The 57671-nt window shown below is 55.4% G+C and carries 41 protein-coding genes and 1 other annotated feature (1 of these 42 running past the window's edge); of the genes, 4 read left to right on the forward strand and 37 right to left on the reverse strand.

Annotated features, from left to right (window positions below):
- Positions 1-497: 497 nt before the first annotated feature.
- From GSF01_RS18040 to GSF01_RS18065, 6 genes are all read right to left on the reverse strand, one after another.
- Positions 498-7283 (reverse strand): glycoside hydrolase family 78 protein, encoded by a 6786-nt coding sequence (locus GSF01_RS18040; RefSeq protein WP_159886482.1) that lies wholly within the window; start codon positions 7281-7283, stop codon positions 498-500.
- Positions 7284-7294: 11 nt separating this feature from the next.
- Positions 7295-8389, reverse strand: coding sequence for an S-layer homology domain-containing protein (locus GSF01_RS18045; protein ID WP_159886484.1), 1095 nt, complete (start codon positions 8387-8389; stop codon positions 7295-7297).
- Between the two features lie 177 nt (positions 8390-8566).
- Positions 8567-11230, reverse strand: coding sequence for a DNA internalization-related competence protein ComEC/Rec2 (locus tag GSF01_RS18050; protein WP_159886695.1), 2664 nt, complete (start codon positions 11228-11230; stop codon positions 8567-8569).
- Positions 11231-11295: 65 nt separating this feature from the next.
- Positions 11296-11808, reverse strand: coding sequence for a deoxycytidylate deaminase (locus GSF01_RS18055; RefSeq protein ID WP_159886486.1), 513 nt, complete (start codon positions 11806-11808; stop codon positions 11296-11298).
- A gap of 13 nt (positions 11809-11821) precedes the next feature.
- Entirely contained in the window at positions 11822-13111 is a 1290-nt protein-coding gene (locus GSF01_RS18060) for a homocysteine synthase (protein ID WP_159886488.1), read from the reverse strand.
- A 120-nt stretch (positions 13112-13231) separates the two neighbouring features.
- Complete coding sequence (locus tag GSF01_RS18065; protein WP_159886490.1) at positions 13232-13855, reverse strand: ComEA family DNA-binding protein; 624 nt, start codon at positions 13853-13855, stop codon at positions 13232-13234.
- Between the two features lie 95 nt (positions 13856-13950).
- Between GSF01_RS18065 and comER the strand changes: the two genes are divergently transcribed.
- Positions 13951-14784 carry a late competence protein ComER gene (gene comER, locus GSF01_RS18070; protein WP_159886492.1) on the forward strand — a complete coding sequence of 278 codons (834 nt, stop codon included), beginning with the start codon at positions 13951-13953 and terminating at the stop codon, positions 14782-14784.
- Between the two features lie 91 nt (positions 14785-14875).
- Here comER and leuS read toward each other — a convergent pair whose 3' ends face one another.
- The 10 genes from leuS to GSF01_RS18120 form a co-directional block, all read right to left on the reverse strand.
- A complete protein-coding gene (gene leuS / locus GSF01_RS18075; protein ID WP_159886494.1) occupies positions 14876-17326 on the reverse strand; it encodes a leucine--tRNA ligase in 2451 nt (816 codons plus the stop codon).
- Between the two features lie 58 nt (positions 17327-17384).
- Positions 17385-17639 (reverse strand) — a binding site (T-box leader).
- 287 nt (positions 17640-17926) lie between these two features.
- Positions 17927-18724 (reverse strand): class I SAM-dependent DNA methyltransferase, encoded by a 798-nt coding sequence (locus tag GSF01_RS18080; RefSeq protein WP_159886496.1) that lies wholly within the window; start codon positions 18722-18724, stop codon positions 17927-17929.
- Positions 18725-18776: 52 nt separating this feature from the next.
- Positions 18777-19682 carry a CvfB family protein gene (locus GSF01_RS18085; RefSeq protein ID WP_159886498.1) on the reverse strand — a complete coding sequence of 302 codons (906 nt, stop codon included), beginning with the start codon at positions 19680-19682 and terminating at the stop codon, positions 18777-18779.
- A complete protein-coding gene (gene rsfS, locus GSF01_RS18090) occupies positions 19679-20026 on the reverse strand; it encodes a ribosome silencing factor (RefSeq protein ID WP_159886500.1) in 348 nt (115 codons plus the stop codon). Before rsfS ends, GSF01_RS18085 begins: the two co-directional genes overlap by 4 nt.
- Before the next feature lie 13 nt (positions 20027-20039).
- A complete protein-coding gene (gene yqeK, locus GSF01_RS18095; RefSeq protein WP_159886502.1) occupies positions 20040-20633 on the reverse strand; it encodes a bis(5'-nucleosyl)-tetraphosphatase (symmetrical) YqeK in 594 nt (197 codons plus the stop codon).
- On the reverse strand, positions 20623-21210 hold the full coding sequence (locus tag GSF01_RS18100; RefSeq protein ID WP_159886504.1) for a nicotinate-nucleotide adenylyltransferase: 588 nt from the start codon (positions 21208-21210) through the stop codon (positions 20623-20625). Before GSF01_RS18100 ends, yqeK begins: the two co-directional genes overlap by 11 nt.
- A gap of 42 nt (positions 21211-21252) precedes the next feature.
- Positions 21253-21543: a ribosome assembly RNA-binding protein YhbY gene (gene yhbY, locus GSF01_RS18105; protein ID WP_159886506.1), complete on the reverse strand. Its 291-nt coding sequence runs from the start codon at positions 21541-21543 to the stop codon at positions 21253-21255.
- 47 nt (positions 21544-21590) lie between these two features.
- On the reverse strand, positions 21591-22484 hold the full coding sequence (gene aroE / locus GSF01_RS18110) for a shikimate dehydrogenase (RefSeq protein WP_159886697.1): 894 nt from the start codon (positions 22482-22484) through the stop codon (positions 21591-21593).
- Between the two features lie 134 nt (positions 22485-22618).
- Positions 22619-23749 (reverse strand): ribosome biogenesis GTPase YqeH, encoded by a 1131-nt coding sequence (gene yqeH / locus GSF01_RS18115; RefSeq protein WP_159886508.1) that lies wholly within the window; start codon positions 23747-23749, stop codon positions 22619-22621.
- Between the two features lie 7 nt (positions 23750-23756).
- Positions 23757-24251: a YqeG family HAD IIIA-type phosphatase gene (locus GSF01_RS18120; protein WP_159886510.1), complete on the reverse strand. Its 495-nt coding sequence runs from the start codon at positions 24249-24251 to the stop codon at positions 23757-23759.
- A 198-nt stretch (positions 24252-24449) separates the two neighbouring features.
- Here GSF01_RS18120 and GSF01_RS18125 point away from each other — a divergent pair, with 198 nt between their 5' ends.
- Positions 24450-24686 (forward strand): hypothetical protein, encoded by a 237-nt coding sequence (locus GSF01_RS18125; protein WP_159886512.1) that lies wholly within the window; start codon positions 24450-24452, stop codon positions 24684-24686.
- Positions 24687-24728: 42 nt separating this feature from the next.
- On the opposite strand, the gene GSF01_RS18130 is transcribed toward GSF01_RS18125, so the two are convergent.
- The 7 genes from GSF01_RS18130 to GSF01_RS18160 all read right to left on the reverse strand — a co-directional run bounded on the left by GSF01_RS18130 (position 24729) and on the right by GSF01_RS18160 (position 32154).
- Positions 24729-26951 carry a transglutaminase TgpA family protein gene (locus tag GSF01_RS18130; RefSeq protein ID WP_159886514.1) on the reverse strand — a complete coding sequence of 741 codons (2223 nt, stop codon included), beginning with the start codon at positions 26949-26951 and terminating at the stop codon, positions 24729-24731.
- The gene (locus tag GSF01_RS18135; protein ID WP_159886516.1) at positions 26948-28192 is read right to left on the reverse strand and encodes a DUF58 domain-containing protein; all 1245 of its coding nucleotides are present in this window, start codon (positions 28190-28192) and stop codon (positions 26948-26950) included. Before GSF01_RS18135 ends, GSF01_RS18130 begins: the two co-directional genes overlap by 4 nt.
- A gap of 4 nt (positions 28193-28196) precedes the next feature.
- Positions 28197-29156, reverse strand: coding sequence for an AAA family ATPase (locus GSF01_RS18140; RefSeq protein ID WP_159886518.1), 960 nt, complete (start codon positions 29154-29156; stop codon positions 28197-28199).
- A gap of 242 nt (positions 29157-29398) precedes the next feature.
- Positions 29399-29764, reverse strand: a complete 366-nt coding sequence (gene spoVAE / locus GSF01_RS18145; protein WP_159886698.1) for a stage V sporulation protein AE — start codon at positions 29762-29764, stop codon at positions 29399-29401.
- A 13-nt stretch (positions 29765-29777) separates the two neighbouring features.
- The gene (gene spoVAD / locus GSF01_RS18150) at positions 29778-30788 is read right to left on the reverse strand and encodes a stage V sporulation protein AD (protein WP_159886520.1); all 1011 of its coding nucleotides are present in this window, start codon (positions 30786-30788) and stop codon (positions 29778-29780) included.
- Position 30789: 1 nt separating this feature from the next.
- Positions 30790-31269, reverse strand: a complete 480-nt coding sequence (spoVAC, locus tag GSF01_RS18155) for a stage V sporulation protein AC (protein ID WP_159886522.1) — start codon at positions 31267-31269, stop codon at positions 30790-30792.
- Positions 31270-31293: 24 nt separating this feature from the next.
- Positions 31294-32154 (reverse strand): DUF421 domain-containing protein, encoded by an 861-nt coding sequence (locus tag GSF01_RS18160; RefSeq protein WP_201305429.1) that lies wholly within the window; start codon positions 32152-32154, stop codon positions 31294-31296.
- A gap of 176 nt (positions 32155-32330) precedes the next feature.
- On the opposite strand from GSF01_RS18160, the gene GSF01_RS18165 reads away from it, so the two are divergent.
- Together GSF01_RS18165 and GSF01_RS18170 are read left to right on the forward strand one after the other, a co-directional pair.
- On the forward strand, positions 32331-32537 hold the full coding sequence (locus GSF01_RS18165) for a DUF1657 domain-containing protein (RefSeq protein WP_159886525.1): 207 nt from the start codon (positions 32331-32333) through the stop codon (positions 32535-32537).
- 401 nt (positions 32538-32938) lie between these two features.
- Positions 32939-34204, forward strand: a complete 1266-nt coding sequence (locus GSF01_RS18170) for a glucuronate isomerase (RefSeq protein WP_159886527.1) — start codon at positions 32939-32941, stop codon at positions 34202-34204.
- A 1358-nt stretch (positions 34205-35562) separates the two neighbouring features.
- Here the strand turns inward: GSF01_RS18170 and GSF01_RS18175 are convergent.
- From GSF01_RS18175 to GSF01_RS18240, 14 genes are all read right to left on the reverse strand, one after another.
- Positions 35563-36033 carry a L,D-transpeptidase gene (locus GSF01_RS18175; RefSeq protein ID WP_159886529.1) on the reverse strand — a complete coding sequence of 157 codons (471 nt, stop codon included), beginning with the start codon at positions 36031-36033 and terminating at the stop codon, positions 35563-35565.
- Between the two features lie 219 nt (positions 36034-36252).
- The gene (locus tag GSF01_RS18180) at positions 36253-37119 is read right to left on the reverse strand and encodes a class II fructose-bisphosphate aldolase (RefSeq protein WP_159886531.1); all 867 of its coding nucleotides are present in this window, start codon (positions 37117-37119) and stop codon (positions 36253-36255) included.
- Positions 37120-37140: 21 nt separating this feature from the next.
- Positions 37141-38196: an SIS domain-containing protein gene (locus tag GSF01_RS18185; RefSeq protein WP_159886533.1), complete on the reverse strand. Its 1056-nt coding sequence runs from the start codon at positions 38194-38196 to the stop codon at positions 37141-37143.
- A 257-nt stretch (positions 38197-38453) separates the two neighbouring features.
- On the reverse strand, positions 38454-39914 hold the full coding sequence (gene aspA / locus GSF01_RS18190; RefSeq protein ID WP_159886535.1) for an aspartate ammonia-lyase: 1461 nt from the start codon (positions 39912-39914) through the stop codon (positions 38454-38456).
- A gap of 121 nt (positions 39915-40035) precedes the next feature.
- On the reverse strand, positions 40036-40998 hold the full coding sequence (locus GSF01_RS18195) for an acetylxylan esterase (RefSeq protein ID WP_159886537.1): 963 nt from the start codon (positions 40996-40998) through the stop codon (positions 40036-40038).
- A gap of 239 nt (positions 40999-41237) precedes the next feature.
- Positions 41238-44435 carry an alpha-mannosidase gene (locus GSF01_RS18200; protein WP_159886539.1) on the reverse strand — a complete coding sequence of 1066 codons (3198 nt, stop codon included), beginning with the start codon at positions 44433-44435 and terminating at the stop codon, positions 41238-41240.
- Positions 44436-44574: 139 nt separating this feature from the next.
- Entirely contained in the window at positions 44575-45612 is a 1038-nt protein-coding gene (locus GSF01_RS18205) for a LacI family DNA-binding transcriptional regulator (RefSeq protein ID WP_159886541.1), read from the reverse strand.
- Between the two features lie 129 nt (positions 45613-45741).
- On the reverse strand, positions 45742-46881 hold the full coding sequence (locus GSF01_RS18210) for a sensor histidine kinase (RefSeq protein WP_159886543.1): 1140 nt from the start codon (positions 46879-46881) through the stop codon (positions 45742-45744).
- On the reverse strand, positions 46878-47483 hold the full coding sequence (locus GSF01_RS18215) for a chemotaxis protein CheB (protein ID WP_159886545.1): 606 nt from the start codon (positions 47481-47483) through the stop codon (positions 46878-46880). Before GSF01_RS18215 ends, GSF01_RS18210 begins: the two co-directional genes overlap by 4 nt.
- Before the next feature lie 42 nt (positions 47484-47525).
- Entirely contained in the window at positions 47526-48353 is an 828-nt protein-coding gene (locus GSF01_RS18220) for a CheR family methyltransferase (RefSeq protein ID WP_159886700.1), read from the reverse strand.
- Positions 48353-52567, reverse strand: coding sequence for a response regulator (locus GSF01_RS18225; RefSeq protein WP_235941587.1), 4215 nt, complete (start codon positions 52565-52567; stop codon positions 48353-48355). Before GSF01_RS18225 ends, GSF01_RS18220 begins: the two co-directional genes overlap by 1 nt.
- 190 nt (positions 52568-52757) lie before the next feature.
- Positions 52758-54341, reverse strand: coding sequence for a SagB family peptide dehydrogenase (locus GSF01_RS18230; RefSeq protein WP_159886547.1), 1584 nt, complete (start codon positions 54339-54341; stop codon positions 52758-52760).
- Between the two features lie 37 nt (positions 54342-54378).
- Positions 54379-56328 carry a TOMM precursor leader peptide-binding protein gene (locus GSF01_RS18235; protein WP_159886549.1) on the reverse strand — a complete coding sequence of 650 codons (1950 nt, stop codon included), beginning with the start codon at positions 56326-56328 and terminating at the stop codon, positions 54379-54381.
- On the reverse strand, positions 56325-57671 hold the 3' portion of the coding sequence (locus GSF01_RS18240; RefSeq protein WP_159886551.1) for a putative thiazole-containing bacteriocin maturation protein. The gene runs 615 nt beyond the window's last position; only the last 1347 of its 1962 coding nucleotides appear in the window; its start codon lies beyond the right edge, outside the window; the stop codon is at positions 56325-56327. The genes GSF01_RS18235 and GSF01_RS18240 overlap by 4 nt, the downstream gene beginning before the upstream one ends.

A 57671-nucleotide genomic window follows, 5' to 3' on the forward strand; every position in this document is an offset into this window, starting at 1 on the left:
AGTTTGCAATTGGACACACTCCCATTAGAGTTTTTCGAGTAGAGTCGAAAAACTCCAACGACTACTCTAACGGAATTGTCTCAAAATCTAGACTGAGTTGGAATACACCTTCTTGTTAGACGCTTACTATAGAGTGAAGTCCTTTAGATTTTTCCAGCACTCGGGCTTTATACTTGCTCCAGTACTCTCGCTAGATAGAGTGCTCCGGCACTCCGCCAACCGACTCCTTTTCGACCTCAGTTCCTTCTCTATGCGGGCATGCGGAGGAAATTCCCGGGGTCGATCATGGGACGGACCTCAGGGCCGTTATTGCCGCCATAACCCCCGATTCCCACCAGTTAACGGACTTGGATGCCGCAATGGGCACATAAAACGTCTGGTGAGTACGTTCAGGGCCTGATTAACGGCTCCTCAGTCCGAAACTCCGCAAAAAGGGGGAGGAGGGGCTTATAGCGGCTTTGAAGTCCTTTAGATTTTTCCAGCACTCACGCTATATATTAATGGCGAATCTGCTGCACAATTACATCGTAGATAGAGCCTACTATCCTAACAGGCACGTCGTAATGACGGGTAAGCCCATTGGACCAATCGACCGTGAAGCGGAACGTGTGCCCGCCCTGCGAGAGCGTCCGAACATGATCGGTATTCAGAAGCATGCCTGCGTACCTAGCGGGGAAATCGTCGCGAGTCAGCTCCACGCTTTCCTCGGTGGTTAGCAGCCGAGAGGTAACGGCAACCGGCTTAGTCGAGCTTGAACCTGTATCCGTAACTGCTGCAGACAGCTTGAAAGCTTCTCCCGCCCAGAACTCGTTCTCCATCCTTTCCCGCTCAGGAAACTTTGCATTCCAAGCCTGTCTGTAGCTTTCCCACTCCGGCGTGTGCCGGACCCAGCCTGTCAGCGTAAGCGGCAGAACGGGAACCGTATAGCTTTGCTGGAACCGGCCTCCATGCCGGTCGGTCAGCGTCAGTCTCATTCGGTACATCCCCTCCTGAAGCGGGCCATAATGAAAGAGTCGGCTTTCGCCGCTCGGAACATCCGTCCAGACCTTTAGTTCCTCAAAAGCTCCGCCTTGGTAGCTAGTTTCTACCGTAACGGTTAGAGCATCGTCATCAGGATCGGATAATTCGACTGTAAACAAGGGAGTATCGTGCTCATAGATCGGCTGCTCAAACACGAGATTCCCCGTAGGAGGCCGGTTGATCAGCATCCACACCTGCGGGGACCACTCCGACTCCGCGCCATATTGGTCCCAAACCTTGACACGCACGCGCAGCTTCTGTCCGGCGGGCAGATCGGAACTCGTCCAGTTCCCCGCAGTAGAAGCCGTGTTCTGCCATACCCTGCAATCTGCTGCGACTTGACAGGTATCCAGCACCGTTGCCGTATTGGCCTCATTCGTAATCTGGATACGGAAATACTGGAAAATGGCTCCCGCATCCGGATCGGTCTGCGTCCAGGATAGCGTAGGACGGGTTGTAGTCATGATCGTTGGACTTTCCTGTGTCCCCCACGGATAGCTCATGAATGCGCTCGGCGGGCTGTTGGTGGACATCCATCCGATGCTGCTCCAGGGTGACAGCAGATTTCCATCATCGGCAACCTGCACCTGGACCTGATATTTCCGACCCATCGTGAGCGTGTTGTCTAATGTCCAAGCCCAGCTTCCATTCTTCGTATTCATCGCAACGTTGGACTTGCACTCCACACAATTGCCCCACTCATCTTTCACAACCAGGTTGAAGACCGTGAAGGTTGTGCCGGGATCAGGATCCCACTGCGACCACTGGATCGTTGGCCGTAGACTGACTGATGTTGGATTATCGTACGAACCGCTCGGGAACGTCAACGTGACGCCTGGCGGACTATTCGGTACCGGCTGATCGACCCAGAGGTTGACCTCGTACCAATCGCTCCAAGCACCGTATTCGTCCTTTACGGCCTGTCTCAAAGTATAGTTCCCTTTTTTCATCGGTTTTGTCAGTTTCCCCATCCCGACGATGCCATCAGGATCGGTATAGCCATGCACAACATCGTAGATCCCACGGTTCCATATATACTCGGCCTTCTCGCCCGATACATGACCGGCATGCAGCCAGCGGTCCGGATCATACGAGGCATCGGACCATGCGATCGTAAAGTCTGCGTTCTGAGAGACGGTGAATACACTGACTGGCCGCCTGTGAACGATGACCATCTTCGTATCCGGATCGGCATAGTTTCGGAAGGCTGCATACGTCGGATCGGGATACCTCTTCCCTGGAGGCGCAGGATCGTCTGGCTCCGTAAAGCTGATCCGGAACAAGCCTACTTTCCCGAGCATAGCCTCCGGCGAATTAACTTCGCGGTTCACATAGGAATTCGAGCCGTTCTTATCGGAGAACCCATCCCCGGCATCCAGAAACTTCTCCGGCTCCGTATTCGTATACGTCCACTTGGCCAGCTCAGGAATTGCTGGATCGTTTTCCGGATCGCTAAAGTGGACCGTGTAATTAATTTTGGTGTTAACCAAGACGATGTTATCCACCAGCTCGCTGCCGCCAGAAGCATTCTCCAGGAAGAAATTTTTCAGGTAAATATTTGGTGCATGGGCAAACAAGCCAACCCGTCCTTCCCTAAACGTGCTGTCGGTTAAGCTGATCAAAGGAACCCCGTTTACGATGACTTGGATGCGATCACCCTTGGCCGTTACTCTCAGGTTGTTGTAAACCCCTGGTTTGATGGGATTGGTTTGTTTGTCCAGAATGGTTCTAGTGCCATTTACGACCTTGCTAAGCACCACCGACTTGGTGGTTAATTCAGCCTGATAGTAGTTTTTGTGATCTGCAGAACGGAAGGTAATCCCTGCCCCACTCCGTTCGCTGAACGTCGTATTGGTAAATTTTACCGACACAGAAAGTCCGCCATTTGACATAGTGCGCGTCTTATCCATGATATTACCATAACTGTACACTCCGGCATCTGAAGTAGTTGGGATATTCCAAGTGAACTTACGAGTGGAATAATACTTGTAGTCTGCATCTCTCCAGATCAAATATCCTTCACTGTCGCCGGTTAATTGTACACTCACGCTCCCCCAACATCGATCATTATTGTATACCGAGCAGGTTTGGTCGTTTGCGTAGTTTGCCAGATAATCGGACTGATACAATAGCGCTCCTGTCATCATATCGTATACATGTATTCTTGGTCGATGACCTTCCGGCGTGTTCTCACCTGTACGAAGTGGAATGACTAGCTTGCCATCTGAAGTTACCTCACCTTTATACTCAATCCGATAGTCTGAGCTACTGCCGCTGTTATAAGGCGCTCCGGCTATATCCAATATTAATTGGCCAGTGCGAATATGGAGTACACGATCTCTCTGACTATACGTGGAACACGTATCATCATCACCACAACTGTAATAGCCTGTTAGTAAATTGTATCGATAATACAGCAAGTCATTGTACAAATAGGAGTCCGTATTGAGGGATTTTCCAAAAATCCCCGAGTATCCCTTTGATGCAAACATGTGCGCAACTCCCAGAAACGATGTCATGTCATACCCGGGAATTTGACCAACGTAAGCTCCAGTATTATTATTGTAAATCCCATCGTTTAGCACTATTCTCGAGTTGTCGGCAGTAATATGAAGGATATCCACATAAGGATAGTCTGAATAATAAGTGGAGGAATTTCCGGTGCCTGCCCCGATAACTTGATAATTGGTGTACATTTTGGGGGCTGTCCAAATAACCGTCCCTTCGGGGTTTATTTTTTGAAGTTTACATGAATACTTGTCCCAGTATACTTCCTGTTGGGTGTCATGATCATAATAAGAGAAAAACTTTTCAGAAGTACAAGTAAAGGCATAAAAGTTCCCATTATTATCTTTACGTGGGGTAACCGTATTTGGTTTGAATGACTTTACCCCATTTATTACAAAATTATAGGGAACTTCAGTACCAATTTGGACTATCTCTTCTACAGGTACCCATTCAGCAGGAGGCGGATTATCGGGTATTTCGGTAAATTGATATTGCCCCGGATAATGCCAACTTGTGACGGTGAAGGGAATCGTCTTGTATGGCGTGAAATTGCCTGAGGCCATATCAGAGAGCCTATAAAGCCTGTCAAAGTTACCACTAAAACTCCCATATCCCGTCGATGACTTAGAGGTTCTTGTCCAAACCAAATCTGCCACAGGATTAATGAAAAACTGAACATAATCCCCCGGCTTTTGCTCTTTGTAAGAATGAGTTGTGTTGGTAATGGTATTATGAAAGCTCAAGCTAATGCCGTAAGGAATACAATAAGCCCCTCCGCTACAAGAGCTATACACCCCATATTTGTAGAACAGATTTTGTCCTGCCCTAGTACTCAGTGGGATGTACTCCCCATAATCGCCACCCGTAATCCTTGTATTAAAGCCGGTTGTGCTGTAGGTAAATCCATCTGCGGAAGGGGCGCTGAAATACATGTTTTTCCTGTCTGGAACAGCAATAGCACCTTCCGTGGCATTCACGTACATGGATGTGGGTCGGTTTGCCATGTAATGGTCTTCAACAATAAATGCAGATTTATCATTTAACATAGCATTCAAGTCGTACATTGTACCTTCTATAGTCGGAGGCTGAGGGTATTCTCCTTTTACATCAATCGACACGCTAGGAGCCTGATTAACTACAGTAAACGAAAACTCCCCAGAAGCACTCAATCCCCAATCTTCCTGCACATAAATTCGCAATAGATGATTTGCCAATATAGTTGGTGTGAAAGTAAAATTTCCACTAGGATCCAAAGTCATATCCATAACCGGATCATCGTCAAAGTTACCATTCATATTTACATCAGCAATGATCTGAGTTCGTCTAATAACCAGTACATCTCCATCCGGACTAAACGAAGTGTCGGTCATGTGCATGGCAGTCCCACGAATACCTTTGGAGGCTAAAGTAGCTCCCACAACCGGAGGTAAGTCAGGTAAAACGGTTAGAGTTTTGATAGCTGTAAATTTAGACCGCAGCCCCGTATTATCAGCAACATCTAATTCGATAGCATAGTTCCCGGCTGTAGGGTACACGGAAAGCTTGGTTCCATGCCAGTCACAATGAGAAATGGTGCGATTCTTGTAGGGCGTCCAACTCTTCGAACAACTGATATCAGGTGTGAATGGCCTTCGCTCCACTACCTTGGGTGGTAGCGTTATCTCTGGAACCGGATTAGGGTCCACAACATTCAATGTCACATTGTAAGGCCCAGCCACACCGCCCTTACCGTCAAAGGCCTTGACCTCGACAGTATGTGCTCCAAGCTCTTTGGCCTGGATGTTACTGAATGAGCTGTCATAGGGATAATATCCCATGCCGTCCCTTGTATCTCCCAGCCAACGTATCCAGGAACTACTACTTCCCGCGAAATCATAATGGAACGTAATGTCATCGCCATCTGGGTCATAGGGGGTTCCGTTATCTCCCAGTAGAGGAATCGCGGGTCTCTTAACCGGACCCAAACTTACACGTTCTCCAACTGGGACCATGGTTGCTTTATCGCCGTACCCGGTGTAATAGCTGTCTGAAAACCAAGCAGGTTCAAACTGCGGCGGACTGTTCCCTTCATTTACGGTTACCTGAAAGCTGCCAGGCCCAATGGTTTTCTTTGTTCCGCAGCTTGTTAAAATATCATACTGAACGCTCACCGTTCCCGCGACAAACGCATTGTACGGACTAGCTACAAACCCAGAATAGAAAGTACCGACTCTATCTAAGTTATCCGTTCGTTTTAAACTGCCCTGTGTGTAGATCAGATCACCTTTCACAAGTTTGCAACTGTTACCTCCAGATACTGAAACGTTTCTGAGCCAAGTATAGTTGGATTGTCCGTATTTAACCGAAGGCAACTCCACTTCCAGAGTTCCTGTAATAACCTCAGGCCCCCCAGTTTCGCCACCTCCACCCGAGCAGTCATCCTTGGCTTGGAAGCTCACAGACATAGAGTTATTGGTCTTTGTTTCCTCATTGACCGCATTGCCTGAATCAACTACCAACGTGAAGCTTTTAGGAGAAGTGCTAGTGAATTTGTAGTTCGCTGAGGCACCTAGGAGGACGTCTTTGCTTGCTCCTCCGTCGGCATTCTCCGTATGGATCACGACGCCGTCTACCTTGAGCTGCACTTTGAACGGAGTTGTGGTGCTAATGCCGATATTGCGGTAAGCGTATTTGATCGGAACGGTGTCGCCTACTTGGATGCACGCTTTGTCGTGCTTGATGTATTCGACGGCAAGGTCGGGTTTTTCCGGGACTTTGTAGTTCACCGTGATTGTGGCCCCGGCGCTGAAGGCGAAGGTGTTGGCTTGCCATTCGGTGTTGACTTCCATTATGTAGTTGACGAGCTTTCCGTTATCTGGGCCCGATGACATTACATTGCATGTTGTAGTAGGTCCATTACAAACTTCTTCTAGCTTACGCCGAACTGCTATTTGATTCGTATTTGTTTCCTCTACGTACCCCCAAAAGTACGGCTCTATTCCGGGATGTTTCGTGCTGGCTCCGGTGAGGCGTATTGAGCCGGGTTCAATTTCGGTTATCTGCCTACCCGGCCTTGGGTTTTCTTCAGTTGGCTTAGATAAATAGAACGTAGAAGATGCCGTTGCATTATATGAACGTGTTGCAGCAGCACCATCAAAGCTCGGGTTTGGATTTTTGTCCGAAATGCCTTTCGGAGGAGTGCCACTGCTATACCGCAGGTCATTCGTAAGTAAATCCCAGCCGCTATATAACACAGATGCAGGGTCCGCTAAGGAGTTACCAGGCTGCCTGACATATCCCTGATTAGGCATTAGGCCCGGCCTTTGTGACACACCGGAAGAGGCGTCATCCGGTACAAACTGCATGATAGGAGTCCTTTCCCCTTTATGCTCCCAACGTTTACCGTCCGGCAACCGGTATATCTGATGGCCAGGGTTAGTGTCGGCTCTTCCATAGATGGGAGTAGACATGCCTGAAAACTCTAGCTGTATCGTATTCAAGTTAAATTTTTCAACCTCCACCTTACCTTTTGGGAGATTCACCTGAATAGATTCAATGTTACCCGTGATATAGGAGGATAAATCAAATTCAGTTTTCCATGTCTTTTCAGCTGAATAATAGTCTCCTCCTGTGATTGGGCTTGTTCGAATCGTTTTGCTAGCTAATTCTACGTATAATGTGGTGATTTGGGCGGCCTGTGCCGGGGTCACAGTCAGCAAGGTGACAAGCTGCGCGATTAATAGAATAAAGGTTAGAATTAAAAATTTATATTTCATAAGAAAGCACCTTATTCTTGGTCAGCAAACATATCGAAATTAATATTATTTACTTCATATCCACTGTACTGAAGATTGTGCTTTTGTGTATTCGGATCATTCTTACTTTTACTCAATGCATAAATCATCCAGCCTTCTTTCGTACCCGTCTCCAGTATTTGAACCCGATCATCATGCCCTGTTACGAATACGTGAGTCCATCCGATCATTTTAAAATAATCTGCTACCCTGACATAATAATCCCTAGCTTTACTGCCCATGTCATATTCAACTTTGTAAGCAAAGTAATAGCTGTCCTCTAGGCTTTTTTGATCAGGGCGTACCCCACCCTCAATCAAATCCCAAACAGGAGAACCCTCTTCCGAGCTATCAAAAAACCAAGCTTCCTTAATCGTCATCTTCACATCGCTGGTCAAATCATATTCAGCCGGCAGTTGCAGAGCCGTCCGCTTTCCATACGCGGTCTCAAAATTCGTCCCCGTCAGCGCCACTTCAGCCCGGCCCGCCGCATACTTATCCACCGGCAGCTTCTCACCAGCACGTACCTTCAAAATACGCTCCAGCACCGTCACCGACTGTGCCCGCGTCGTCAAGCCTTGCGGAGCAAGCTCGCCCTTGTTCAACCCTTGAATCAAGCCGCTCTTCGTCGCGTAATACATAGCCGTCGCATCATCGAGCGCCACCTTCGGGTCGCGCAGCTCAGCAAGCGAAGACCGTACTGCGATTTTCGCCATTTCAACCCGGCTAATGGCTTGTCTAAAGTCTTCGTTGGCAAAGTCCGACTCGCGCAGAACACCTTCTTTTTTCAGCAAAGCTACATACGCGTCGTACCAATTGGACTCCTTCGCCGAGGCGTGTGACGTGACCGGGGAAGCCTGAACTGCGCTTGCCACCAGCTTGACAAACTCGGCACGGCTCACTTCCTGCTCCGGCTTGAACGTCCCATCCGGGTAGCCATCCACAAGCTTGAGCTCGATCGCTCGCTGAATCGATCCCGTTGCCCAATGCTCGCCTACATCCGTGAACTGACCATGGATGATCGCCTGCCCTGTATATAATCCAATAATTGATATAAATGCGATGGACGCTAACCCTTTTTTCCACATTTCGATTCTCTCCCTTATATAGATGGTTTCAAATATTGCTAGAAGCTCAGCTTTCGTTCGGGCAGATTGAGTACCAGCTTATGTCTTCTATCAGACTAGCGGACTAGCTATGCTACCGAAGAAGTATCGTTCTCAATATAGCACATCATTGTTATATTTTCTTTCATTTTCCACATTTTATGGTTGGTTCAATTTAGTCCTTACTTCTACCTTCCCATTCCGGACCTGGAGCTGAATTTCTCCGTCGCGGTCCGTCCGATGAACCATAATGCCCCGGTTGCTCAAACGCTCGGTCACTTGAGGACTAGGATGTCTGTACACGTTGTTAACTCCCGCGCTGATGATCGCCGATCGGGGACGCCAAGCATCGAGCCAGGCCTCCGAGGTAGACGACTTGCTTCCATGGTGGGCGATCTTCAGGACGTCAATCGGCTGCTCCATAAGCTGCTGAACCTGTCTATCGGCTGCAGTGGTAGAAGCGAAGGCCCATCGTTCAACCAGCTCGCGCTCCTCACGGACCCCGATATCTCCGGTGAAGAGCCATCGCGTTCCCGCCAGGTCCATCAGAAAGACGAGCGAGTGCGGGTTTTGATCCGATTCCAGCTCAAGCTGGAGCCGATCCTCCTTCTGCTTGCCGATTGGATATAAAAAATACAGTTCAAGCTCCGGATGAACCGTCAGTCGATCCCCCGCTTGAATCGGGACCAACTGCGTTCCTTGATCAAGCGCGGTCTGAAACAAGGCTTTTACCCCCGGAATCGGCTTCAAGGTTCCATTAAACAGCAGCCGCTTAACCGGAATTTGCTCAAGCACCGCCTGCAAGCCGCCGAAGTGATCCGCATCCTGATGGGTCAGTACCACTTCATCGATGTGTTGGATCCCCCGCTTCTTCAGCAGCGGCACTAGCAGCTTGCGCCCGACCTCATAAGGATCGCTGCGATTCTTCCACTCCTCGCCAGGCTTGCGGAAGGTTACCGTACCTCCGCCATCCACGAGCAGCGTATGGCCTGTGCTGCCTGTACGGATTAGAATGCTGTCGCCTTGACCGACATCCAGCATCTGCACGGTTCCCTGCGGAGGCGACTGAAGCGCAGGGCGGTATCCGAGCGCCAGAAGCGATATAAAAATGAGCACGATTCCCGGCAAAAGCAGCCTTCGGTTCCATACATAAATCCCCTCTCTCCAGCGCATCCTCCTCCATGTATCCAGCATAGGGCCTTCGTTGCGGACGGCATGCCCGTTTCGCGCATGATCAAGCGACATGATGAGGGCCGAGAGCAGCCCGTAATATCCGACGATCCAGAGCAGTGAAGGCGTAGGCCAAATGGTCTGAAAACCCGGTAAATCACCCGACCATTGAACGATGGCAAACAGCCATTCATTCACCTTGCCAACCGGCCAAGCGAGCCAGCCTCCGACAGTAGAAGAGATCAGACCCGTCAACATGGAGATCGTCCCGACGGGCATCGTAAAAGAGCTGAATACCGGGACAAGCGCCAGATTAGCCGCAAAGGAGAGCAGTGAAAATTGATTGAAATAATAAATGGTCAAAGGAAAAGACACAAACTGGGCTACCACCGTAATGGATAACGCCGCCCGCCATTTTTTATGGGAAAACGGCATCAGGTCGCTGACGCGCGGCACCAGAAGAATGATTCCTATGGTCACCAAAAACGATAGCTGGAAGCTTACATCGGTGATGTAGTACGGATTCCATATCAGCATGATAAGTCCCACAACCATAACCAGATGAAGCCCGTCCTTCAGTCGATTCCGGTAGGCGGCGTACAGGCCGATCATCGCCATCAGGCCTGCCCGCATAATGGAAGGAGCGGCGCCCGTCATCGCGATGTACAAAGGAAGCAGCCCCATGGCAGTCCACAGATAGGCCTCACGAGTCATTCCGATACGGCGCAGCAGCCAGATCACGCAGGTCAAGAAGATAGCTACATTCAGCCCCGATATCGCAATAATATGAGTAAGGCCAAGCCGGGAGAAGGCATCGAACTGCTCCGGGTCAATCTCATCGGTCAGGCCGATCAGCATCCCCTTCATAAAACCGGCCTGCCCGGCCGGAAACTGCCGGTCCACCACCGCACCAAGCGCGAAGCGAATCCCGTCATTCCAGCGGGCCAGCCTCCACCAGCCCCATTCGGAATGCCCAGGCTTGTTTACCTGCACATGGTCCAACCCTTTTACAGCAATCTGCCAATGAACATGCTGCCGGAGCAAATACTGGCGGTAATCAAAGGCGCCAAAGTTACGAGCCTCGCCCGGACGCTTCAAGGTACCCGTCAGCTCCACACGGTCTCCCCGCTGCCACGACCGGACAGCTCCCTGCTCGGCTTCCTTGAGCAGCCGAATGGAAACCTGGAGCCGCTCCCCATTCGCCCTATTCGCACCCTGACCCTCGCCCGCACCCTCACCCGCACCGACACTACCATCGGCTGCAGCCGCTTCGCTCCCCACCCGCTCTGCCAGCACCTGGAACATCACCTTGTCGCCGTCCACGTCTACAGGCGTAACAATTCTGCCGACGGCCTTCACACCCTCAATCTCCTCTAGGGAGGAGTCCGCTGTGATCGCCGTCTGGTTGCGTTGGTCATACATGCCATACCAGCCCGCCGCCGAACAAATGATCAGTATCGCAGCCCATGCAAGCCGTCCGCGCGGCTTCCATGTCCCCACTAGCAGAAGTAGAACCAGTCCTCCGGCAGTTACATACAGAGAAGCCTCCCTAAAAAAGCTCCACTCCATAGCCGCAGCATATCCCAATGCCCAGCATATCGAAAACCAGACGATCGGCCGCGATGTCCAGACATGGTCTCCCTCAGCACCCATCAACGCAAAGAACCCCCTTTCCCTATCGCTAGGTAAAAGGAGGTGCTTCCTCACACATCTCGTATTTAATTGTGGACTTCGGCAATCGTGCCCGGCGGCGGCTCATAGCCTGCCATTTGCCGGAATCGGATTCCTTTTTGTTCCATCAGCGCGCCGACCTTCTCACTATCTTTAGGATAAGCCCGGTGGTAGATAATCTCCGTTACCCCGCTGTTCGCCAGCATGTTGGAGCAAGTCCAGCACGGCTGGTCGGTGACATAGACGACAGAGCCCTCGCGATCCTCGCGATCCGTGAAAAGCAGCAGATTCTGCTCGGCGTGAATCGTCCGGATGCAGCGCTGCTTCTTGACCACCTGCTCCTGTCCGTCAGCCTGAACAAGCTCGTACTCTTCCACCAGCATGCAGCCTGCTTCCGAGCAATCCGATACTCCCGACGGCGCCCCGTTATACGCGGTGCCCAGCAGCTTCTTGCCCTGAACCAGCACGGCACCTACATGCCGCCGGCCGCAACGGGAACGGGTCGAGGCCATATAGGCGATATCCATGAAATAGGTATCCCAGTCCTTGCGGCTTGCCATGCGTACTTCCCCTTTACTGCTGGCTGGCTTGGATCGCCTGCTCCAGATCGTAGATGATATCATCGATCGACTCGGTACCGATGGACAAGCGGATCATGCCTGGCCCTACGCCCGCCGCTTCTTGCTCCTCGCCGGACAGCTGCTGATGGGTCGTGCTAGCCGGGTGGATAATCAGCGACTTGGAGTCTCCGACGTTAGCCAGATGCGACAGCAGCTTCACGTTATTGATCAATTTGCGCCCCGCCTCGACTCCGCCTTTGATGCCAAAGGTTAGAATCGCGCCTTGACCCTTCGGCAAGTACTTGGCCGCCAGCGCGTGGGAGGCATGGCTATCCAGACCCGAGTAGCTGACCCACTCGACAGCTTCGTGCGTTTCGAGGTACTTGGCGACGGCCAAGGCGTTGGAGCTGTGACGTTCCATACGCAGGTGAAGCGTCTCCAGACCCTGCAGCAGCAGGAAGGAGTTGAACGGGGAAATGGAAGCTCCCATATCGCGCAGCAATTGTACGCGTGCCTTAATGATATAGGCAATCGGGCCGACCGCATCCGTGTAGACAACACCGTGATAGCTAGGATCCGGTTCCGTAAGGCCCGGGAATTTGCCGTTCGCCTTCCAGTCGAAACGTCCGCCGTCCACGATCACGCCGCCGATCGACGTTCCGTGTCCGCCGATAAATTTCGTCGCCGAGTGAACGACAATATCCGCTCCATGCTCGATAGGACGGCACAGATAGGGGCTCGGGAACGTATTGTCCACGATCAAAGGAACTCCATGCTCATGAGCGATCGCCGCCACAGCCGCGATATCCAGCACGTCCCCGCGCGGATTGCCGATTGTCTCTGCAAACACAGCCTTCGTCTTGTCCGTAATCGCCGAACGGAAATTTTCCGGGTTGGACGAATCGACGAACTTGACGTTAATACCAAGCTTAGGCAGCGTAATAGCGAATAAATTATAAGTGCCGCCGTACAGACTTGCGGATGATACGATTTCGTCGCCGGCTCCTGCAATGTTCAGGATCGAATAAGTGATCGCCGCTTGGCCGGATGCCGTAGCAAGCGCGGCCGGAGCTCCTTCCAGCGCTGCCACGCGCTTCTCGAATACATCCGTGGTAGGATTCATGATACGGGTATAAATATTACCGAATTCCTTCAATCCGAATAAGTCGGCGGCATGGTCCGTATCCCGGAATCCGTAGGATGTCGTTTGGTATAACGGCACCGCTCTGGACATCGTAGTCGGATCGATCTCCTGTCCGGCATGGACGGCTAAGGTTTCTAATGCAAGCTGGCGTTCTGACATGAACAATATCCTCCTCGAGAGTGGCAGTGGTATTGGTTTTAATCTTCTCTATTGTCGCATATTCCTCGTAAAAACGAAAGCGGTTGCTGATCGCTGCCCGAGCCTTAGCTTTCCGCTTGGCTAGGGCAAGATCGTAACAAGAGGCTCCAGCTTCTTAAAGGTCTGTTCCCCGATGCCTTTGACCTCCTTCAACTGCGCGGCGGATCGAAATCCTCCGAGCTTCTTACGCAGCTCGATAATCGCCTGTGCCCGGCTGGGACCGATGCCCGGCAGCGCATCCAGCTGTTCGGCGGTCGCCCGGTTCAGGTCCAGCCTGCCGTCGGAGGCTTGGGGGCTTACCGGCTGCGGCTGGCTGCCTGGACCGGGCTGGCTCGCAGCAGCTCCTGCCTGGGCGCCCAGTTCTCCCGGCGCTCCGGCTGCCGCCCCGTCTCCGGCACCCTGCTCCGCCGCTATCCCGCCATTGCCGGGCACAGGAGGAACGGCAGACGAGCCCTTCTGACCTTTCATGCCCCCTTCTGACATCGCCGGCTTTGTCGCCGTACCTGCTATTTCCTTATCCGAAAAAGCTTCCGGCGTCCGCTGCTCCTGCAGCAGTTGCCGCATCGCGTCGTCGACGGCGACAAAGCCTGCCTCCGGCGCAGTGGCCAGGACATAGCGCAGGGTCATCAAGATAACGAGCAGGGCTGCGCCCCCCGTCACCATCCACCACCATCCCCATGTCCTCCCAGAGAGTCGATCATTCACGGATATTCCTCCCATCATCGGTAAAATTAAGTCATAAACGAGTGTTCCCCTTGATATAATGGAAAAAGGCTGCAGTCTAAACTGGGGGGATGGTCATGCGAGTAGGATTCATAGGAACAGGCAGCATGGGAAGCATACTCATCGAAGCGTTTATTCGGTCCGGTGCGCTGAACCCGGAGCAAGTCGTCGCGACCAATCGGACGTTGTCCAAGGTAGAACAATTGGCCGAGCATGTACCGGGGCTGCGAGTGGCCCTTTCCAATAAAGAAGCCGCGACAGATGCCGATCTCCTGTTTGTGTGCGTCAAACCGCTCGAATTCAAAACGGTGATCGACGATATCCGACCTGCCGTCACATCGGAACAGCTGCTCATCTCGATCACAAGCCCCGTACTGATCCGCCAGCTGGAGGAGCAGCTCCCCTGCAAAATAGCCAAGATCATCCCGAGCATTACGAACTATGTACTAAGCGGCGCCGCCTTATGTATTTACGGCAACCGGACCATGCCGGAGGACGAAGTCCTGCTGGAAAACCTGCTCTCCCACATCGGCACTCCGATTCGCGTGTCTGAGCAGTACACCCGTATTTCCTCCGATCTGAGCAGCTGCGGTCCCGCCTTTCTAGCTTATTTCATCGAAAAATTCGTAGAAGCCGCCGTCCACGCCACCGGTATCTCGGTTCAGGAAGCGACACTGCTCGCCAGCGAAATGACGCTGGGTACAGGCAAGCTCCTGACAACGGGCGGGTTTACCCCAGCCGCGCTGCAGAAGCGGGTAGCCGTACCGGGCGGCATCACTGCCGAAGGTCTCCGTATAATGGAAAAAGAGCTGGGCGGGGTCTTCTGCGACCTGGTCCGCACAACTCATGCTAAATACGATGAAGATGTGGAAAAGGTGGAAGCCCGCTTCTTCGGGACCCAGGTCGACTAAGAACGCGATGCTTTCACGTCTTTTCCGTTATGAACCGCAGGGCCGGCGCCATACGACGCCGGTCTTTGCGGTTATTTGGTTATCCAAACTGTTAGCCTACGACAATATTGACGAGCTTGCCCTTCACCACGATCACCTTGCGCACAGTTTTGCCTGCCATGGCATCCTTCACTTTATCCAGTCCGAATGCCAGCTCCTGCAGAGCAGCCTCGTCGGCATCCGCTGCCACGCGTGCCCGTTCGGCGATTTTGCCGTTTACCTGTACGACGATCTCGACCTCGTTATCTACCGTCCAGGCATCGTCATAAACCGGCCACGGCGCATAGGTCACACTCTCGGAATGACCAAGCTTCTCCCAGAGCTCTTCAGCCAGATGCGGGGCGAGCGGGGACAGCATTTGAACAAATTGCTCCATCGCCGCTTTCGGCAAGCGATCCGTTTTATAGGCTTCGTTGACGAAAATCATCAGCTGGCTGATCGAGGTGTTGAAGCGCAGAGCCTCGTTATCCTCGGTCACCTTCTTGATCGTCCGGTGCCACACGCGCTTGAACGTCTCGCTGCCCAATTCCTCGGCCGCATCGATCTTCGCGCTCAACGCGCCATCTTCGCCGACGAACAGCCGCCAAACCCGGTTCAGGAAGCGGTAGGTGCCTTCCACGCCGTTGACATTCCAAGGCTTCGTTGCCTCCAGCGGCCCCATGAACATCTCGTACATCCGCAGGGTATCGGCGCCGTACTCATTGACAATCTCGTCGGGATTAATCACGTTGCCGCGCGACTTGCTCATTTTCTCGTTATTTTCGCCGAGGATCATCCCTTGGTTAACGAGCTTGTAGAACGGCTCCTTCGTCGCCACTACGCCGAGATCGTACAGCACCTTGTGCCAGAAGCGCGCATACAGCAAGTGAAGGACCGCATGCTCCGCTCCGCCGATATACAGATCGACCGGCAGCCACTTCTTCTGGAGCTCGGGCGAGCAGATCTCCTGATCGTTCCGCGGATCGATGAAGCGCAGATAGTACCAGCAGCTGCCGGCCCATTGCGGCATCGTATTGGTCTCCCGGCGCGCCTTCTGTCCGGATACCGGATCGACGGTCTCGACCCACTCCTTCACGTTGGCCAGCGGCGACTCGCCTGTCCCTGAAGGCCTGATCTCGTCCACCTGAGGCAGCAGCAGCGGCAGCTGATCCTCCGGTACGGTCGTCATCGTGCCGTCCTCCAGATGCAGGATCGGAATCGGCTCCCCCCAGTACCGCTGACGGCTGAACAGCCAGTCGCGAAGACGATACGTGACCTTGCCTTGTCCTTTGCCGCCGGCTTCGAGCCATTCGATCATGCTGCTTATAGCCTGCTCATTGTTCAGGCCATTGAGGAACTCTGAGTTCACATGGGGACCGTCGCCGGCATAAGCTTCCTTCGCGACATCTCCGCCCTCGACTACTTCTACGATCGGCAGGTCGAACTGCTTCGCGAATTCCCAGTCCCGCTGATCGTGACCGGGCACCGCCATGATCGCACCCGTCCCGTACCCCGCAAGCACATAGTCGGCGATCCAGATCGGCACATGCGCGCCGTTGACAGGATTGACGGCATACGCACCCGTGAACACGCCTGTTTTCTCCTTCGCAAGGTCCGTACGCTCCAGATCGCTTTTGCGGGAAGCCTGCTCCTGATACTCACGGACAGCGTCCGCCTGCTCCGCCGTAGTGATCCGGGCAACCAGCTCATGCTCGGGAGCGAGCACGCAGTATGTGGCACCGAACAGCGTATCCGGACGGGTAGTGAATACCTTCAGACCGTCCCCATCATGCCCATAGATGGCGAAGGTGACTTCCGCTCCCTTGGACTTGCCTATCCAGTTGCGCTGCATGTCCTTGATGCTCTCCGACCAATCCAGCTCCTCCAGATCATCCAGCAGCCGCTCGGCATACTCGGTAATCCGCAGCACCCATTGGCGCATCGGCTTGCGAACAACCGGATGGTTGCCGCGCTCGCTCAGCCCGTCGATAACTTCTTCGTTGGCCAATACCGTACCAAGCGCCGGACACCAGTTAACCGCCACTTCATCCACGTAAGCCAGACCTTTTTTGAACAATTGGATAAAAATCCACTGCGTCCATTTATAGTACTCGGGATCTGTCGTGCTGATCTCGCGGTCCCAGTCATACGAGAAGCCCAGCGACTTGATCTGACGACGGAAGGTATCGATATTTTTCTGCGTGAACTCCCTCGGATCGTTACCCGTATCGAGCGCATACTGCTCGGCCGGCAAACCGAAGGCGTCCCAGCCCATCGGATGGAGCACGTTATACCCGCGCATCCGCTTATAGCGCGACACGATATCCGTCGCCGTATAGCCCTCGGGATGTCCGACATGAAGCCCGGCCCCGGATGGATAGGGGAACATATCCAGCGCATAGAACTTCGGCTTGGAGTCATCCTCCAGCACCTTGAACGTTTTATTGCGATCCCAATACTGCTGCCATTTCGGCTCAATTGCCTGCGGGTTATACCCTTGGTTGTCTCTCGTTTCGTGTGCCATAGCGAACGCTTCCTCCTTCAATTTCAAGCAAACAAAAAAGCCCTCATCGCTAGCTTGCGCTAGGGACGAGAAGCTTCATATTCCCGTGGTACCACCCTAGTTGACGGCAGGCATGCTTTGCCTCTCGTCCACTCGATCCCCTTAACGCGGGGCGCTCGATCCGGTTACGAATGAAACAGCCTTCTACAGCCGCATCTTTCGTTAGCCTTCTGGCTCCAGGATGAGTTCGCGAGAGCGCCGCTGCCGATTCACACCACCCACCGGCTCTCTGATAACGGATCTGTTCGCTACTATTCCCTGTCACTGCCTTATAACCATTCAATTAACCATCATTATATGTAAAACAAATCCCGCCTGTCAAGCTTCCCGCGAACTTGCTGCGAACTTGCCTCAGCCAAAAGCCTTCGGAACCTCCCAGCCTCCGGGGCCAGCCCCGGTTAACCCGCTCCCAATCTGACCATACTACATGCTAGGAGACTTTAATATAGAAGGTGGGATGAATCATGCGCGGTTTGGTTAACGGCCTGCTCCTATCGCTGCCCTTGTGGGGCATCATACTTTGCACCCTGCAGCTTATTCTGCATCTGCTGTAAAGCTAGCCTAGCCTTGAATCGGCTTTATCGCTACATAAAAGGCCCTTTCCGTAGCTTCCGTAAGCCCCCCAAAGGAAAAATCGGAATACACCGACACCTGGGAAAACCCCGCTTCACGCAGTCCCTTCTCAATGAAGGCAGACGGATAAGCCCGCTGTACATGCGTCTCGTCAACCCGGTAAAAACGTTCCCCGCTCCCGTTCTTTCCCTGCTGCTCCTCTTCTTTTACAAACAGGGTCAGCGCATGCTCGATCTCGCATCGCTCCTCATCAAAATCACAGGTCCAAATATACGCAACATCGTCCTCATTGAGCAAAAATGGCTGGGACTCGGCATAAGAGCGGAGCTGCAGGGGCGTGTGCATATCGAAAATAAACATCCCCCCGGGTTTGAGCGCCTCGTAGGTATGCCGGAACGCCGCAGTCAAATCCTCAGGCTCCAGCAAATAATTGAAGCAATCGCAGAAGGAGATCACCGCATCGACCGTCCGGCCGATCGACCATTCCCGGATATCCTGCTGCAGCAGCAGCAAGCTGCCCCTCTTGGCCGCCGGAGCCAGACCCGCCGCATCGTCGGCCTTACCGCGAGCTATAGCAAGCATGTCTTCGGACAGATCAATCCCGATCACTTCATAGCCGAGCTGCATAAGCGGGATGGACAAAGTGCCTGTCCCGCAGCCGAGATCAACGACCGTGCGCGGTTCTCCATGCTGCTGCCAGCACTTGCCGGCGAATTCCAGCCATTCGTCGTAAGGCATGTCCTCCATCAACCGGTCGTACACAAAAGAAAATTGCTCGTAAGCCATATGCCGCTTCCCCTTTCCCGCCGCCATTCCATAAGAAAACCGGTTGCAACCGCTAAGAGTCGGCAACCGGTGATTGTTCTTTGGGCTTCAGATACGTCCAGCTGCCTTCCTGATACACAAGGTCTTCCTTCATCAGCTTGCCGAGCGCCCGCTTGAAGGCGGACTTGCTCATGCCGAACCGCTGGCTGATCAGATCGGCCGGCGTTGCATCCGAATACGGCATGGCCGCATTCGGGCGCTCCCGAAGAAAGGCTAGCAGCTTCTCGGAGTCTTCGTCCCGTACGATTTCCTTACGCTCGCGCATCGAAAGGTTCACATTGCCGTCCTCCCGTACGAAGGCGACGCGCACCTCCACCTTCTCACCCAAGCGCAGCAAGCGTGTGCGCTCAGTCGCATGGATGAGCCCGATCACGCCGAAGCCCAGCACACCGGCATCACAGACGACGAAGGAGCCCATCTGCAGCGGCTTGTACACGCGCGCCTCGACACGGCGGTTCTTCCAGTCCTGCGGAGCGGGCACGCAAAGCTTGCGGAGCTGCTCTTCACCAGCCAGCCTGGCGATAAGTCTTCCCTGCCGGTCATGCCCAAGCACGACGTAGACGCTATCCCCCACCCGGGGATGAAGCTCTGCGAGCTCGGGAAGCTCCCGGAAGGGCAGGAGCAGATTGCGGCCCAGCCCCATCTCCAGGAAGCAGCCGAAGCGAGGGTGAATGTCCACAACCTCCAGAAGAGCAACCTCGCCAAGCGTGACAAGCGGCTTGCGCAGCGTAGCGGCCAGCCGGTCTTCCGTATCGTGGAACAGGAACGCTTCGACCTGCTCGCCAACCTTGACGGCTGTTCCATTCGTTTCACTGTAATGCAGCAGCACATCCATCGATCCATCGGTCAGGAAATAGCCGTGCGGCGATACCTCACGGGCAATCTCCAGCAGACGGTACGTTCCGGCCTCCAGCGTCATACCCGTTCAACCACTTTCGCATCGGACCACAGGCGTTCGATATTATAGTACTCCCGCTCATCCCTGTGGAAGACATGGGCGACGACATCGCCCAGATCGATCAGCACCCAACGGGCCGTATCCAGGCCTTCCAGGCCGCGGACCCGCGCTCCCTCCTGCTCGGCGCGCTTGCGGATTTCAGTAGCAATCGCCTGGACCTGCGTCTCGGAATTGCCGTGGCAGATAACGAAATAATCCGAAATCAAGGATATGCCGCGCAGGCTTAAAGCGACGAGATTCATCGCTTTTTTATCCTCCGCCGCGTCTACGACGAGCTTCATTAGTTCGTCAGGCTGTATGGTCATTCGTGTTCCTCCCTTATTGTTCCGTCTGCCGGGCAGCCGCTTGCCGCTCCAGCTCTACTAAAAGTCCGTTGCGCGCCGCAAGCGTCAGCGGATAAATCCGCTTCCCTTTATCGAGCAGAAAACGGATCGTGCCGTCAAAGCCTGCGAGCAGCGCCTTCTCCAAGCTATGCTCCGCTTCCTGCCGAATAAGCTGCACATGCGGGAAGTCGCGCCCTGGCTCCATATAATCAGCCAGGCAGACGACTTTGTCGAGGCCTGTCATATTCTCCCGCCCCGACGTATGATAGCGGATGGCGTCCAGCACTTCCTCATCGGTCACGCCGTATCGAGTTTCCGCAAGCCAGGCTCCCGCATGGGCATGCCACAGCTCCTTGTCATAGTCGAGCAGGTCGGACGGCAAGCCATGCTTTCGGATGATCTCCGCCTGCTCATCAGTCCGCCAATACTTGCAGACATCATGCAGGATGGCCGCCAGCTCCGCCTTCACCGGGTCCTCGCCGAACCGGTTCGCAAGCAGCACGGCCGTCTCCATAACGCCAACCGTATGTGCCCAGCGACGCTCGGGCATCTGTTCCTTCACCGAGGCGATGATATCCTCACGTTTCATATAATCGGTTCACCTCGATGTAATGGTTTACCCGGTCCGGCACCATGTAACGCACCGGCAGCCCGGCAGCTTTCCGCTCGCGGATCAAGGTAGAGGAAAGCTCGATCTGGGGCATCGAGGCGAGCCGGACGGCAGCGCGGATATGTTGCGGCAGCCCGTCCAGTCCCGCCTCATATCCCGGCCGCTGCAGGCCGACGAACGTCACGAGCCCGGTCAGCTCGTCGATCCGGACCCATTTGGGCAAGTAACGGACCATGTCGGCTCCGATAATGTAGTAAAAGTCATGTCCGGGATATTGGTTCCGGAGCAACAAGACCGTTTCGATGCTGTACGACACGCCGCCCTTCTCCAGCTCCACGGCCGTCGTCCGGAACCGGTCATGGCCTTCTATCGCCAGACGGACCATCTCCAGCCGCTGGTGCGGAGCCGCTCCGACGGGGCGTTCCTTGTGAGGCGGCACATTGGCCGGCATAAACCAAACCTCGTCCAGGCCAAGCTCCTCGCAAACGCTCTGCGCAGCCAGCAGATGTCCGATATGGATCGGATCAAAGGTGCCGCCCATGAGTCCAATCTTCATATGGCTCACCTCTTCGCTCAGTATGCCCGGTTATCGGCCGCGTTAAGGCAGCTCGATCGTCTTGTGATCGCGCGATTCCTTGTACAGGATGATCGTGCTGCCAATGACTTGCACGAGTTCTGCGCCGGCGCCCGCCGCCAGCTCTTCGGCCACTTCCTGACGGTCATCGGAATTGTTATTCAGCACGGATACCTTCATCAGCTCCCGCACCTCAATCGCTTCGACGATATGGCGGATCAGATGATCGTTGACGCCGCCTTTGCCGACCTGAAAGATCGGGCTCAAATGATGCGCTTGCGCGCGTAAATAACGTTTTTGTTTACCTGATAGCATCTTGTCGTTTCCCTTCTTCTATACACGGTTGCTCGAGGTTTATTGGTTTATTGCCCGAAGGAGGCGAGCACGACTTCGCGCATCGCTTCGACGGGTGCGGGCTTGCCTGTCCAGTATTCGAAAGCATAGGCGCCTTGATAAATAAACATCCCCAGCCCGCTGTGAATGGTTGCTCCGCGTTGATCGCGGGCATCGCGCAAAAATTTCGTCATCAGCGGATTGTACACCAGATCGCTGACTACGGTTCCTTCTTGAATCAAGGAAACATCCATCGGAGACTCCTCAACATGGGGATGCATCCCGACCGACGTATTGTTGACGATCAGCGCCGCCTCGCCGGCAAGCCTGCCCAGCTCATCCAGGCCGTGACCGGAGACGCTGGAGAAGCCGTTCATCGACTCGGCGAGTTCTTCGGCTTTTGATTTCGTCCGGTTAGCGATATAGATATGAGCGGCGCCTTCCTTGGCGATCGCATAACCGACGCCGCGCGCCGCGCCGCCTGCTCCAAGCATCAGCACCTTGCGTCCGCGAAGGTCAAGTCCCGTCTCTTCCTTCAGAGAGCGCATATAGCCGATGCCGTCGGTGTTATATCCGGTCAGGCGGCCGTTATCGTTCACGATCGTGTTGACGGCGCCGATGATCCTGGCTCCCTCGTCGATTTCATCCAGATAGTCCATCACTTCCAGCTTGTGCGGAACTGTGACATTGACGCCACGGAACTGCAGGGCGCGGATGCCTGCTATCGCATGCTTCAGCGTGCCCGGCAGGATGTGAAACGCGCCATATGCGGCGTTGATCCCGCTCACCTCGAATGCCCGGTTCAGCATAACCGGCGATTTGGAATGCCGGATCGGATCCCCGAACACGCCAAACATCACCGTATGACTGTCCAGCTTGGCATGAGGCGTCTTAAGGACTTGCTCGTTATGAAGCTCCCCCATAAACTTGCTCTCCTCTTTTTGTCTTGCGGCTGCTTGCCAGCCTATGTCCCCGGCAAGCCGGGTCGGCCGTCCGCCGGGATGACTAGCGGTACACATACAGAGTCCGGTTCCCCGCCGCTTAATGATCGACTGCTCTAAATCAGCGATTCCCGCAAAGCGACCTTCACGCCTTTGGGCACATGGATCACAAGGTCCGCGCCTGCCTCGCTGTTGGCCTTGATCCAGCCTATCCCCGAAATGGACACATCCATAGGCTTTCCTTTGGGGATGCGGATCGCATGCTTGGTCAAGGCGGGAAGCAGCTCCAGCTCTTCCAAAGCCGGAGGAGAGAGTATGCCTCCCTTATGCTCCTCATAGAGCGCGTCGGCCTTCTCCAGCTTCGTCCGGTGCGCTTTCAGCGCATTGGATACGTAGAAGGTGAACGATTGGCGTTCCCCTTGAACGAAGTCAAAACGCGCCAGACTGCCGAAGAACACGGTCTGCCGCTCATTAAGCTGAAACACCAGCGGCTTGACCGGCTTATCGGGCATAAGCTTCATAAGATCCTTCTTCCCGACAAGCTCCGTCATCCGGTGCTTATAGACGATCCCCGGCGTGTCGATGATCGACGAGCCGTCGTCCATCGGAATACGGACCAGATCCAGCGTCGTACCCGGATATTGCGACGTCGTAAGCTCCGCGTCCAAATCGCTGTAATCGCGAATAAGCCGGTTGATCAGCGTGGACTTGCCGACATTGGTCGCCCCGACCACATAGATATCGCGGCCCTTCCGATGCTCCTCGATGGCCTCGATCACGCGCTCGAAGCCCATGTTCTTCTTGGCTGAGCAGAGCACAACCTCGACGACGCGCAGCCCGGCTTCCTTCACTTGACGCTGCACCCAGTTCAATATCCGGTTGTAGTTGGTCACCTTGGGCAGCAGATCGATTTTATTCACGACAAGCACGATCGGATTCTTGCCTACGAAGCGGGCCAAGCCCGAGATCATGCTTCCTTCAAAGTCGAAGAGATCGACAATGTTCACGACCAGCGACTCGGTCGAGCCGACATGGGTGAGCAGACGCAGAAAATCATCCTGATTCAGCGTGATGCTCGACGATTCATTGTAATTCTTAATGCGAAAGCAGCGCTGGCAGATCAGCGGCGTGCGGGTTAATGCCGATGCGGGCACATAGCCCAGCTTCTGCGCATCCTCGGTCTGCAGCCGGACGCCGCAGCCCGAGCAATAAAGTTCCTCTTGCGGTTGTTCGCGGTCAAGCGTCATACGTTCCCTACCTTTTCATAATCTTTAGTGCGGCCTTCTCGATGGTCCGGTTTACCTTGGTAAAGAAGCCCTCGTCGGCAATCGCGATCGGACTTACCAGAATCGTGTACAGCCCTAGCCGGTTGCCGCCGAGTACATCGGTCAGCATCTGATCGCCGACAACAACAGCCTGCTCCGCCTGCAGGTTCATCAGTTGCAGCGCCTTGCGGAACGACGCGTGAGTCGGCTTCTTCGCCTGATAAATAAAAGGCAGGGACAGAGGCTCGGCAAACTTGGTCACTCTGGCCCGCTGATTGTTCGATACAATGACGACCTGAAAGCCGATCTGGCCGATTACCTTCAGCCAATCGATCAACTCCGGCGTCGCGAGCGGCGCCTTGGCCCCCACCAGCGTATTGTCCAAGTCCGTAATGATGCCCCGGTATCCCTGCTTCCATAACGTGTCCAGTTCGATTTCGTAAATGCTGTTTACCTGTTCGCGCGGAATGAGCTTATTCAGCAAAGCGTTCACCTCAAGAAACATTGGCTATATACGTCAAACTATACCATACTTGTCCTTTTTCATCAAAGTGGGAATCCCTCCTCTATCAAATGCCCGAATCTGGGAAGATTCGCCCTAGAGCACATGGAACCTTTTGGAAAAAGATGCGTTTAATGAATATAATCGTTAGGACAGCACAAAGAAGGAGGCGACGGCGCGATGGAGATCATAATGTTTGTGATACTTGGACTCATTCTATTCCTAATCATCCGATGGGCAATAGATACTTCTCAGCAAGTGTGGCTGCAAAAGCTGCAGCTCAAGGAGCTCCGGGAGATTCGCAAGCTATTGGAGAATCAGCGGCGGACACCGGGCATTCTCGACCATCCCGCCAATCCGGTCTCTTCCGGCACACCCGATATTTCCGAGCGACGCCCCCGCGAAGAGCGGCCTTGAAGGCGCCAATCCCCCCGTTCCTCAGAACGGGGGGATTGGGCGTTACATCTGCGAACGAAGCTTCTCGACGATCTGCGTCGTCTGACGCCAATCCTCTTCGGTGATTTCTTCTTTTCCATATTTCGCCTTCTCAAAGTGATTCAATACGATATCCAGCTCGCCTTTCATCCATCTGCTCTTGTTCGTCCAGCGCCGAACGGCTTCGCGCAGCGTCTCGTGCTCCTCCCGCACATAGCCATGGCGGCGGAATATCCGCAGCAGACGCTCGCATTCGATGATCAGCTTCTGCTTCAACAGGGACGCGCGGCGCCTTCTAGCCCGCTCTCGGACCAGGTCGATCAGCTGCCAGCGCCAAACGGCAAACGCAGCCAGCGCGAGAACCGCCAGGGCGATCCCGCCCCCTACATAATAAGGAATGCTGACGGCCGGTTCTGTTTCTACGACACTTTCCTCCGCGGGTGGGATGACGGTGCTTGTGTCCACAATCGGCTCGTTTGCAGGCAGCGCGCGCGGCATCGAGAAGCCCGCGGTCGGCTCGAAGGGTATCCAGCCGTAGCCGCTGAAGTAAATCTCTACCCACGAGTGCGCATCGGAGTTGCGTACGGTGTAGAGTCCCCCGGCATTCGGATCGAGCAGCTCCTCAGGAACAAACCCGAAGGTCGGCTGCTCATACTCCGTAGCGCCGGACGAATAGCCCTTGACCCATCGCGCCGGAAGTCCAACGGATCTGGCCAGCACCGCCATGGAGGTGGAGAAATAATCGCAGTAGCCCTGCTTGATCTCAAAGAGGAACCGGTCGACGAAATCCCGGCTGCTGCCTTTGGTCAAATCCGGCTTATTCGTATACGAATAATTCAGGCTCAAATACTGTTCGATCAGCTTGGCCTTGTCGTAGTCGTTGGTCGCCGTCTTCGTGATGTCCTGCGCAAGGGTCCGCACCCGTTCGGGCAGCTGGCTCGGAAGCTGCAGGTACGGCGCCGTCTCCGCCCTCGCCGTCTCGCGCGGAAGCTTGCGGAGCGCTTCTTCATCGATGATCGGCATTTGTGAGACAAGGGTGTAGGTTTTCGGATAAGGAAGCCGCTCGCTGTACCGGAGTTCGCCCTGCGAGGGAGACCATTGGAGCGCCTCGAAGCCGGTTCGCGCGCCGTTCATCTCCAGAATGCGCTGGACGGCGTACGCTCCGAACAGCACGGGATACTTCTCCTCCGTCAGCAGCGTGACCGTCTGAGTCACCTCAAGCGTCTTCATCTGATCCCCGGGCAGCTTCAGGTCCGAGGCAAGCGGGCTGTCCGCTCTTACTTGGGTCCAAGAGCCCCTTTCCTGCTCGCTCTCCTGCCACCCGCGTCCGGTGTATAGGGACAGCGTCTCCCCGCGCCAGTATCCGCGATGCGTCGTGTCCACGGTCATCACCGGCGTATAATCGAACTGAAAGCCGCTTCCGAGGAAACGGTCATTGCGGCTGTAGCCGGACGAAGCGTCCATCGCATCGACGCTCGCCGATACTTGTACGCCCTTGCCGGTAGAGAAGTTCATCGGCTCGCCCCGATAGGCCCTCCAAGCCGTATACGGATCGGTAAAGGTCGGGCTCACCTCCGGCATCGCCACCCCGACCAGTAGAGTAAGCACGATCATAGCGGTTACCGGCACCGCAATGGAGAACGGATAGTCCGCCAGCTGCCGCCAGGCTGCGGGATCCTTCTGACGGAGGCGGCGGAAGTGCGCCAGGATGACCAGGAAAAGTCCGCATCCCAGCATGATGGCAACCTGCGGCCACAGGTATACGGTGGAGAAGGAATCCCGGATGCAGAGTGCCAGGACACTGACGACGAGAAGGAAATAAATGCGCCACTTGGACTCCACCCACCAGATCATCGTCAGATAAGCAACCCAGGCTCCGAGGCCAAACCAGAGATACGGGGTAAGCTCATATAAATTCAGAAACAGCTTGGAGGTGAAGAAGCTGCCGAGCGTCATCGGCTCAATCACCTCGTACCGGACGAGAACCTTCGTCTGGATCACGACAATCGCCGTCAGCTGCAGCAAGCCGCGCAGCATCCAGTGCATCCATGGAATATGCTCGAGTACGGCTACTGCCAAGAGCGTCAACTGAATGATCACGACGGTCTCGGGCAGCCACCAGTAATCCTCCTTCTGGAACCAGAGGACGAGCTGCAGCAGGTAGACCCCGCATAGTATAACGGTAAGCCGGTGAGGCCATTCGTCAAAAAGCAGCTTTTGCCGCCAATTCATCGATTTGTCCGTCATCCGTTACGCCCTCCCAACTGCGCAGGCAGCTCGCTCAGCTGCTGGATCGGATAGCAGACGATGCCGCGGCTCCGAAGCTGAAGAAGCCAGCCTTCCTGGCGAACGGCCGGGGGAGCTATCCAGATATGACACGGGTTCATCTGCTGCTGCTTAAGCCATTGCATCAGCTGCAGCATGGGCTCTCCGGAGACGGAGCTGATGATGGTAATAAAGCTTCCAGGCGCGAAACGCTGTACTTTATCCTTCAGAACCGTGCGAATCGGATGAGGACAGTCCGCTTCGACGTCGATCAGATGCTGAAGTACCTGGTGGTGCTGATTATGCCCCTGACGCGCTTCGAAGAAGGTGTTGTCCTTGCCGCTCGATACGAGTCCGAGCGCCAAGCTCCGGTGTGAGCCGTACTGAAAGAGCGATGCCGCGATCGAAACCGCCAGCTCGAACTGCTCCGGATCGTCGTAGGCAAACTGACCCCGGTCAAGAACGATATAAGTCCGGGGCAGCGACTCCCGCTCGAACTCCTTGGACTTCCAGGTGCCTGTCTTGGCCGTGGCATTCCAGTGAATCCGGGAAATTCGATCCCCATACATATATTCGCGCACGCCATTGATCTGGGTCGTTTCGCGCACCGCTCTCGTGGTGGACGAATGATGATTGGTCCCCTTCATCATCTGATTGTATTGCTGCCAATCCCGGATCGGAATCGTCTGAGGCAGCACCGAGATGCTCTGCGTCAGCTCCACCTCGCCGCGGTGCTCGAACAAGCCGAATATATCCTCCGTCACGCATTCGATGCGTTCGAACGTATAGTGTCCTCTGCGCAGAGCGGGCGTCCGGTATTCCCAGTCCGCCCTGCGCCGCCAGTCAGGCACCAGCGTCGTCTCGAAGGCCAGTTCGCGGCCGTTTCTGTGAAGCATCCTGTCTTTAACGAATACATACGGGATCGGCCAAAATCCTGGAATCGTCAGCTGCACCTTTATCCGGATCGTCGTACCGGCCTCGAAGGAAGAGTTTCCCTCGGCAGCCGGCATCGTCCGCGTGCCGTGCGTCCGCTTGATCCCGCTCCACTGACCCAGCAGCAGGTAGATGCTAAGCAGCAGCATGACGACGAACAGCATCAGCGCCAGCTTCCCGCCCTGGAACAGGAGAAAGGCAAGACTGCCCAGCAAAGCGGCCGCGACCGCCCAGAACTTGCGTCCATAGCGCGGACGATCCAACCATTTATGAACAAGCGTGGATCTCATGGCATCACTTCTCCCAACGTACGGGCACCTTCACTTGCTGGAATACCGATTGCAGGACGGACGAAACAGACGCTCCTTCCATGCGCGCTTCCGCTTGCAGGATCAACCGGTGTCCCAATACGTACGGCGCCAGAAATTTGATGTCATCGGGAATGACATAATCGCGCTGCTGAAGCAGGGCATAAGCCTTGGACGCCTGGACGAGGGCAAGCGTAGCCCGCGGGCTAGCCCCGAGGTAGACGGCGGCATGCTCGCGCGTAGCCCGCGTGATGCCGACCAGATAAGCCGCCACCGCCTCATCCAGGTGAACAAGCTTGACCTGCTGCTGAAGCGACAAAATCTGATCGACTCCCGATACCGCCTCGATTCCCTCCAAGGGATGAGAAATGCTTTGGGAGGCGACCATTCGCGTCTCCGTCTCAGCGTCCGGGTAGCCAAGGCTGAACTTCATCATAAACCGGTCCAGCTGAGCTTCCGGCAGCGTATAGGTTCCTTCAAAGTCAATCGGGTTCTGTGTGGCAAGCAGGAGGAACGGCCTCGGCAGCTCATGCGTTTCGCCGTCCACGGTCACCGATCTTTCCTCCATGGCTTCCAGCAGCGCGGATTGAGTTTTGGTGGTGGCCCGGTTGATTTCGTCCGCAAGCAAAATATGAGTCATGATCGGACCGGGCCGGAATATGAAAATCTCATCCTTCGGATGGTAAATGGATACCCCCGTAATATCCGTAGGCAATAAATCCGGATTGCATTGTATACGGCGAAACTGGCCGTGAATCGATTTGGCAAGCGCTTTAATCATTACGGTTTTGCCTGTCCCCGGCACGTCCTCCAGAAGCACGTGACCTCCTGCAAGCATAGCTGTCAGCAATAACGAAATTTCATCGGATTTCCCGAGAATGCAGGATTCCAAGTTGGCTTGTATAAGCTTTAACGCTTGTACCTCGGCTCGAATCATCGTTTCCATCAGCCGTTCCTCCTTCGGTGTCAGTGACTATCAGTGGCTACTATTTCACCCATACAAATGCAATACGTAATAAACGGTATAAAGGGTTCGTTTGCATGGTTTACTTTCCATTGTAACGGATACAAAAATTGCCGTATACGTGTAAAATTCATGAAATTGTTTGGAGAAATGCAAAAAAGCTCCCTCTCAGGAGCTCTTACGTCTACTAAACGCTCGTAGTAACTCTAAGCGCCTTTCCGTTCCTAGCCTTGCGGCTTGAACACAAGCGCGGCGAGAAAGGAGAAAATAATCGCGGCCGATATACCGGCGCTTGTCACCTGAAAGATGCCGGTTATAATCCCTATGGGCCCATGGTCCTTTAATTCGCTTAAAGCGCCGTTGACCAGCGCATTGCCGAAGCTCGTGATCGGCACGGAAGCGCCGGCGCCGGCGAATTCGATAAATTTATCGTACAGGCCTTTATTGCCGTAAGGAATGGCTTCGACCAATGCGCCCGCTACGACCAGCGAGCTCATCGTATGGGCCGGTGTCATGCGAAACACGTCGATCATGATCTGGCCTATCACGCAGATTGCTCCGCCGATCAGAAAAGCCCAGAGCATTTGCATCCAGTTCATGTGGTTACACCCCGCTTTCGATGGCAACCGCGTGTGCGATGCCGGGTATACTTTCGCCTTGCTGAAAGGAAATCGGCGACAGCAGCGCACCCGTAGCTACGACGAGAACCCGCTTCAGCTCGCCCTTCTTTAGAAGCCTGTACAGATGGCCGTAGGTCACCGTTGCGGAGCACCCGCAGCCGCTTCCGCCTGCCTGCACCTGCTGTTTATTCCGATCGTAGATCATCAGGCCGCAGTCCTTGTAAGTCGTCTGACCGATCGGAATATGATGCTTGTGCAGCAGGTCGAGTGCTATATCATACCCGACTGCGGCCAGATCCCCGGTGACAATCAGATCGTAATACCCCGGGTCCCGGTCAAAATCGCGAAAATGCGATTGAAGGGTATCCACCGCGGCAGGCGCCATGGCAGCCCCCATATTAAAGGGGTCCTTGATCCCCATATCGACAACCCGGCCGATCGTGGCCCCGGTTACCTTGGGGCCGTCTCCTTGCTTGCCGATCACCGCACAACCTGCTCCGGTAACCGTATATTGCGCGGAAGGCGGCTTCTGCGAGCCATACTCCGTCGGATAACGGAACTGCTTCTCGGCCGTACAGTTATGGCTGCAAGTACCTGCCATCGCATAGCTGGCATAGCCTCCGTCCACCAGCATGGATGCGATGGCCAGGCCCTCCATGGAAGTCGAGCAGGCGCCGAAGATGCCCAGGTAAGGAATCTGCATCGTGCGTACGGCGAAGCTGTTGCTGATGATCTGGTTCATCAGATCGCCGCCTACGTAGAACTGGACATGCTCCTTAGTCAGATTTGCGCTCTGGATAGCATGCTCGGCCGCTTCCTCCATCATTTTCTTCTCCGCCTTCTCCCAGCTGTCCTGGCCCAGCTTAGTATCGCCGTGCACAATATCGAACTGATCGGAGAGCGGACCCTGGCCCTCATCCGGTCCGACTACCGTTGCCGTCGCCAGGATCACCGGCTTGCTGGGGAACTCCCAGCTTTGGTGTCCCTTGAGCATGCTAATGTCCTCCTATGCCGAGAATCCAATGAATCAAGCCCACGAAGAAAGCCGTCACCGTCCCGAAGACGATCACTGAGCCCGCAAGCTTGAACATATTCCCCCCGACCCCTAGTACGTAGCCCTCGCTTTTATGCTCCAGCGCCGCCGAGCAGACCGAGTTGGCAAAGCCCGTCACGGGAACGGCAGAGCCCGCGCCGGCCCACTGGGCCAGCTTATCGTATACGCCAAAGCTGGTCAGAAGCACCGAAATAAAGATCAGAACGGCTACGGTCGGATCGCCCGCAGATTTCTGGTCAAAATGAAACCAGTGCATAAACCCCTCTTTGATCAACTGGCCGACGATACATATCAGCCCCCCTACCAGAAAGGCGCGAAGACTGTTGCGGAAAACAGGCCTGACCGGCTCCCGCTGCTTGGCTAATTCCTGATATTCCTGCTGTGTCCACGTCAGCTTTTTCATCTTGGACTTGGTTGACATGCTGGCAAGCACTCCCTTCGTTACCTACATTTTGAGCAGCGGCTCCACCTGCTGAATCACATGCCCCATCCGCTTTACCGCGTCCTCATACATCGATTTGGTGCTCGGGTTCCGGGTGCTTAGACCGAACAACGTCAGGTCCGCCTCGCATTTCTTCAACGTGGCGAGCAGCAGAGGTTTTACGGTAGGCGAAGGGAGTTTAATCACATCGTCGTACAGATCGACCGTTAACTGACCGTAAGCGTCAGCCTGACCGAGAAATACATTCTCTAGCGTTACGCCTATTTTCTCCAGCTCGGTTTGCAGCCACTCCCGGCTGAGACCTGCGGTAGCCAGCGGCTCGTCCATGATATTGCCGTCAATAATGACGGCTTGCGGCTCGCTTTCGGGCGCCACCTTGATCCCCAGATGCTTCGGGGTCAACGGCTGGTTTTCCCGCTTCAGCAGCACGGACACATCCCCGCTTGTCTCCAGATTGGCAAATTCGACATCTGCTATGTTGAACACATTTTTAGTCCTGAGCTGCGCCAGCAATTCATCCGCCGAGTACCGTTCCTTCTTCAGATTATCCTCCATGATCTTTCCTTCTTTGATCAAGACGGTGCCTTTCCCCTCGACCCAATCCCTTAGATGCTTGCTCTTTTGCGTCAGCCCTTCAAATACGAACGGGATGAGGAACCAGACCAGGATCGCCACGACGCCATGCATGAAGTGAGCCTCCAGATCGGTGGAAATAAAGCCCGCCAGTTCCCCGATGGCTATTCCTGTCATATATTCGAAAAAGGTAAGCTGCGAGATTTGCTTTTTTCCTAAAATGCGCGTGATGGAAAACAAAATCAAAACCGCAGCAAATGAGCGTACCGCAATGTTCATCCATTCTGCCAAGAACTTCCCCCCCCTTCGTCGGAATTGAAATCTATAGAACCGGTATGGCGTACCTCTCTAGCCTTTGCCTCTATCCAGAAAATTATGATTCGTTTCCAGCGCCCTAAGGGCTGGTTATTATTTACATTCATGCTTCCTTCAGCTTTGTGCATATTAGGAGTCGGGAGGTGATCAGTATGACCGTAGCATCGCAGGTAAAAACAACGCTAGCTTCGCTGAAAAGCGCGCAAGCCAGCCTGGAAACATTCGCTCTGGGCACGCAAAATCAGGAAGCCAAATCTCTGTTCGAAAACTGCGCGAAGCAAACTCAGCAAATCGTTGACCAAGTCAACTCGCGCGTGCAACAGTTGGAGAACGAGGAACCTCAGTACAAAGGCTTCTGATTATTCGAGGTACGTCCGGGAAGACCGGACGCAGCAAAGCCCGGCGTCTCTCTTCGGAGAGCCCCGGGCTTTGTCGCGTTCAGGCTATTGGTTCCGGTTCCGGTTCCGGCTACCATACGAGCAGAAGCAGAATAAATAGTAAAATGAACAGTAAGAGGATAAGCAAGACCCCTTCATAGCCGCGCATCGGATTCTTCCTTCCTGTTGGATACTTGGCTTCCCTTGCAGCTTATGCGCAGCCGGAACTATCCGACCCGTACATTCGCCCAATCCCGGAACCCGCCCGGAATCCTAACTGTTCACCCAGCTTAGCACGTGTTATAATAAGCTTGATTGTTAACGTGTGCATAACCATATGTGCATGGTTGACCTACCCTTTTACCAGGAGGATGTTCAGGATTATGCCTATTCATAGCGAGGAACAACTAACCGCATTTATTCAGGAAACGGTTCGCCGGACTCCGGTTACCGACATTCATACCCATTTATTCGCCGAAAGCTTCGGCGACCTGCTCTTATGGGGAATCGACGAGCTTCTCACCTATCATTACTTGATCGCCGAGATGTTCCGCTTCAAGCCTGACCTGGCCTATGATACCTTCTGGAGCATGAGCAAGCGGGAACAGGCGGATCTGATCTGGCAAACGCTGTTCATCGATAACTCCCCTTACAGCGAAGCCTGCCGGGGTGTGGTCACCGTACTGGGACGTCTTGGCCTTGACCTCTCCACCCGGGATCTGGACGGATATCGGAAGCAGCTGGAGCAAATTCCGGCAAGCGAGTACATCGATCGCATCTTCGCACTCTCGGGCGTCCGCACCGTCGTCATGACGAACGATCCCTTCGACGATTACGAGCGGGCACACTGGATAAACGGAACGGCCGGCGGCGATCCCCGGTTTCTGACCGCCTTGCGCATCGATCCGCTGCTGAACGGCTGGGATCAGGCCTATCTTGCCCTCGAGCAGCAGGGCTACCGGGTGGCCCAGGATTTCTCCGGCGATACCGTTCATGAGATCCGCCGCTTCCTTAAAGACTGGATCGGCCGGATCAATCCGTTATACATGGCAGTGTCCCTGCCGGATGATTTTGCCTATCCGGAAGCCTCCGTACGCGGGAGGGTGATCGAGGAGTGCATCCTCCCCGTCGCCCGCGAAGCCGGCATCCCCTTCGCCCTGATGATCGGCGTCAAGCGCCAGGTCAATCCTTCGTTGAAGGTTGCCGGAGACAGCCTTGGACGAAGCGATATCGGCGCGGTGGAGCGGATCGTCAGCCGCAATCAGGACGTGAAATTCCTGGTGACCATGCTCTCACGCGAGAACCAGCACGAGCTGGCCGTCACAGCGCGGAAAAATCGCAACCTCCTTGTGTTCGGCTGCTGGTGGTTCCTGAACAATCCGAGCCTGATCGAGGAAATGACCCGGATGCGCCTGGAGCTGCTTGGAGGCAGTGTTATTCCTCAACATTCCGACTGCCGGATTCTTGATCAGCTCATCTATAAATGGGATCATTCCCGTACGATTATCGCCAAGGTGCTGTGCGATAAATATGGCGATTTGTTCCGCGCCGGCTGGCGGCTGGAGGAAGAGGAGATTCGCAGAGACATCGCTAATCTGCTCGGCGGCGCCTTCTGGAGCTTCCTGGGCAAGCCCGACCCGGCCGCTTGATTTGCTCCGATTAGTAGAGCGATCTGAAAGTAATGTAATCGTGGAGCAATATAGGAGCGGTGGCGGGTTACGGTTAACGGACTTTTTGAGGCTGTCGATTCATTGTGGACGGCAGCGCAGTTAAGTAAAGGCTGAGCGTAACGGACACCACAGTCGCTATTTCACAAAAGTGGGGCCTGTTCAAATTGAAACGGACACAGACGACCTTACTTACGTCAAAACCGCATAGAATGGGCGGAAATGCACCAAATAGCGTCATCTGAGTCCGTTAGATTTTCAATATCGCGAAAATGCTGCAAATAGAGACTCTGAGGTCCGTTAGCGAAAGCAGAACGTTTCAACTCAGTTACTCACATTGAATCGACAACCTCTTTTGAACCGTTAGCCGATCCCGCAACTAACGTTACTTCGGGAACGTTCTACTGTATAGGTTGAACATAAGATGGTAACATTCGGCTAGATCTTCATCGGCAACATCCATCATGTGCATACAAACCTGCAGCTGTACATCTTTTTTTGCCTTATAGTTGACCACCAAGTAAAACTCCTGCAAACGTGCATCTTTTTTTCCGCTTAACCGGTTGTTCAGGGAAATATCGCATGAAATTCCTGCATGATAGCAGACGTTCCCCCCCTGAAATCCATTTATGTAAAAAAACTGCACTTTGGCATGAGTTTAAGCATCGCAGCCTTTAAAAAAACTCTCCGCCCTGATCGGGCAGAGAGTCTTTTTGTGAAAATGCACCAGCCGGGAAGCCCCGGACCGTGACTAATGGGTCCTGCGAATGAATACCCACACACCGGGGGACCTGAAAACCAGGCGAAACCCGTTCCGGAGTAAACAGCGCACAGCCGGAGTCAGGTGAAGACCGACCGATAGCAAGCTGCGGCAAGGCTGGGCGCTCCCTATTACACAGAAGCCGTTGATGATCCGGCGATGCCGGGAATCGAACCGAAATCGGATTGTGACGACATCTGGACGACTATTGACCATATATCTCAACTCCTTCCCTTCCAGATATAGAATCAGTTAATGCAGGAAGAGAGGAATTGGATACGGACAAACATGGAACAAGCCTCAATATAAAAGAAAACATGGAAAAAGGACCCCTCTCGGAGTCCTTTCCAACGGTGAAAATTGGTAACTGCCATGAATCTTGAATCGAAACCTCGGTTCTTACCTCATCACGCTTGCAGTACGGGGTACTACGCTAACGTGTCTTTGGCACATCCCTCCGCTTCTACCTCGATTCACTAACAACTTCCTTGGTAGAAACCGCTCTGCTGCTCAACGGAACCACACCTCTCTTATCACCGTTACATTTAGGATGCTCATGAATCCGAATTTCTATACAAGCTTAATCCTTGATCAGCACGACTGTTCCCAGCGGCAAATGACGGTACAACCATTCCACATCCCGGTTCAGCATTCGGATACAGCCGGAAGAAACGCTTGAGCCTATGGCATGAGGACGGTTCGTCCCGTGAATCCCGTAGGTGTATCCGCCGGTGCCGGGTACGTTGAGCCCCATCCATCGGGATCCAAGCGGATTCGCAGGATGTCCGCCCGCTATTTGCTTGCGTACGTAGTAGGGCTTCACGATCTTGGTCACGATGCGGAAAACACCAGATGGAGTCAAGCCGGGACGTCGGCCTGTCGCGACGGGCATCGAGCGGATAACCCGGCCATTATGAATGACAGATAGGCGATTCGCTCTTTTCTCTATCACCAGATACACGCCTTCTTCCTGCAGCCCCATCAGCAGCTGCTTCTCCGCCGCTGACCGCTCGGACGAGGGAACGGCGGCATCAGCCGCCATCGATAGCATGAGAAGGCCGCCCAGAAGCAAAGCACTTGCAGCAATTCGTATGGCAACCCAGTTCAATGCTCTTCATTCCTTTGCGGTCCAATTCATCTCACAGGAATAGTGTTAGCCTAAACGGTATGCTGATATTCGTATCGACCACCAATTGCGCATCGCATCATAAGTTGTCTGCTTTGTCTGCTACTCAGCTTATCGCTTCCACGCCTACCTCTACCGTAACGATCATACGTGCTCCCCGGCCCTGCCTATGGCGCCCAGCATGCGCATTTTTTCGATGGCGGCTGCCTTGACCGCTTTCTTCGCTGGAATCATGTAGCGGCGCGGATCATTCTCCTCCGGTCGCTCCGCGAAAACCGCTTTGATCGCGTCCGAAAAGACGATGCGGATCTCAGTAGCGATGTTCATCTTGGACATACCCAGGCCGACGCAGCGCTTCACCTGCTCCTCCGGGATTCCCGAGCCGCCGTGCAGCACGAGTGGCACACGGACCTTCCCCGCGATCCGGGCGACCCGGTCAAAATCAATCTTCGGCTCCCCTTTATAAATGCCATGCGCCGTCCCGATCGCCGGAGCCAGCGTATGCGCCCGGGTCAACTCCACAAAGGCAGCACATTCCTCCGGATCGGCCATCAGTGCCTCGTGCTCGGCAACGACGATATCGTCCTCCACTCCGCCGACCTTGCCAAGCTCCGCCTCCACATTCACCCCGGCAGCGCGGGCTATTTCGACCACCTTCTGCGTCTGGCGGACATTCTCCTCGAACGGATGCATCGATGCATCGATCATGACCGACGTGTAGCCTGCCCGGATACAGTGAACGATCAGCTCGAAATCCGTGCAATGATCCAGATGCAAGGCGATTGGGACAGACGAGCGGTTGGCCGCCGCTGTAGCGACAGCAACTAGATAGTCGGCTCCCAGATGCTTGACCGTACCTACGGTTGATTGGAGAATCAGAGGGGATTTCGTTTCTTCCGCCGCCTCCACGACAGCCTGAAGCATCTCCAGGGTATGAAGGTTAAAGGCTCCGACTCCGTAGCCTCCGGAACGTGCAGCTTCCAGCAAAGGGGTAGATGATACGAGTGGCATAGTAGGTTCGCTCCTTGAAGATCAGATTTTTACGACTTGCGTCAGGTTGCGCGGAGCATCCGGATCGACCTTAAGCTTAAGTGCCGTGTAATATCCGAGATACTGCAGCAGCGGCAGGTACAGCACAGAGCGGGCTTCATCGGTCAGCTCTGCTCCCCCGACCTCGAAGACGGCATCGGCAAACCCGGTATCCGCCCCGCTTCGAGCCGTCACGATCAGCACGGTCGCACCATATTCCTTCATCTCCTGCGCTACTTTTAACTCGTAGGAACGCGCTTCCTCCGACAGCAGCAGGCATACGAGCGAGCCAGGCTCCACAATCGACTTGGGACCATGCCGGAACTCCAGCGTCCCATAGGCTTCCGTCCACACATAGGACATTTCCTTGATTTTCAGACATGCCTCGAGCGCGAGCCCATAATAGGTGCCCATACCGAGATAGATATACTTGTGAAGCTCCATGTTGTCCACGAATGGCTTGATAAAAGCATCGGCGGCTTGCACGACCTGTCCGTCGTAACGGGCAGTTTCCTTGATCTGACTCACCAGCTCGGGACGTCCCGATGCCTGAGCGATCGCCGCTTGCATCAAGAACGTCATACTACTGAACGATTTGGTCATCACCGTGCTTTTCTCCTTGCCCTTCGGCGAAACAAGAGCGGGAGCGATCTTGGCCATGGAGCTATCCTCATAGCAGGTAATGGAAGCGATACGGACGTTTGGCAGGTCCCGGACTGCCTTCAGAGCAAGTACGACCTCCGTAGACTCGCCTGAGCGAGATACACCGATAACTAGGTAGCGGCGGCTTGGGGGCAGCGTCTGCTTCTGAAACAGAAACAGCTCGGAGGAAGGGTAAGCGCTGGCGCTTCTTCCCATCCACGACCGATAAGTGGAGGCCATCGAAAGCGCCTGGTAATAAGAAGACCCGCTGCCGATAAACACGACCTCGTCGTCCTCGTTGTTTGTCAGATAAGCGTCTACCCAATCCGCTTGCCGGGCAAGCTGCAATAAAGCCTCCTCCAAGGCTTCCGCCTGAGCGGAAATTTCCGGATACGTGTGTTGACCCAATGTGATCATATTCAATCTCCTCTCCGTATTTACGACTATAACGATAATATACGTCATATTTTTGATTTTTTCAATCATTACTATGATTTTAAAAATCCTATTATAGAATAAGAACACAGTAAAAAGCCCTTTCCTCGTAACGAAGAAAGGGCTCACGCTTGGTTTGGCTTGGATATTAGCTTATCCTTAGTTTCTATCCTTAGTTTCTATCCTTGTTCCTTCAAGCTAGCCTCTTGCAGGAGGCCCAGCCAAGCAAGCTGCGCTCGCTAAGCCTTAGGCTTGTCGGAGTCGTCCGGCTGCTGCTGGTCGCGTGTCAGCAGCGCAGCGCCGGCGATGCCGGGGTTGGTCATCTCATACGGGTCCAGGATAAGATTGAGCTCATCCTCTCGCAGTACATCGTACAGCAGGCAGAGCTCGCGTACCGATCTGCCCGTCTCGATCGCCTCCCGGGCGATGCGAGCGACCGGCTCGTAGCCCAGATGGGGATTCAGTGCCGTGATGATCCCTACGCTGCGCTCCACATATTCCCGGCAAAGCTCTACATTGGGCTCGATGCCGTCCAGGCAGTTCGTCTTGAACACTTTGAACACCTGTGTCATCATGCCAAGCGATTGCAGCAGGTTGAACACAAGCACCGGCTCCATGACGTTCAGCTCCAGCTGCCCCGCCTCCGAGGCCAGGGAGATCGTATGGTCGTTGCCGATGACCTGGAACGCCACCTGATTCACCACCTCGCACATGACCGGATTCACCTTGCCCGGCATGATGGAGGAGCCCGGCTGGCGGGCCGGCAGGTTGATCTCGTTAAGCCCTGTCCGCGGACCGGACGCCATCAAGCGCAGATCATTGGCAATCTTGGACATATTGATCATGCACACTTTCAGAGAAGAAGAGACCTCGGTATACGCATCCGTGTTCTGCGTGGCATCGACAAGATGCTCGGCGCTCTGCAGCGGATAGCCTGTCAGCTCGGCCAGCAGCTCCGCCACCCGGAGAATATAACGCGGATCGGCATTGAGGCCGGTTCCGACAGCCGTAGCCCCCATATTAATTTCATACAGATGCTGGCGGGTTTGGCCGATCCGCTTGATATCGCGGGACAGCACGCGGCGATACGCCTCGAACTCCTGCCCGAGCCGGATCGGGACACCATCCTGGAGATGCGTACGGCCCATCTTGATAATCCCATCGAACGCCTCCGCTTTCTCGCGGAACCCTTCATGCAGCTCCTCAAGGACGATCAGCAGCTGATCCAGCATCCGAAGCACAGCAATATGGATCGCCGTAGGGAAAGCATCGTTGGTTGATTGCGCCATGTTCACATGCGTATTCGGGCTGAGCATGAAATAATTCCCCTTGTCACCGCCCAGCAGCTCGATCCCGCGGTTGGCGATGACTTCGTTTGCATTCATATTGATGGACGTGCCCGCGCCGCCCTGGATCGGGTCGACTATAAATTGATCATGCCACTGTCCGGCAATAATTTCATCAGCGGCCTGCACGATCACTTGCCCGAACTGCGGCTTCAGCTGGCCAACCTCCATATTTGCAAGTGCGGCCGCTTTCTTGACCGTAGCTATCGCCGCGATCAGCTCCGGGTGGATACGATACCCGGTTATCGGGAAATTTTCCACGGCACGCATCGTCTGTACCCCATAATAAGCATGCAGAGGAACCTCCTTCGTACCCAGAAAATCCTTCTCAATCCGAAATCCAGCCTTCGTCATGACAACTCATCCTCTCGAAGCATCATTATGTAGGGTGTCTGCAGGGACTTGCGTGACTGTCTGGAACGTAAGCCCTCCACCCCATACTAACAAACTATAAAGAAGTAGACAAATGGCCCTCTTAAAGCTCGCTAAGGAATCGGATTATTTTATCGTGCATCCCCGGCAAGCCCTCGTGACCGAAGTCCGGGTAAATTTCAAGCTGCACAGGAGCTTTCATCTTATTGATCGCCGCGAACTGGGTGGATGGCGGGCAGATGGTGTCGATCAGCCCGACGCCGATCAGCACGTCCGCCTCGATGCGGGGCGCCAGATGCTGAATATCGATATAGCCCAGCCGCGTGAACAGCTCCTCCTCCCGAAGGTGCTGCGGATCGAAATGCCGGAAGAAGGTTTTCAGCTCCGCATACGCATCCTTGCACAGATCCATCTCCCACACGCGCTTGTAGTCGCTCAGAAACGGATAGACCGGCGCCGCCTTGCGGATGCGGGGCTCAAGCGCCGCGCAGGCAATAGCCAGCGCCCCGCCCTGCGACCAGCCGGTTGCGCCCACACGAGCTTCGTCCACCTCGGGGAAGCTCATCACGATCCGCGCGAGCTGGGCCGTATCCAGGAAAACATGGCGGAACAGCAGCTGCTGAGGGTCATGGCCGTCCAGCCCGCGGATGATATGGCCGTGATGCGTATTGCCAGTTACACCGCCGGTATCCTCGGAGCGGCCGCCTTGCCCGCGTACGTCGAGCGAGGCGATCGAGAAGCCCAGGGCGGCGTACGCCAGCTTATCCGTCCAGTCCCCGCTGCTGCCGGTATAGCCGTGGAAGTGAAGCACAGCGGGATGCTGGCCTTGGGCATGCTTCGGTCTGACGTATTTGGCATGCACCCTCGCTCCTTTTACACCGGTGAAGTACAAGTGGAAGCATTCGGCAAATGGCACTTGAAACTCGGCAGGAACAAGCTCTACCTGAGGATCAACCTCCTTCATCTCCTCCAGCGCCTTTTCCCAGTACGCATCGAAATCGGCGGGCTTCGGATTTCGTCCTTCATAGGTTTTCAGTTTCTCCAGGGGCATGTCTACGATTGGCATCGTTCATCATCCTTTGCAGCATCGAATAGTGAGAAATCATCCTCTCTAACTTATACCAATTTTCCGCACGAGTAAATAAGATTACCTCATCCCGCGGCCAACGCAAAAAACCGTCCGCGACCGATCAAGTCAGATCGCCGGACGGCTCCTAAGCAGTTCGTCTTGCTTGGCTAGGCACGGTGATACAGGGGACAGGCCGCAAAGGCTCTAGCCCTTCCCCCTCGCTTCAACGTGACGTTCTACTGAACGAAAGTGACCAAGAACGTTTTTATTTCATAAGGCTTGACGGAGCCTTGGTATTCGCGCTGTGCCGTTGCTTCGCCCTCCGGCTGCTCCAGCAGGTCGCATTCCTGCCAGGCGGCAACTTCATAATCACTGGTTATCGTGATTTTTCCCCGATTGCCTGCATATTCATGAAGCCTGAGCACGATGCTTTGGCCATCCTCCGCTTTTTTCACCGAGTCGACCATCACATGGGCTTCGCCCGATACGGTGAAGAGCGAGGCAGGGATCGTTTCGGCCGCCCCTTCCGACACGGACAAAGGCAGGTTCAAGGAAGAGGCCGCTTGCACGGTCCCGCCTTCCAGCCAGTCCCCGGCATGAGGGAACAACGCGTACGTAAACCGGTGCTCCCCCTGATCGGCCGTAGGGTCGGGCACCAGTGCCGACTTGATCAGCGTCAGCCGGAGCTGATTATCCTTGATATCATAGCCGTATTTGCAATCGTTCAACAGACTGACGCCGTAGCTGCGCTCCGACAAGTCCGCCCATTGATGGCCGACGCTTTCGAAGCGCGCATAATCCCAGCTCGTATTCCAGTGCGTAGGACGCTTCACATTGCCGAACTGGATGTCGTACGTCGCCTCGGTGGACCGGATATCGACAGGAAACGCAGCCTTCAACAGCTGCCGCTGCTCGTGCCAATCGACGAACGTTTCAAAATCAATCCGTCTGCTATGTGCATAAAGGACCATTTTCTGCCGAACCGTCGAATCCATGTAGCTCCAGTGGAAGTCCACTACCGCGCGCAGCGAACCGTTCTCCGTCAGGCGAACTTCGACGAGATCGTCGATCGTACGCATTTTCTCTTGATAGAACAGGTCAATATCCCAGGCCTCGTGCCGGCTCTTCGGCTTGTCTTCGAACACCTGAAGCACATTCCCCTTCTGGCCGGGCGCCAGCACCTCCCGGTCCTCCTCTTTGTCATAGATACGGACCAGATGGCCCGAAGCATCCCATTCGATCACATAATAAGGAGATTCGATCCGTCCCGGCTCCATGGCAAAAGGAAGCTCAGACTGCCCTGCAAGCGCCTGTTCCCCGCCAGGTGCAAATGTCACCATCGCATGCCCGAGCGACGGCACCAACGGCACCCGCACCAGCCAGCTTTGGTCTGTCTCCGACCGCTGCGCTTCCAGCTCCTCACCGCTGCCGCCTATCCAGCGGCCTGTCTGTATCTCGCCATCCGAAGGTATGGCGACCAGCTCCGAGCGCTCCCAGGACGAGCTGTTCCAGACGGTGTAGCTCCGGCTTTCCGGAGCCTGCGCAGCTCCCCCGCCGGATTGTTCGCCGAGTCCGCGGCCCGCTCCTGTCAGCTCGCGCGCAGCACGCTCCCATGCCTGACGCGCGATCCGCTCGGCCGCGGCATACTCCTCCCGGCTGTCCTCATACACTTCCCGGATCGAGGAGCCCGGGATAATATCATGGAATTGATTGCGGAGTATGATTTTCCATCCCTCGTACAGGTCATCCTGCGGATACTGCTCCCAGCCTGCCGCGAGCGCCTGGCGAACCGCCATCCACTCGGTTTCCTTGTACAACAGCTCAAGCTTCCGGTTCATACGTTTGTTATAAGCTTGGCTGGTATAAGTTCCCCGGTGGAGCTCCAGATACAGCTCGCCATCCCAGGTATGGACGTACTGGTCGGTTGCTTCCACGGTCTCGACCAGCTCGTCGAAATAGGCATCCGCCCGTCCGGTCGTAACCTGCGGAATTCCAGGCAGCTCGGCTAGCCGCCTTCTCATCTCCAGCATTTCGCGGTTGACGCCTCCGCCTCCGTCGCCGTAGCCATAGGCGAGCAGCAGCTTGCGGTTGATCGCTTTGTCCCGGTAAGCGTCCCATATGCCTTGGATCGTTTCCGGCGTTATCGCGCCGTTATACGTATAATAGAATGTTCCTTCCGAGCCTCCCGGGTCTGGCGTCGTGATGAAATGGGTCAAAATATCCGTCCCGTCGATCCCCCTCCATTGGAAGGTATCATGCGGCATCCGGTTATATTGATTCCAGCTGATCTTCGTCGTCATGAATGCCTTGATCCCGCTTTTTCGCAAGATTTGCGGCAATGCCCAGCTGTAGCCAAATACATCCGGGAGCCACAAATACCGGCAGGCGACGCCGAATTCCTTCTGGAAAAACCGGATCCCGTACAACAGCTGCCGCACCAGCGATTCGCCGCTCGTCAGATTGCAGTCGGCCTCCAGCCACATGGCTCCGCCTGCTTCCCACCGTCCTTCGGCTATACGCTCCTTGATCGTCTCATAGAGCTCGGGGTAGTCGGATTTGATATATTCATACAGCTGCGGCTGCGTTTGCAGGAACACATACTCCGGGAATTGCTCCATCAGTCTAAGCACCGTCGAGAACGAACGCGCGGCTTTCTCCCGCGTATGCTTCAACCGCCACAGCCACGCTACATCGATATGCGTATGGCCGACGCACTGGACAGTCACGGCATGATGCTTCGGCAGCTTCGCCAGACCCTCCCTGACAACCTGCTGCGCCCGGTATACGGTAGCGTAGAAGGCTTCCGAACCCGGCCTAGACCAGTCCACCTGAAGAAAGCCGCGATCCAGCACCGCCAGCAGCTCATGGCGCTCCGACGTGTTTTCGCCCAGCAGCTCGACTGCGTCCAGCGCGGCCCTGGCCGTGTAGTACAGGTCGTCGGCCGCTTCGTCCAGCCAGCACAGCTCCGCTCTATGGATATGATGCTCCATCACAGCCTGGCTGTCATAGCCCCCGAGTCCCGACCATAGACGGAACGTCAGCTCTAGCTCCCGTCCGGCGGCATCCTCGGGAAGAAACACCTCCTGATGGTTAGAGTCCACGCCTTGATAAGGTCTGCCGTCCACGAACAACAGCGATTCGAAGCCGCTGTTGCCTCCGCCTCCCGTACTGCCGAAGTCGAAGCGGCCAACTATTTTCTTGCCCTGCCAGTGCGGCGGCACGGCGAGCCGCGCCGTCAACCAGACATAGCGGTCCTTGCCCGACCAGCGGTCGCCCTGCTTCGCTTCCGCGGCGTCGCCAAGATCGGGAGGATAAGCTCCGACTAATCCGTCCTCATCGTCAAGCCACCGGCAGGCCAAGGCCGTTGCCTCCCGGTACCGATATGGCTCCAGCATGCGGATGCGATCCGTTAATTTCTCTACAGTCCAGTGCATAGTCCCATTCCTCTTCTCCTATGAAATACCCGGTATCGGGTGAAACACCTTATCAATCATTAGATAACACGTTATATCAATAGTTGCGAGTCGCCCTTTGCTCGGCCCGCAGCCAGCAGCCAGCGGCCGGACGCAGGGTTCAGTCCTGCCGTCCGTTTACCAAAGGCGTGCTCTCCCGGGGCGCCAGCACGGCAGGCATCCAAATCTTCGAAGCTGCCCGAGGCTGCTTCCCCTCTATCAGATCGAGCAAGCGATGAGCCCCTGCTTTTCCCATTTCGACATACGGCATCTCTACAGCGGACAAAGCAGGGACCATATACTCATTCGCCCTCATGGTATTATCCGCAGCCATCACATAGAGATCTCTTCCTATGCTCAGCTCCAGGCGCCGCGCCGACTGATAGATCAGGAAGCCGCCCTGCGACCAGTTGGTCAGCAGCGCCGACGGGAGCGGAAGGCTGCGAATTCGTTCATCCCACCATGACGGGTCGATTTCGCCGTCCCTCTGCTGCCAGATGACAGGGTCCAAGCCCTTCAGCTGCATCCACTCTACATAGCCGCTGCGGCGATTGCGATCTCCCCAGTTAGGCGCATACTCGGGACCGTTATACATCTCGACATAAATAGGCGGAAGTCCGGTCTGGGCGTATAAATAGTCAAGCGCCAGATGAATGCTGGCTCCATAGTCGAGCAGCACCGACTGCACCTCTTCCCTATCGGGATAGCCCTCGATTGACATATACGGAATGCCCGCTTCCTTCACCATCGCTATCCATTCCTCGTCCTCATAGCCGGTTACATCCTTCGTGAGAAGACCGTCTATTCGACGCTGGTTGAACAGCTTAATCAGCGCTTGCTTGCTCTCCTGCCGGTTATGTCCGTAGAGCAGCAAATGGTAGTCCCTCTCCGTACAGGCCCGCTGGACGCCTTGAAGCACCTGCAGAAAAAACGGATTATCCAAATTGCCATAAGCCGCTATGCACTTGCTCTTGCCTGTCCGCATGCTGCGCGCCTGAGCATCTACGCTGTAGCTCAACTCCTCTATAGCCTTCAAGACTTCCCTGCGCTTCTCTTCGCTGACGCGGATACCGGGCGTGCCGTTAATGACGGCAGAGACCACCCCTCGGGAAACGCCTGCGCGCTTGGCCACATCATGACTGGTAACGCGCTTGGTCATATCCTCACCTCAGGTCTATGATAACACGTGTCAAAGCAAGAAACAACTGCCCCACCGTACTCTTGCGATACAAGGGGCAACCGGACTCGGAGCGGGCGGAATGCTAGGCTTACGCGAAGACGAAGACCTCTATGCTCCCGCCGCTTCTTGAGCCACCGGAAATGCAAGCTTGAATCTCGTTCCGACTCCCGGCTCGCTGGTTACGTCGATAGATCCCTGATGCTGCTGGACAATTTGTCTGACCGTTGCGAGGCCAAGCCCCGCTCCCTCGAAGCCCTGGGCGTTGCTCAGTCGCGTGAAGGGGTTGAAAATAACCGACAGCTCCTTCTCTTCCATCCCGATGCCGTTATCCTCTACGTAGAAGCAGCAGACATCGGGACTTGCAAGTCTTATCGTACCGATCAGGATGCGGGGAGGACGGCGCTTATCGTGATATTTGATCGAATTCGCGAGCAGGTTCTGGAACAGCTGGTACATCTGCGTCCGGTCTGCCTCCAGTCGGGGCAGCTCGTCAAGCCGTTCGACCGTTCCTCCCGTCTGCTCCAGCCTGCTGCTTAGATCGGATACGACGTCATGCAGCACTTCATTCAGATCGACGAGCCCGTATACGGTCGACAGGGCATTCACCTGAGCGAAGGACAGCAGGTCGGTGATAAGCCGGTCCATCCGCTGGGCGGAGGCCGCAATCTGCTCGATCGAAGCCCTCCCCCGCTCGCCCAGCCCGTCCGCATACTTCAGCAGCAGCAGCTCGCTGAGCCCGGTAATGACATGAAGCGGATTCTTCAGATCATGAGATACGACCTGAGCGAATTCCGTCAAGCTGCGGTTGCTGCGCTCCAGCTCGCTTTGGATCGATTCGAGCTCCTTCTTCTTCCTGTCAAGCTCCAGAAACACCTTCACCTTGCTTAGCAAAATATCGACGTCCACCGGCTTGAATAAATAATCGACAGCTCCCGACTCGTAGCCCTTGAACACGCTCTTATCCTCCGTGTTAATCGCCGTTACGAATATAATCGGTATACGCTGCGTAGCCTCATGGCTGCGGAGCAACTCGGCCAGCTCGAAGCCATCCATCTCCGGCATGTTCACATCCAGCAGAATCAGCGCAAAGTCATGACGGAGGGTCAGCGATAAAGCTTCGTTGCCCGAATAAGCCGTATGCACCTCGCAAGGCAGCGTTCTCAGAATCTTCTCCATCGCAAACAAATTTTCTTTGCGGTCGTCGACGACCAAAATTTTGGATGGCCGCCTGTCCAGCGCATGGTTCATGTGGACTCTCCTTTCTCTTGCCTGCCTCCAAGCAGCCGGTCTCCCAGTTCACTTAGCAGACGGCCGATATCCTCCAAGTCAAGGATATAGTCGGGGTCGGCGGCACGGATCGCCGCAAGCGGCATCGTACTATATTCGGCCGTCTGGGGATTCTGCACGATCGTGAGACCGCCGGACTGCTTGATCCGACTAAGGCCTTGACTGCCGTCGCCGTTGGCTCCCGTCAGCACGATCCCGATGCAGTTTCCTTCATACACATAAGCCGCGCTTTCGAACAGAACGTCGATAGATGGCCGTGAATGCAGCACAGGCGGATCGACCGACAAGCTTATGCTCCGGTCTTCCTCCACCAGCATATGGTAGCCCGAAGGGGCCAGATAAGCGCAGCCGGGATATATATATTCCTTATCATCGGCCTCCTTCACTCGGATGGATGCCTGACTGTCCAGATGCCCGGCGAGGAAGCCCTCGCTGCCTTCCTTCATATGCTGCACAATCAGGAGGGGCAGCGGGAAGCGGGGCGATAGTGCGGATAGCAAGATGCCAAGCGCCTTCAGTCCGCCTGCGGAAACCCCGATGACTACTGCTTCGTACCCTTCCATGGCAGGTTCCGCCTCCCGTCTTTCTTGAGAGTAAAGCTTGAATCACGTTAAGGGCTTGCGGAAAATGCGCCAGCGTGCCGACACATTCTCGTATGTCCCTCGCAGCGAAGAGAATTCCATCGATTCTTTGCTTCCCAGACAGAGGAATCCCCGGTGCACCAAGCTTTCATCGAACAAACGAAACACCTGGTTCTGCAGCTGCCTGTCGAAGTAGATCAGCACATTGCGGCAAACAATCATATTCATATCGCCAAACGTTTGGTCGGTCACGAGATTATGAGCCGTAAATACGATATTGCGCTTCAAGTCCTCGTTCATTTTAGCCATCTGATACTTGGCGTAATAATAATCGGAGAAGGATGCCTTGCCTCCGCTGTTATTGTAGTTCACGGTGAACTTGCGGATCGCGTCCAGCGGGTAGATGCCTTCTTCGGCAGTCTTCAGAGACTGCTGGTTCATATCCGTCGCGTAGATCTGAACGCGGTCATAGAAGCCCTCTTCCTGCAGCACAATCGCCATGGAGTACACTTCCTCACCCGTAGCGCAGCCCGCATGCCAGATCTTCACGAAGGGATATGTCTTGAGCACCGGTATGACCTTCGTCCGAAGCTCCAGGAAAAAGTCCGGATCCCGGAACATCTCGGTTACCGTAACCGACATACTCGACAGCAGCTCGCCCACAAACCGCTCATCATGAAGAATCAGCGGGATCAGCTCCGACAGATGGGCGACGCCCGCCTTTTGCCGGATATAGTGAAGCCTTCTTAGCAAGGAGGATCGGGCGTATTGACGAAAATCGAAGCCGTATCCCCGGTAGATCGCCTCCAGCAGCAGCTCCGTCTCGAGCTTCTCCGTTTCCTTAGGGACCATCATGATTCAAAGAGCCATACACGGATTAAAGATAATAGCTTATCGGTATCCACCGGCTTCGTCATATAGTCGTTGGCTCCTCCTTCGATACATTTTTCGCGGTCGCCGGCCATCGCCTTCGCGGTCAATGCGATGATAGGCAGATTTTGGTAGCGGGGGTTGCCGCGGATGAGGCGCATCGCCTCATAACCGTCCATAATCGGCATCATAATATCCATAATGACCAGCTCGATGCCGGGCTCGCTCTCCAGCTTCTCCAGCGCCAGCTTGCCGTTGTCGGCCATCACGACGTCCAGCCCATGCTGGCGGAGCACCTTGGACAGCGCGAAGGTATTGCGCAGATCGTCATCGACGAGCAGCACCTTGCGCCCCTTCAGGCTTTCGTCGGAATCGAGCGCCATGCGGAGCATCAGCCGCTGTTCCTCAGGCAGGGTCTTCTGCACGCTGTGCAGAAACAACGACACCTCGTCGAGCAGCCGCTCGGGAGAGTTCGCCCCTTTGATGACGATGCTGTCGGTAAAACGGTTCAGCTCCTTGTATTCATCCTGGGTCAGCTCTTGGCCGGTGTTGATAATCATCGGCGGCGTCGATATCCGCGGATCGTCGACGAGGCGCTCCAGCAGCTCCTGGCCATTCATATCGGGAAGCTTCAAGTCCAGAATCACACAGTCGTATGCATGCTGCCGGATGAGCTCGATGCCTTCCTCCCCCGTATACGCGCTATGAATCTCCACCTTCTTATGCTTCAGCAGCTCGTAGATCGCCTTCTGATTGCCGGGGTCGTCTTCAATTATCAGCACCTGCTTGATCCGTTCATTCAGCACATGCTCGATCCGCTCGAACACGGCGTCGATATCCGCGCTGCCTATCGGCTTGGCGAGAAACCCGACGGCCCCCTTGGTCAAGGAAGCTTTGCCTGCGTCCTTGCCCGAGATGATATGCACCGGGATATGCCGGGTATTGCTGTCTCGCTTCAAGTGGTCCAGCACCTTCAGACCGTCCATATCCGGCAGCCCCAGATCGAGCAGCACGGCGCTCGGCACGTATCGCTTGGCGAGCTGCAGCCCGCTGAACCCGTCTCCCGCCACCAGGCAGCGAAAGCCCTTCTTGCGGGATAAGCCCAGCAGCACTTTGGCGAAGCTCGGATCGTCCTCGATGATCAGAATCGACTTCTCCGCGCTGGCTGCCGCCAGCTCCTCCCGATCGTCGGGGATAAATTCCCGGATCGGATAGACCGCCGCTTCCGTTGCCCGCTCTGACTCGCCCGGCACGGCGGCGCTTGATGCAATCTGCGGCGCTGCGGCGAACACGTCCGGGACTTCCCCTCCGAGCCTGGCATTCCCCAAGACAGCTCCTGCTGAGCTTGTCGATTCTGTGGGTGGTGCCGGTGCCGCAAGCACATCCGCCGTCTGCACAGCCGGAGAGAGAGGCAGACAGAGCGTGAAGATGCTGCCTGCGCCTTCCTCGCTTTCCAAGTACAGCCTGCCGCCGAGCAGCTTGGTCAGCTCACGCGATATGGTGAGACCGAGTCCCGTGCCTCCATACTTCCGGCTCGTAGAGCCGTCGGCCTGCTGGAAAGCCTCGAAGATCGCCTGCTGCTTGCGGAACGGGATGCCAATGCCCGTATCTTTTACCGAAAAGGCAATCAGCTCTTTCGTGGCCGCATCGCCTGCGCCGTCCCCCCGCTCCTTGACAGGGCGATATATGCGAACCGAAACCGAGCCGTGATGAGTAAACTTGAACGCATTGGACAACAGGTTTTTCAAAATTTGCTCAGCGCGCTGCCCATCGGTTACGAGCGTCTCGGGCACGTCATCCTCCACTATAAACTCCAGCCACAGGCCCTTGTCCCTGGCCACCGGCAGGAACTGATACTGCAGATCTCTTACCAGCTTGTCCATCCGGACAGGCTCCATAACAATATCCAGCTTGCCTGCTTCCACCTTGGACAAATCCAGGATGTCATTGATCAAAGTAAGCAAGTCCAGCCCACCGCTGTAGATCACCTTGGCCGATTCGATCTGATCCTCGGTCAAGTTGTTTTCGTCATTGGCCGCGAGCGACTTCGCCAGAATCAGCAAGCTGTTGAGCGGCGTCCGAAGCTCGTGCGACATGTTGGCAAGAAATTCGGACTTATACCGGCTTGTTACCTCAAGCTCGGAAGCTTTCGCCTCCAGCTCCCGCTGGGAATGCTGAATGAGGGCATTCTGCTTCTCGATATCCGCCTTCTGCAGCTGAAGGTAATTCGTCTTCTCCTCCAGCTCCTCATTGATGGTCTGCAGCTCCTCGCTTTGAATCCTCAGCTTTTCCTCCGACTGCTTAAGCATGCGAGTTTGCTCTTCCAGTTCCTCGTTAGCCGTTCGCAGCTCCTCCTGCTGGGTTTGCAGCTCTTCCGCCAGCTGCTGCGACTCGTGGAGCAGCTCTTCCGTACGCAGTCTGCCGATGATGCTTTGAATCATGACGCCGAGTGACCCCGACAGCTGCTCCAGCAGATCCTCCTCCACGCCGGTGAAGGAGCGGAAGGCCGCCAGCTCGATGACGGCAATCGTCTCCTCTTCGAACAGCACGGGCAGCACGATCACCGTCAGCGGCTTGCCGGACCCCAGTCCCGAGCCGATCTCCACATAGTCGTCGGGCACGCCGCTCAGCCGGATCGTCTTACCCTCCAAGGCCGCTTGACCGACAAGCCCCTCTCCCGGCTCGATCCGGTTGGACAAATTTTTCCGTTCACGGAAGGCATAGCTTCCGTACATGACATAGACCGGCTTTGACGAGTCAGGGGTCTCCCGGATATAGAACACGCCCTGCCCCGCTCCCACCAGCGTACAAATTTCCGATATGAACAGACTGGCCAGCTTCTCCAGGCTTTCCATCCCCTGCGACAGCCCCGTCAGGCGGGCAAGCTGGGTTTTCAGCCAGAACTGACGTTCATTCTCCATTCTTGCTTCCTTCAGGGAGGCAAGCATGTCGCGCAAAGCCATGCTGATCACATCGCGTTCGGACTTCGGGGTAATCACCTGGTCATAGTCGCCCTTCGTTATGCGCTCCGCCTGATAGATCACATTGTGCAGGCTTTCGATCAGCTCCTTGAAGGCTTGGCTCAGCTCCCCGATCTCGTCTCTCGACGAGATCTGGATGGGCACTCCGACCTTCCCGTCCATGATGTGGCCGATCGACTCCCTCAGATCTCGGATGGGCCGCAGCAGCTGACGGGCAATCAACAGACTGACGAGCAGCGTCAACAAGAGCAGGGCGATATTGGAGACGGCCACGGCGATCATTTCCTTGCGGGACGCATCCTGGATAGACCCCATGAGCGCGAGAAGCCGCTCGGACAGATCGGTCTCCGTCTTTCTCATCAGATCGATGCGTTCCGAAGACACATCAAACCAGTCTTGCGGATCGAGATTGATTTCTTGACCCGCTCCGATTGTCTGCACAATCTGCCTCGTCTGCTCCACCTCCGCCATGGCCCGGCTGGAGGTAACGGATCTGTGCATCGCCAGCGCCTCCGGATCGGCGAACGTTTCAAATATTTGCGCGTAGACCTGCTGTTCATTGACAACCGCCCCGAGTCTCCGGAAATCGCCGACCTCCATCCGGTTCAGCGACAGCTTCTCGAAGATAAGGGTACGCTCCTGGCTTGCGCCGTATTTGCTTCTTGAGTAGTTCAGCAAGGCGGACAGCATATGCGATATCCGGGCGTCGCTGCTCAGCGTCTTCAAATTTTCATTGGCCAGATACGACTGCGATAGCGTCTCCCGGTAGTACTGGACCGTCTCCGACTCGTTCGACAGCCCGGCCTCGAGCTGCCGGCGGACATCAGCCAGCCTATCCAGCCGTCCGGCCAGCTTCTCAAACTCGCCCCAGATCGCTTTGTCTATCCCACGTGGATTGAACTGCACATACAGCTTGCGGAATGCCCCCACGGCTCGGTCGGTTTCCCTCTGCTGGCGCGTCATCTCCGATACTTCCGCTTCCGTCCGGATGCCATACATCGTCGAAACCAGACTGCGCTCGATCTGGAATTCATGGGCCATCTGGTTCGTAGCGACCGCGATTTTGGTCAATTCCTCAAGCTGGCTCACGCTATCCAGATGCCGGACCTCATTTATAATGGAAGAAAAGGAAAAATAAAAAACGCCCATCAACGGAAGCGCAATCATTAATAGCAGCTTATGGATCAATTTCAGATTTCTTAGCCATTCCATCATCGTATCTTTCCTCGCTTTGTCTGCTTGGATTCGCGCGGGCTTCCCCGCTCTTGGCGGCTGTACCGGTCTTCCATGATATTCTCCGGTTACATCCCGAAATCCTGCTTCTACAGCACAAACTAAGCGTGGCGGCGAACGGGCGGCGCATCTGAATCAGGGCAGCAGGGCACAGAACACCGGAGGCGCCTGTTCAGCCATGCAGCCCCCCCTGCAGCCGCGGGCAAGGGCGATGGGGTCCAACTGGAATTTGGATCAGACTGGTTAAGCCTTGCGAAGTCATCCGGTAAAGCTCATCGCTCAAGCCGACATCGAAGCCGAGGAGCGGGTGTCCTCCCATCCCGATAGCCGCCGCTGCGAGCAGCAAGCGCTGCACCAGCATCCCCGCTTCCATCTGTTGGATACGGTAGCCTCTGAACCCCAGGGCGGCTTTGAGATGATCCTGATCCCCAGCCACATGAAAGCATAGCGGAACCTGGAAAAGGTTCACGTTGTCCAAGGACATTCCCTGCTGCAGCAAGAACCGGTGATCGCCATCCCTTACCCGTTGCAGAGCATGAGCTTCGCTGTCATACCGGTAAGCACCGTCCGGGATGCCTTCAACCTGATACAAGCAGACGTAGAGGAAAACCCGGGGTACAGGGCTTTCAGCCGTTTCATCCAAATCATTGCGGTAGCTGCAGGACGCTGTCGCCTCCTGCAGGAGCAGGGCCAGCTGCTCCTGGGTCACCTTACCCCTAACAAAATCTGCGTCCGGCGAAAACCGTTGTCGGCAGACGGACGCCAGATCGAACGCCAGCCGCTTCACTCCGGGAAGAGCTATCGTCTGGTCCTCGCCGTGAGCGATCCTCGCTCCCCTAATGGGCTGCAGCGGTCGAAGCGTCTCGTCTAGAGAAGCTTCGTGCATCTGGAGGAGCAGCGGGAATTCCTTCACCCTTCGGGACCGGACGTAGTGATCATGCTGAACCGGGGGCAGCTCCCCGCGTAACCCCTCAGCCGAGTCTCGGCCTGCTTCGTTGTCAACATGGGCAAACCAAGTCATAGCAGGGTTCACGGATAGCGGAATCACGGCATACACGCTCTCCTCTTGCTCGGACACTCCGAGAAGCTCATTCAAGGCCCGGTCCAGGAACCGGACATACACACCCGGCTCGAAGCCGAATCGTTTGGACACTTCCAGGAGCTGTCCGATCAGCGCCCCCGCATCCAGCCCTTGCAGACGATACGAAAAATAATGGTATTTAAAAAAGTTTTTCCAGAAGAAAGTCGTTACGAAAACCGCGCCGAAGCATGCCGATACGTCACAGCGATTGCCAAGCGCCCGAGCTATATAGGAATCAAAATCGCCTTCGCGAAGCAGCACCAGACGGTGATGCGCCACATCATAGTGGTATACCCCGGCAGGCAGATCGGCCAGCTTCAGATACACATAAACTTCGTTCGGATATAAAGCTCCGCCGGAGGGAACGAATCGGCGGTACGACTGTAAAACCGTCATGCCGGGCACGATCGTCGTCACAGGAACGGACTGGGACCACTGGGTGAGCCCGTATACGTACCAGAGAAAATGACCCATTGCGCGAAGGTCGGGCTGCCGCTTCGCATGCCCTTCCATACCTTCAAGCGTGAGCGGTACTTCGGCAGCTAACGGAATGACAGACAAACCGCGATATAGCTTATACGCAAGCGGTCCATCCTCCCAATCCACCTCCAGCCCCGGCGGCTTGGTCTTGTCAATATCATGGTGCAGATCGTGCAGAAATGCGTCCAGACTCATGCTTCTTCCTCCTGACAGAAACCGAGATGCAGATCTCTTAGGGAAACGGATGCGGATACGGATTGAGAAGCTCCGGTGTTAACGGCTGCTTCACATATCCAAGCTCTGCCGGTACCCTGCATACCCGCTCCAATCCCGCTACACGGGTATACGAGTGTCCGAATGTCATCGGCAGCATCCCCGGGATCAACACTTTGACGGCATGCAGACCGTTTCGCTTCATTTCCGGTGAAGATAGATCCACCGCCACGACATCGAGGCTCAATCGGCGTAACGCGGCAAGCATATCCTTCAGGTCATCCGTCAGATCGGCGTGAACTCCCTCCGGCCTCCGCTTGAACTCCTCTTCCACCCCTCGGGCCGGACGAAGCTCATCCAGCAAGAAGCTCAGTCGCTCCTCCGCTTCCGGCAAGGCGTACAGCTGCGCGTGGTCCTCCATCTCCTGCACGAGGGAGGAATCATGCAGCATTCGGATATAGGTGTCCCGAGTCTCTTCGAATTTCGTTTTCAGATTCAGGATCATGCCGGCCAGCTCGTGAACGGCCCCCTTCATCGCGCGGACCGGGTCGGGGTGGGCGCCGGCTGCACAGATGAGATTCACTCCCTGCCGCTTGTTGTTTTTCGCTATGGCCCAGACACTTGGAATCCCGTGCTCCATCGTGGAGTTATAGAGATACACCTCAAATCCCGCCACGGCCCTCATGCGATCGAGCATCAAGCTCAATTCCTTATCTTGCGCGGAGTAAGGGTCAAGGCGCGGGAGGGGCAGCTGCGCATACCAGGTCATCAGAAAAGAGTCCCGCTCCACCACCTCCAGGACGCCGTAAAAGATCGCCTCCTCCAAGGTTCCTCCCAGCGCGCATCCGTTGGATGATTCGGATACGAACCTGTGCCCGCAGCCCATGCCGTAGTAGGCGAGCTGCTCCGGAACCAGGATCGGTCGCTCCTGAAGAAAGGAATAGCCCCATACCCAAGGAAGGGGTTGCTCCGGATCAAATGGAACGAACGGAAACCCGGGCTGCTCATACTGCTCCCGCGTATGCAGCCCTACCTTAACCGGATCGAGCGCTTGCTCCTCCAGCTCGCGGAAGCTGCCATAGACTGCCGTTCGTTTGCTGCGGGGCACGAGCCCGCAGTGCCGCTCCAATCCTTCCAGGATAGCGGTCAGCTCGCTCATCGCATAGGCATGGCTGCGTCCTGCCGTTCCCACGTCCTCCGACAGCAGCGGCAGATTGACGCTCACATCGGCAAACGGCGATTCCAGATCCGTCATTTTCCCGTTCAGGAAGCCGGTCCGCTCATCCAGATAATCCCGGGTCAGAACGGGCTTGAGCTCCTCCATCGAGCGGGACCGATAGCTGTCCGGACCGGTCTTCGGACTGGGCTGAAGCCATATGGCAGCCGCTGCCGATGAATCGTCAGGCAAGCGGCTGCAAGCCGGACACTGCGGATCGGGGAGAAAGAAATGAAGCTTATTGGCCAGCGTCCGGAGGTTGATCAGAAACAAATGCCCGGGCGGCAGAACGGGCCTGCCTTGCAAAAACCCCCGAGCCTCTGCCGTCAGCAGGCGAACTGTGTGCATAAGCCCCGTAAGCGATGCCCACGCATCGTCCGGCTTGCGCTCTAGCTCCATCAGCCGCCGCTGAAGCTGCTGCATCTCCCTGCGGTCGCGTCCCGCCATAAGTCGCCGCATGTCGGCGCACAGGGAGCATCCCTGGGTTCCCGGACGAACCAACGGCCCGATCACGCCCTCGCCAAACGATACGAATCCGCGAAGCCAAGGAATACCCGCCGGCTGCAGCAGCTCTTCCGCCCTTTGGTGGACCCGTGGCTGCCAACCATCGTGCAGCACAAGCGCCAGGTCCGCTCTCTTCGGCAGTCCGGACGCGAGATCGGTCTGTCGGATGACATCGAATTGAACGGAGAGCTCCTCGTCTACGTAGTCCGCCAGCGCCCCCTCCCCGACGATCAGTATGCGAGCGCTCATCGGATTGCCTCCTCTCGCAGCAGCACGCCATAAACCCCGGCAAGCCCTTCTTTCAGAAAAGGCGCGACATTCAGATCGAGAACCAAGAGCCGCTTGCCGTTCCGAGCCAAAACTTGCAGCGCGGACTTGAGCTCCTCGGGGCTTGGCGTCGTCTCGGCTGAAGGAATCGCAAGGCTGATCTGTGGATGATCCGCCACAGATACGGAAAAATCCCCCTTCACCTGCGACCCGAGAGAAGCCGGCGGGTTTTGGGCTTCCAACAAAGCGTGCTGGAGTGCATTCCGTAAAGCAAGAGTGGCATTCCTGCCTACGCCGCTATACCAACGGCCGCCCGTACCGATCCAAATAACGGGGAACCCGAGCACTTCCTCTCCCCAGCCCATTACAGGCTCTCCCTCCATGGTTGTCAAAGCCTTTAAATAAAACTGGCACCGCTGGTCTTCGATCTCAGAGAGCTGTACGTGCTGGACTTCAGGCTGCCGATGCGCGAGTCTTCTGTTCAGCACCTCCGCTAAGCAGCTTTGCAGCCCTCTGGCTATGCCCTCTGCAACCGTTTCCCCCGCGCCTACCCCGATAAATTCCTCCGGCTCGATCCGGCCGCCATCCGATTCTGCAGAGTCTAGAAGCTCAGCGGAGAGCTGACCCGCCATACGCGACACATACGCCTCTATCCCGGCGAATCCCGCTTCTCTCCTTGCTTCCACATGTGTCAGAGCGTTGCATAGCCTGCCTTGAAGCAGTCTCGCGGGACCTTCCGACAACGGATCGACGGCCTGTACGCGGCACTGCGAAAGCGGCAGTTGGATGAAGTCGCCTTCCTCCCACTGATGGAAAATTCCCGTTACCTCCGACGTCAGCCCGCTGAAAAAGGAGAGCAGCGCGTTCTCGCTGTTGTCCGCTTTCACCTCGAGCTGCTGCTCGAAGCCGGGGAGCCATTTCGCCGCAGCATGGCCGCTCACAAGCGGATGGGGCACGAAGGAGTGCCACCTTCCTTCCAGCGTTTCCAGATTAAGCAGGTACACCTGATGGTCAGGCTCCCCATCCTTCACGCCTGTGATCTTCTTGAATAATTCGAACACAATCACATTCGCTAGCATCGCCCCCGCTGTAGAGGAATAGGTGTGCATCTGCGGGTCTTTGCAGATCGCCGCTTCATGAATGCTGCGCCAAGCCGATTCCCAGCATCCCTCCTGGTCCGGTTGCACGATCGGACCCGCAAGCCCCGCCTGATGCAGACATACAGCGGGAATAAACGCCTTCCTCTCTGTTCTGCAAGCTGCATGGAGAGCCCGCAGGGTCCCAAGATCGCCTTCCTGCGACACATACAGCACCGAATCATACGC

It is taken from the genome of Paenibacillus puerhi (assembly GCF_009846885.1).
GTDB classification, from domain to species: domain Bacteria; phylum Bacillota; class Bacilli; order Paenibacillales; family NBRC-103111; genus Paenibacillus_G; species Paenibacillus_G puerhi.

What these genes read in the sequence shown, in the direction of transcription:
- GSF01_RS18215 (WP_159886545.1), bottom strand. Translation starts at nt 47,483, where the DNA reads ATGGAAGGGTACGAAGCAGTAGTCATCGGGGTTTCCGCAGGCGGACTG.
- GSF01_RS18200 (WP_159886539.1), bottom strand. Translation starts at nt 44,435, where the DNA reads ATGCACTGGACTGTAGAGAAATTAACGGATCGCATCCGCATGCTGGAG.
- spoVAD (WP_159886520.1), bottom strand. Translation starts at nt 30,788, where the DNA reads ATGCTCAAGGGACACCAAAGCTGGGAGTTCCCCAGCAAGCCGGTGATC.
- spoVAE (WP_159886698.1), bottom strand. Translation starts at nt 29,764, where the DNA reads ATGCAAATGCTCTGGGCTTTTCTGATCGGCGGAGCAATCTGCGTGATA.
- GSF01_RS18175 (WP_159886529.1), bottom strand. Translation starts at nt 36,033, where the DNA reads ATGCTATCGATGGCGGCTGATGCCGCCGTTCCCTCGTCCGAGCGGTCA.
- GSF01_RS18165 (WP_159886525.1), top strand. Translation starts at nt 32,331, where the DNA reads ATGACCGTAGCATCGCAGGTAAAAACAACGCTAGCTTCGCTGAAAAGC.
- GSF01_RS18040 (WP_159886482.1), bottom strand. Translation starts at nt 7,283, where the DNA reads ATGAAATATAAATTTTTAATTCTAACCTTTATTCTATTAATCGCGCAG.
- GSF01_RS18230 (WP_159886547.1), bottom strand. Translation starts at nt 54,341, where the DNA reads ATGAGTCTGGACGCATTTCTGCACGATCTGCACCATGATATTGACAAG.
- GSF01_RS18170 (WP_159886527.1), top strand. Translation starts at nt 32,939, where the DNA reads ATGCCTATTCATAGCGAGGAACAACTAACCGCATTTATTCAGGAAACG.
- GSF01_RS18055 (WP_159886486.1), bottom strand. Translation starts at nt 11,808, where the DNA reads ATGGCAAGCCGCAAGGACTGGGATACCTATTTCATGGATATCGCCTAT.
- GSF01_RS18225 (WP_235941587.1), bottom strand. Translation starts at nt 52,567, where the DNA reads ATGATGGAATGGCTAAGAAATCTGAAATTGATCCATAAGCTGCTATTA.
- GSF01_RS18185 (WP_159886533.1), bottom strand. Translation starts at nt 38,196, where the DNA reads ATGATCACATTGGGTCAACACACGTATCCGGAAATTTCCGCTCAGGCG.
- yqeK (WP_159886502.1), bottom strand. Translation starts at nt 20,633, where the DNA reads ATGAAACGTGAGGATATCATCGCCTCGGTGAAGGAACAGATGCCCGAG.
- aroE (WP_159886697.1), bottom strand. Translation starts at nt 22,484, where the DNA reads ATGGGGGAGCTTCATAACGAGCAAGTCCTTAAGACGCCTCATGCCAAG.
- yqeH (WP_159886508.1), bottom strand. Translation starts at nt 23,749, where the DNA reads ATGACGCTTGACCGCGAACAACCGCAAGAGGAACTTTATTGCTCGGGC.
- GSF01_RS18180 (WP_159886531.1), bottom strand. Translation starts at nt 37,119, where the DNA reads ATGCCACTCGTATCATCTACCCCTTTGCTGGAAGCTGCACGTTCCGGA.
- GSF01_RS18205 (WP_159886541.1), bottom strand. Translation starts at nt 45,612, where the DNA reads ATGACCAAGCGCGTTACCAGTCATGATGTGGCCAAGCGCGCAGGCGTT.
- GSF01_RS18100 (WP_159886504.1), bottom strand. Translation starts at nt 21,210, where the DNA reads ATGAAGATTGGACTCATGGGCGGCACCTTTGATCCGATCCATATCGGA.
- GSF01_RS18140 (WP_159886518.1), bottom strand. Translation starts at nt 29,156, where the DNA reads ATGGAAACGATGATTCGAGCCGAGGTACAAGCGTTAAAGCTTATACAA.
- GSF01_RS18125 (WP_159886512.1), top strand. Translation starts at nt 24,450, where the DNA reads ATGGAGATCATAATGTTTGTGATACTTGGACTCATTCTATTCCTAATC.
- GSF01_RS18135 (WP_159886516.1), bottom strand. Translation starts at nt 28,192, where the DNA reads ATGAGATCCACGCTTGTTCATAAATGGTTGGATCGTCCGCGCTATGGA.
- leuS (WP_159886494.1), bottom strand. Translation starts at nt 17,326, where the DNA reads ATGGCACACGAAACGAGAGACAACCAAGGGTATAACCCGCAGGCAATT.
- GSF01_RS18080 (WP_159886496.1), bottom strand. Translation starts at nt 18,724, where the DNA reads ATGGCTTACGAGCAATTTTCTTTTGTGTACGACCGGTTGATGGAGGAC.
- rsfS (WP_159886500.1), bottom strand. Translation starts at nt 20,026, where the DNA reads ATGACCATACAGCCTGACGAACTAATGAAGCTCGTCGTAGACGCGGCG.
- GSF01_RS18085 (WP_159886498.1), bottom strand. Translation starts at nt 19,682, where the DNA reads ATGACGCTGGAGGCCGGAACGTACCGTCTGCTGGAGATTGCCCGTGAG.
- spoVAC (WP_159886522.1), bottom strand. Translation starts at nt 31,269, where the DNA reads ATGTCAACCAAGTCCAAGATGAAAAAGCTGACGTGGACACAGCAGGAA.
- GSF01_RS18045 (WP_159886484.1), bottom strand. Translation starts at nt 8,389, where the DNA reads ATGTGGAAAAAAGGGTTAGCGTCCATCGCATTTATATCAATTATTGGA.
- GSF01_RS18210 (WP_159886543.1), bottom strand. Translation starts at nt 46,881, where the DNA reads ATGAACCATGCGCTGGACAGGCGGCCATCCAAAATTTTGGTCGTCGAC.
- aspA (WP_159886535.1), bottom strand. Translation starts at nt 39,914, where the DNA reads ATGACGAAGGCTGGATTTCGGATTGAGAAGGATTTTCTGGGTACGAAG.
- yhbY (WP_159886506.1), bottom strand. Translation starts at nt 21,543, where the DNA reads ATGCTATCAGGTAAACAAAAACGTTATTTACGCGCGCAAGCGCATCAT.
- comER (WP_159886492.1), top strand. Translation starts at nt 13,951, where the DNA reads ATGCGAGTAGGATTCATAGGAACAGGCAGCATGGGAAGCATACTCATC.
- GSF01_RS18220 (WP_159886700.1), bottom strand. Translation starts at nt 48,353, where the DNA reads ATGGTCCCTAAGGAAACGGAGAAGCTCGAGACGGAGCTGCTGCTGGAG.
- GSF01_RS18050 (WP_159886695.1), bottom strand. Translation starts at nt 11,230, where the DNA reads ATGGGTGCTGAGGGAGACCATGTCTGGACATCGCGGCCGATCGTCTGG.
- GSF01_RS18130 (WP_159886514.1), bottom strand. Translation starts at nt 26,951, where the DNA reads ATGACGGACAAATCGATGAATTGGCGGCAAAAGCTGCTTTTTGACGAA.
- GSF01_RS18195 (WP_159886537.1), bottom strand. Translation starts at nt 40,998, where the DNA reads ATGCCAATCGTAGACATGCCCCTGGAGAAACTGAAAACCTATGAAGGA.
- GSF01_RS18060 (WP_159886488.1), bottom strand. Translation starts at nt 13,111, where the DNA reads ATGTCAGAACGCCAGCTTGCATTAGAAACCTTAGCCGTCCATGCCGGA.
- GSF01_RS18235 (WP_159886549.1), bottom strand. Translation starts at nt 56,328, where the DNA reads ATGAGCGCTCGCATACTGATCGTCGGGGAGGGGGCGCTGGCGGACTAC.